The organism is Mangrovibacillus sp. Mu-81 (genome assembly GCF_036867415.1).
Classification (GTDB): Bacteria; Bacillota; Bacilli; order Bacillales; family Bacillaceae_B; genus Rossellomorea.
In genome coordinates, this window is sequence record NZ_JBAJHU010000012.1 from 1 (window position 1) to 57,025 (window position 57,025).

The 57,025-nt window shown below is 40.6% G+C and carries 66 protein-coding genes and 1 pseudogene (1 of these 67 cut by a window edge); 51 read left to right on the plus strand and 16 right to left on the minus strand.

What is annotated here, in order from left to right; all coding sequences use genetic code 11:
• Nucleotides 1-461 precede the first annotated feature (461 nt).
• A pseudogene (locus V6B33_RS18465) lies at nt 462-548 on the minus strand (hypothetical protein); the annotation flags it as partial.
• A gap of 105 nt (nt 549-653) precedes the next feature.
• Here V6B33_RS18465 and V6B33_RS18470 point away from each other — a divergent pair.
• The 4 genes from V6B33_RS18470 (at nt 654) to V6B33_RS18485 (ending at nt 3,586) form a co-directional block, all read left to right on the plus strand.
• Nucleotides 654-1,193, plus strand: coding sequence for a DUF402 domain-containing protein (locus V6B33_RS18470; protein ID WP_334219157.1), 540 nt, complete (start codon nt 654-656; stop codon nt 1,191-1,193).
• Between the two features lie 207 nt (nt 1,194-1,400).
• Entirely contained in the window at nt 1,401-2,438 is a 1,038-nt protein-coding gene (locus tag V6B33_RS18475) for a serine hydrolase domain-containing protein (protein WP_334219158.1), read from the plus strand.
• A gap of 21 nt (nt 2,439-2,459) precedes the next feature.
• A complete protein-coding gene (locus V6B33_RS18480) occupies nt 2,460-3,029 on the plus strand; it encodes a GNAT family N-acetyltransferase (protein ID WP_334219159.1) in 570 nt (189 codons plus the stop codon).
• A complete protein-coding gene (locus V6B33_RS18485; RefSeq protein ID WP_334219160.1) occupies nt 3,026-3,586 on the plus strand; it encodes a histidine phosphatase family protein in 561 nt (186 codons plus the stop codon). The genes V6B33_RS18480 and V6B33_RS18485 overlap by 4 nt, the downstream gene beginning before the upstream one ends.
• 28 nt (nt 3,587-3,614) lie before the next feature.
• Here the strand turns inward: V6B33_RS18485 and V6B33_RS18490 are convergent, their stop codons facing one another.
• Together V6B33_RS18490 and V6B33_RS18495 are read right to left on the minus strand one after the other, a co-directional pair.
• Nucleotides 3,615-4,823: an MFS transporter gene (locus V6B33_RS18490; RefSeq protein WP_334219161.1), complete on the minus strand. Its 1,209-nt coding sequence runs from the start codon at nt 4,821-4,823 to the stop codon at nt 3,615-3,617.
• Nucleotides 4,820-5,860 carry an ArsR/SmtB family transcription factor gene (locus V6B33_RS18495; protein ID WP_334219162.1) on the minus strand — a complete coding sequence of 347 codons (1,041 nt, stop codon included), beginning with the start codon at nt 5,858-5,860 and terminating at the stop codon, nt 4,820-4,822. Before V6B33_RS18495 ends, V6B33_RS18490 begins: the two co-directional genes overlap by 4 nt.
• A gap of 176 nt (nt 5,861-6,036) precedes the next feature.
• On the opposite strand from V6B33_RS18495, the gene V6B33_RS18500 reads away from it, so the two are divergent.
• The 16 genes from V6B33_RS18500 (at nt 6,037) to V6B33_RS18575 (ending at nt 16,751) form a co-directional block, all read left to right on the plus strand.
• Complete coding sequence (locus tag V6B33_RS18500) at nt 6,037-6,459, plus strand: VOC family protein (protein ID WP_334219163.1); 423 nt, start codon at nt 6,037-6,039, stop codon at nt 6,457-6,459.
• Nucleotides 6,460-6,738: 279 nt separating this feature from the next.
• Entirely contained in the window at nt 6,739-7,254 is a 516-nt protein-coding gene (locus V6B33_RS18505; RefSeq protein WP_334219164.1) for a GNAT family N-acetyltransferase, read from the plus strand.
• Between the two features lie 35 nt (nt 7,255-7,289).
• The gene (locus V6B33_RS18510; protein ID WP_334219259.1) at nt 7,290-8,111 is read left to right on the plus strand and encodes a protein phosphatase 2C domain-containing protein; all 822 of its coding nucleotides are present in this window, start codon (nt 7,290-7,292) and stop codon (nt 8,109-8,111) included.
• Between the two features lie 85 nt (nt 8,112-8,196).
• Entirely contained in the window at nt 8,197-9,024 is an 828-nt protein-coding gene (locus V6B33_RS18515) for a DUF4037 domain-containing protein (RefSeq protein WP_334219165.1), read from the plus strand.
• 36 nt (nt 9,025-9,060) lie between these two features.
• Entirely contained in the window at nt 9,061-9,234 is a 174-nt protein-coding gene (locus V6B33_RS18520; RefSeq protein ID WP_334219166.1) for a hypothetical protein, read from the plus strand.
• 85 nt (nt 9,235-9,319) lie between these two features.
• Nucleotides 9,320-9,922: a nitroreductase family protein gene (locus tag V6B33_RS18525; RefSeq protein ID WP_334219167.1), complete on the plus strand. Its 603-nt coding sequence runs from the start codon at nt 9,320-9,322 to the stop codon at nt 9,920-9,922.
• Between the two features lie 197 nt (nt 9,923-10,119).
• Nucleotides 10,120-10,464 carry an ArsR/SmtB family transcription factor gene (locus V6B33_RS18530; RefSeq protein ID WP_334219168.1) on the plus strand — a complete coding sequence of 115 codons (345 nt, stop codon included), beginning with the start codon at nt 10,120-10,122 and terminating at the stop codon, nt 10,462-10,464.
• A 13-nt stretch (nt 10,465-10,477) separates the two neighbouring features.
• Nucleotides 10,478-11,776 (plus strand): arsenic transporter, encoded by a 1,299-nt coding sequence (locus V6B33_RS18535; protein ID WP_334219260.1) that lies wholly within the window; start codon nt 10,478-10,480, stop codon nt 11,774-11,776.
• 22 nt (nt 11,777-11,798) lie between these two features.
• Nucleotides 11,799-12,218 (plus strand): arsenate reductase (thioredoxin), encoded by a 420-nt coding sequence (gene arsC / locus V6B33_RS18540; RefSeq protein WP_334219169.1) that lies wholly within the window; start codon nt 11,799-11,801, stop codon nt 12,216-12,218.
• Nucleotides 12,219-12,310: 92 nt separating this feature from the next.
• On the plus strand, nt 12,311-12,676 hold the full coding sequence (gene arsD / locus V6B33_RS18545; RefSeq protein ID WP_334219170.1) for an arsenite efflux transporter metallochaperone ArsD: 366 nt from the start codon (nt 12,311-12,313) through the stop codon (nt 12,674-12,676).
• A 16-nt stretch (nt 12,677-12,692) separates the two neighbouring features.
• On the plus strand, nt 12,693-14,462 hold the full coding sequence (arsA, locus tag V6B33_RS18550) for an arsenical pump-driving ATPase (RefSeq protein ID WP_334219171.1): 1,770 nt from the start codon (nt 12,693-12,695) through the stop codon (nt 14,460-14,462).
• Nucleotides 14,463-14,481: 19 nt separating this feature from the next.
• Nucleotides 14,482-14,910: a protein-tyrosine phosphatase family protein gene (locus V6B33_RS18555; protein WP_334219172.1), complete on the plus strand. Its 429-nt coding sequence runs from the start codon at nt 14,482-14,484 to the stop codon at nt 14,908-14,910.
• Between the two features lie 20 nt (nt 14,911-14,930).
• A complete protein-coding gene (locus V6B33_RS18560; RefSeq protein WP_334219173.1) occupies nt 14,931-15,206 on the plus strand; it encodes an adhesin in 276 nt (91 codons plus the stop codon).
• A 105-nt stretch (nt 15,207-15,311) separates the two neighbouring features.
• The gene (locus V6B33_RS18565) at nt 15,312-15,812 is read left to right on the plus strand and encodes a GNAT family N-acetyltransferase (RefSeq protein ID WP_334219174.1); all 501 of its coding nucleotides are present in this window, start codon (nt 15,312-15,314) and stop codon (nt 15,810-15,812) included.
• Nucleotides 15,813-16,100: 288 nt separating this feature from the next.
• On the plus strand, nt 16,101-16,247 hold the full coding sequence (locus V6B33_RS18570; protein WP_334219175.1) for a hypothetical protein: 147 nt from the start codon (nt 16,101-16,103) through the stop codon (nt 16,245-16,247).
• Between the two features lie 189 nt (nt 16,248-16,436).
• Nucleotides 16,437-16,751: a DUF3892 domain-containing protein gene (locus V6B33_RS18575; protein WP_334219176.1), complete on the plus strand. Its 315-nt coding sequence runs from the start codon at nt 16,437-16,439 to the stop codon at nt 16,749-16,751.
• Between the two features lie 118 nt (nt 16,752-16,869).
• On the opposite strand, the gene V6B33_RS18580 is transcribed toward V6B33_RS18575, so the two are convergent.
• The gene (locus V6B33_RS18580) at nt 16,870-17,394 is read right to left on the minus strand and encodes a GNAT family N-acetyltransferase (protein ID WP_334219177.1); all 525 of its coding nucleotides are present in this window, start codon (nt 17,392-17,394) and stop codon (nt 16,870-16,872) included.
• A gap of 237 nt (nt 17,395-17,631) precedes the next feature.
• Here V6B33_RS18580 and V6B33_RS18585 point away from each other — a divergent pair, with 237 nt between their 5' ends.
• Nucleotides 17,632-18,525: a TIGR01777 family oxidoreductase gene (locus V6B33_RS18585; RefSeq protein ID WP_334219178.1), complete on the plus strand. Its 894-nt coding sequence runs from the start codon at nt 17,632-17,634 to the stop codon at nt 18,523-18,525.
• A 298-nt stretch (nt 18,526-18,823) separates the two neighbouring features.
• On the plus strand, nt 18,824-19,222 hold the full coding sequence (locus V6B33_RS18590) for a VOC family protein (protein WP_334219179.1): 399 nt from the start codon (nt 18,824-18,826) through the stop codon (nt 19,220-19,222).
• 36 nt (nt 19,223-19,258) lie between these two features.
• Here the strand turns inward: V6B33_RS18590 and V6B33_RS18595 are convergent, their stop codons facing one another.
• Complete coding sequence (locus V6B33_RS18595; protein ID WP_334219180.1) at nt 19,259-19,690, minus strand: hypothetical protein; 432 nt, start codon at nt 19,688-19,690, stop codon at nt 19,259-19,261.
• A gap of 227 nt (nt 19,691-19,917) precedes the next feature.
• On the opposite strand from V6B33_RS18595, the gene V6B33_RS18600 reads away from it, so the two are divergent.
• The 4 genes from V6B33_RS18600 to V6B33_RS18615 all read left to right on the plus strand — a co-directional run bounded on the left by V6B33_RS18600 (nt 19,918) and on the right by V6B33_RS18615 (nt 25,815).
• Nucleotides 19,918-20,343, plus strand: coding sequence for a VOC family protein (locus V6B33_RS18600; protein ID WP_334219181.1), 426 nt, complete (start codon nt 19,918-19,920; stop codon nt 20,341-20,343).
• 206 nt (nt 20,344-20,549) lie between these two features.
• The gene (locus V6B33_RS18605; protein WP_334219182.1) at nt 20,550-23,717 is read left to right on the plus strand and encodes a DEAD/DEAH box helicase; all 3,168 of its coding nucleotides are present in this window, start codon (nt 20,550-20,552) and stop codon (nt 23,715-23,717) included.
• A gap of 141 nt (nt 23,718-23,858) precedes the next feature.
• Nucleotides 23,859-25,046: a TraB/GumN family protein gene (locus V6B33_RS18610; protein WP_334219183.1), complete on the plus strand. Its 1,188-nt coding sequence runs from the start codon at nt 23,859-23,861 to the stop codon at nt 25,044-25,046.
• 229 nt (nt 25,047-25,275) lie between these two features.
• On the plus strand, nt 25,276-25,815 hold the full coding sequence (locus V6B33_RS18615) for a GNAT family N-acetyltransferase (RefSeq protein WP_334219184.1): 540 nt from the start codon (nt 25,276-25,278) through the stop codon (nt 25,813-25,815).
• Between the two features lie 60 nt (nt 25,816-25,875).
• Here V6B33_RS18615 and V6B33_RS18620 read toward each other — a convergent pair whose 3' ends face one another.
• Complete coding sequence (locus V6B33_RS18620; protein WP_334219185.1) at nt 25,876-26,823, minus strand: nucleoside hydrolase; 948 nt, start codon at nt 26,821-26,823, stop codon at nt 25,876-25,878.
• A gap of 371 nt (nt 26,824-27,194) precedes the next feature.
• Between V6B33_RS18620 and V6B33_RS18625 the strand changes: the two genes are divergently transcribed.
• From V6B33_RS18625 to V6B33_RS18645, 5 genes are all read left to right on the plus strand, one after another.
• Nucleotides 27,195-28,871: an acyl-CoA dehydrogenase family protein gene (locus V6B33_RS18625; RefSeq protein ID WP_334219186.1), complete on the plus strand. Its 1,677-nt coding sequence runs from the start codon at nt 27,195-27,197 to the stop codon at nt 28,869-28,871.
• 221 nt (nt 28,872-29,092) lie between these two features.
• Nucleotides 29,093-29,299, plus strand: coding sequence for a hypothetical protein (locus V6B33_RS18630; protein WP_334219187.1), 207 nt, complete (start codon nt 29,093-29,095; stop codon nt 29,297-29,299).
• 291 nt (nt 29,300-29,590) lie between these two features.
• Entirely contained in the window at nt 29,591-29,956 is a 366-nt protein-coding gene (locus V6B33_RS18635; protein ID WP_334219188.1) for an ArsR/SmtB family transcription factor, read from the plus strand.
• A gap of 19 nt (nt 29,957-29,975) precedes the next feature.
• On the plus strand, nt 29,976-32,072 hold the full coding sequence (locus V6B33_RS18640) for a heavy metal translocating P-type ATPase (protein WP_334219189.1): 2,097 nt from the start codon (nt 29,976-29,978) through the stop codon (nt 32,070-32,072).
• Nucleotides 32,073-32,543: 471 nt separating this feature from the next.
• Complete coding sequence (locus V6B33_RS18645) at nt 32,544-33,038, plus strand: GyrI-like domain-containing protein (RefSeq protein ID WP_334219190.1); 495 nt, start codon at nt 32,544-32,546, stop codon at nt 33,036-33,038.
• Between the two features lie 100 nt (nt 33,039-33,138).
• Here V6B33_RS18645 and V6B33_RS18650 read toward each other — a convergent pair whose 3' ends face one another.
• The 3 genes from V6B33_RS18650 to V6B33_RS18660 all read right to left on the minus strand — a co-directional run bounded on the left by V6B33_RS18650 (nt 33,139) and on the right by V6B33_RS18660 (nt 34,835).
• Complete coding sequence (locus V6B33_RS18650; protein ID WP_334219191.1) at nt 33,139-33,576, minus strand: hypothetical protein; 438 nt, start codon at nt 33,574-33,576, stop codon at nt 33,139-33,141.
• Nucleotides 33,577-33,689: 113 nt separating this feature from the next.
• Entirely contained in the window at nt 33,690-34,034 is a 345-nt protein-coding gene (locus tag V6B33_RS18655; protein WP_334219192.1) for a hypothetical protein, read from the minus strand.
• A 252-nt stretch (nt 34,035-34,286) separates the two neighbouring features.
• Nucleotides 34,287-34,835 (minus strand): GNAT family N-acetyltransferase, encoded by a 549-nt coding sequence (locus V6B33_RS18660; RefSeq protein ID WP_334219193.1) that lies wholly within the window; start codon nt 34,833-34,835, stop codon nt 34,287-34,289.
• Nucleotides 34,836-34,952: 117 nt separating this feature from the next.
• Between V6B33_RS18660 and V6B33_RS18665 the strand changes: the two genes are divergently transcribed.
• From V6B33_RS18665 to V6B33_RS18680, 4 genes are all read left to right on the plus strand, one after another.
• Nucleotides 34,953-35,441: a GNAT family N-acetyltransferase gene (locus V6B33_RS18665; protein ID WP_334219194.1), complete on the plus strand. Its 489-nt coding sequence runs from the start codon at nt 34,953-34,955 to the stop codon at nt 35,439-35,441.
• Between the two features lie 78 nt (nt 35,442-35,519).
• On the plus strand, nt 35,520-36,608 hold the full coding sequence (locus V6B33_RS18670) for a GNAT family N-acetyltransferase (RefSeq protein WP_334219195.1): 1,089 nt from the start codon (nt 35,520-35,522) through the stop codon (nt 36,606-36,608).
• A 131-nt stretch (nt 36,609-36,739) separates the two neighbouring features.
• Entirely contained in the window at nt 36,740-37,678 is a 939-nt protein-coding gene (gene glsA / locus V6B33_RS18675; protein WP_334219196.1) for a glutaminase A, read from the plus strand.
• Between the two features lie 89 nt (nt 37,679-37,767).
• Entirely contained in the window at nt 37,768-38,316 is a 549-nt protein-coding gene (locus tag V6B33_RS18680) for an AAA family ATPase (RefSeq protein ID WP_334219197.1), read from the plus strand.
• A gap of 40 nt (nt 38,317-38,356) precedes the next feature.
• On the opposite strand, the gene V6B33_RS18685 is transcribed toward V6B33_RS18680, so the two are convergent.
• The gene (locus tag V6B33_RS18685) at nt 38,357-38,743 is read right to left on the minus strand and encodes a sporulation protein (protein ID WP_334219198.1); all 387 of its coding nucleotides are present in this window, start codon (nt 38,741-38,743) and stop codon (nt 38,357-38,359) included.
• Nucleotides 38,744-38,875 carry an FbpB family small basic protein gene (locus tag V6B33_RS18690; protein ID WP_334219199.1) on the minus strand — a complete coding sequence of 44 codons (132 nt, stop codon included), beginning with the start codon at nt 38,873-38,875 and terminating at the stop codon, nt 38,744-38,746.
• A 379-nt stretch (nt 38,876-39,254) separates the two neighbouring features.
• Between V6B33_RS18690 and V6B33_RS18695 the strand changes: the two genes are divergently transcribed.
• The 3 genes from V6B33_RS18695 (at nt 39,255) to V6B33_RS18705 (ending at nt 41,769) form a co-directional block, all read left to right on the plus strand.
• Nucleotides 39,255-39,881: an ArsR/SmtB family transcription factor gene (locus V6B33_RS18695; RefSeq protein ID WP_334219200.1), complete on the plus strand. Its 627-nt coding sequence runs from the start codon at nt 39,255-39,257 to the stop codon at nt 39,879-39,881.
• Between the two features lie 127 nt (nt 39,882-40,008).
• Complete coding sequence (locus V6B33_RS18700) at nt 40,009-41,283, plus strand: MFS transporter (protein WP_442915560.1); 1,275 nt, start codon at nt 40,009-40,011, stop codon at nt 41,281-41,283.
• Between the two features lie 45 nt (nt 41,284-41,328).
• Complete coding sequence (locus V6B33_RS18705; RefSeq protein WP_334219202.1) at nt 41,329-41,769, plus strand: DUF1801 domain-containing protein; 441 nt, start codon at nt 41,329-41,331, stop codon at nt 41,767-41,769.
• Between the two features lie 43 nt (nt 41,770-41,812).
• Here V6B33_RS18705 and V6B33_RS18710 read toward each other — a convergent pair whose 3' ends face one another.
• Nucleotides 41,813-42,154, minus strand: a complete 342-nt coding sequence (locus V6B33_RS18710; protein WP_334219203.1) for a DUF3889 domain-containing protein — start codon at nt 42,152-42,154, stop codon at nt 41,813-41,815.
• Nucleotides 42,155-42,313: 159 nt separating this feature from the next.
• Here V6B33_RS18710 and V6B33_RS18715 point away from each other — a divergent pair, with 159 nt between their 5' ends.
• From V6B33_RS18715 to V6B33_RS18725, 3 genes are all read left to right on the plus strand, one after another.
• A complete protein-coding gene (locus V6B33_RS18715; protein ID WP_334219204.1) occupies nt 42,314-43,006 on the plus strand; it encodes a diphthine--ammonia ligase in 693 nt (230 codons plus the stop codon).
• A 161-nt stretch (nt 43,007-43,167) separates the two neighbouring features.
• Entirely contained in the window at nt 43,168-43,782 is a 615-nt protein-coding gene (locus tag V6B33_RS18720) for a TetR/AcrR family transcriptional regulator (protein WP_334219205.1), read from the plus strand.
• Nucleotides 43,783-43,822: 40 nt separating this feature from the next.
• Nucleotides 43,823-45,244 (plus strand): MDR family MFS transporter, encoded by a 1,422-nt coding sequence (locus V6B33_RS18725; RefSeq protein WP_334219206.1) that lies wholly within the window; start codon nt 43,823-43,825, stop codon nt 45,242-45,244.
• A 109-nt stretch (nt 45,245-45,353) separates the two neighbouring features.
• On the opposite strand, the gene V6B33_RS18730 is transcribed toward V6B33_RS18725, so the two are convergent.
• Entirely contained in the window at nt 45,354-46,790 is a 1,437-nt protein-coding gene (locus V6B33_RS18730; RefSeq protein ID WP_334219207.1) for an MDR family MFS transporter, read from the minus strand.
• A gap of 235 nt (nt 46,791-47,025) precedes the next feature.
• On the opposite strand from V6B33_RS18730, the gene V6B33_RS18735 reads away from it, so the two are divergent.
• The 4 genes from V6B33_RS18735 (at nt 47,026) to V6B33_RS18750 (ending at nt 50,289) form a co-directional block, all read left to right on the plus strand.
• Nucleotides 47,026-47,745 carry a class I SAM-dependent methyltransferase gene (locus tag V6B33_RS18735; RefSeq protein ID WP_334219208.1) on the plus strand — a complete coding sequence of 240 codons (720 nt, stop codon included), beginning with the start codon at nt 47,026-47,028 and terminating at the stop codon, nt 47,743-47,745.
• Between the two features lie 144 nt (nt 47,746-47,889).
• On the plus strand, nt 47,890-48,525 hold the full coding sequence (locus V6B33_RS18740) for an FMN-dependent NADH-azoreductase (protein WP_334219209.1): 636 nt from the start codon (nt 47,890-47,892) through the stop codon (nt 48,523-48,525).
• A gap of 186 nt (nt 48,526-48,711) precedes the next feature.
• Complete coding sequence (locus tag V6B33_RS18745; RefSeq protein WP_334219210.1) at nt 48,712-49,371, plus strand: O-methyltransferase; 660 nt, start codon at nt 48,712-48,714, stop codon at nt 49,369-49,371.
• Nucleotides 49,372-49,641: 270 nt separating this feature from the next.
• Nucleotides 49,642-50,289 (plus strand): SDR family oxidoreductase, encoded by a 648-nt coding sequence (locus V6B33_RS18750; protein WP_334219211.1) that lies wholly within the window; start codon nt 49,642-49,644, stop codon nt 50,287-50,289.
• A 219-nt stretch (nt 50,290-50,508) separates the two neighbouring features.
• On the opposite strand, the gene safA is transcribed toward V6B33_RS18750, so the two are convergent.
• Nucleotides 50,509-51,138, minus strand: a complete 630-nt coding sequence (gene safA, locus V6B33_RS18755) for a SafA/ExsA family spore coat assembly protein (RefSeq protein WP_334219212.1) — start codon at nt 51,136-51,138, stop codon at nt 50,509-50,511.
• Nucleotides 51,139-51,324: 186 nt separating this feature from the next.
• On the opposite strand from safA, the gene V6B33_RS18760 reads away from it, so the two are divergent.
• From V6B33_RS18760 to V6B33_RS18770, 3 genes are all read left to right on the plus strand, one after another.
• Nucleotides 51,325-52,089, plus strand: a complete 765-nt coding sequence (locus tag V6B33_RS18760; RefSeq protein ID WP_334219213.1) for a class I SAM-dependent methyltransferase — start codon at nt 51,325-51,327, stop codon at nt 52,087-52,089.
• Between the two features lie 84 nt (nt 52,090-52,173).
• A complete protein-coding gene (locus V6B33_RS18765) occupies nt 52,174-52,377 on the plus strand; it encodes a hypothetical protein (protein WP_334219214.1) in 204 nt (67 codons plus the stop codon).
• A gap of 10 nt (nt 52,378-52,387) precedes the next feature.
• Entirely contained in the window at nt 52,388-53,107 is a 720-nt protein-coding gene (locus V6B33_RS18770) for an HAD family hydrolase (protein WP_334219215.1), read from the plus strand.
• A gap of 43 nt (nt 53,108-53,150) precedes the next feature.
• Here the strand turns inward: V6B33_RS18770 and V6B33_RS18775 are convergent, their stop codons facing one another.
• Entirely contained in the window at nt 53,151-53,624 is a 474-nt protein-coding gene (locus V6B33_RS18775) for a hypothetical protein (RefSeq protein WP_334219216.1), read from the minus strand.
• Nucleotides 53,625-53,781: 157 nt separating this feature from the next.
• Here V6B33_RS18775 and V6B33_RS18780 point away from each other — a divergent pair, with 157 nt between their 5' ends.
• Both V6B33_RS18780 and V6B33_RS18785 read left to right on the plus strand, forming a co-directional pair.
• The gene (locus V6B33_RS18780) at nt 53,782-54,513 is read left to right on the plus strand and encodes a nucleotidyltransferase domain-containing protein (RefSeq protein ID WP_334219217.1); all 732 of its coding nucleotides are present in this window, start codon (nt 53,782-53,784) and stop codon (nt 54,511-54,513) included.
• Nucleotides 54,514-54,929: 416 nt separating this feature from the next.
• Nucleotides 54,930-55,634 carry a class I SAM-dependent methyltransferase gene (locus V6B33_RS18785; protein WP_334219218.1) on the plus strand — a complete coding sequence of 235 codons (705 nt, stop codon included), beginning with the start codon at nt 54,930-54,932 and terminating at the stop codon, nt 55,632-55,634.
• A 50-nt stretch (nt 55,635-55,684) separates the two neighbouring features.
• Here V6B33_RS18785 and V6B33_RS18790 read toward each other — a convergent pair whose 3' ends face one another.
• The gene (locus V6B33_RS18790) at nt 55,685-56,080 is read right to left on the minus strand and encodes a sporulation protein (RefSeq protein ID WP_334219219.1); all 396 of its coding nucleotides are present in this window, start codon (nt 56,078-56,080) and stop codon (nt 55,685-55,687) included.
• A gap of 364 nt (nt 56,081-56,444) precedes the next feature.
• Between V6B33_RS18790 and V6B33_RS18795 the strand changes: the two genes are divergently transcribed.
• Nucleotides 56,445-57,025: the 5' end (the start) of a peptidoglycan D,D-transpeptidase FtsI family protein gene (locus V6B33_RS18795; protein WP_334219261.1), read on the plus strand. 1,534 nt of this gene lie beyond the right edge of the window; the window shows 581 of its 2,115 coding nt (coding positions 1-581); it begins with the start codon at nt 56,445-56,447; its stop codon lies off the right edge, out of view.

Genomic DNA, 57,025 nt, shown 5'->3' on the forward strand with positions numbered 1-57,025 from the left:
GTGCTGAACATGCCTTTTTCGATTGCATATACTGGTTCAATTATCTTTTCAGATTGACTTTTCTATGAGCATTTCATAATGAGGTGAATTCATATCTTTCATGAATGTATGCAATTCCTCTTTCGTCTTCTCATCGAGACCTTTGTAAATTAAGAAGGCCTTCGTTTTTTCAGAAGTAATCATCTTTCTGTATAATTTAGAAATTTTTTTACTCCTGTGGGTGTCCATTCAATCCATCCACTCCTTGATAAATGATTAAGATAATTATAATCATTATAAGCTTGTTTTTTCAAGATATTACACTTAGTTGCGGGCGAATTTTTATAATTTTAAAAAAATTGACAGAGAAGCAGCACGGTTTCTGACATAAGGCTGCGTTCTGACCGGGTGACACTTTTCTGTGGGACTTTCCTTAATTATAAACAATTCGCTCCCCGATTCAAAAGTGGCTCTGATGTAATCCTTTTAGCAGAACCGCCGGCTGAGTCACCCTCAACCATATAGATGTCACTGATGCTTGGATATTTGGATGAACAATCCGTCAATTTGCTCTCGACCTTCGTAATCATACAATTCAAACAATTAAAAGGAAAATTATGCTAAAATATATTGAGATGTACATGCACAACACTTCATAAAGATCGGGGAAACAAATGAAAAGAAAATATGGAAACCACCCTACCTGGAAAAGAGTCATCGAACGGGAGTATGCCGAGACATATATAGAGACACCAGTCTTTAAAGGATATATCACTCTGCTGCATGCCATCAAAGTGGCCGCACCATTGAACGTCAGATACGGGGACGGCGAGCGTTCGATTGTGGATGACGGTTATATGTGGCTCCAGCACTTTCCACTGGGTCAAAACTTCGGTATGCTCACGGTATTCGATCAAAACGGTAACATCGTACAGTGGTACATCGATATTTGTCAGGATATAGGGACAGAAAACGGTGTCCCATGGCTCGATGACTTGTATCTTGATATCGTTGTATTGCCAACGGATGAGTTGATATTACTGGATGAAGATGAACTCCAGGAAGCATTCGAAGAAAAGATCATCACAAAAGAACAATTTGATCTGGCATGGTTTGAGTGTGAAAGAATTAAAAGATTAATAGAACAAAATGAGTTTATATTATTTGATTTGAGCAAGGAACATAAAGGACTTTTGGAAAAAGAATTGAAGTAACTGATTCAAATAGGGATCGGAGTGGTATAAGTTGAGCTTTTGGACATGGGTCATCATCTGCATTCCATTGGTTGCGGGCATCACTGCAGCCAATTCACGCAAAAAGAATAAAGACCGTAATTGAGGAATGGAGGGAATAATCGGAGTTAATTGGCGCTTCGGGAATCAGATTTACTATTATTTTAGCGATTGGAAGTGAACCGAAACATGAACAACATCCAAGAGATGCTGACAAGACGAGAGTCTGCAGAGTTTAATGAGCTGTATGATTACGTAAGCAGAGTCAAAAATCAAATTTCTGCTTCTGCGAGCTCCGTCTTCATCATCCAAAGAAGTGAAGTGATAGCGGAAAAGTATGATGGAATAAATCCATTATCGCTTAGAAAAATCAATGAAAAGACACGTTTTAATGTTTATTCTGTTCGTAAAAGTTACATAGGACTTGCCGTCGCATTACTGATATATGAGGGGAAAATAGCCAGTTTGGATGAAGCCGTTTCAACCTATCTTGGCGAGAACGACCGATACAATGGGATTACGATCCGACACCTGGTCACCCATACACATGGGCTGGGTGATGGTGATGATCAGCAGGGTATCACAAAATTGCACCCTGCAGGGACGGTCTGGGACTACAACAGTGCAGGACTTTCTTTGTTGTATTCAATAATTTTGAAGGTTTCTGGTTCAACGGTGAATGAGATTCTTACCGAACATGCCTTCAAACCTCTTCATTATAATGAAACCGGATGGGAAACAGAGTCTTGCTTAAACCTCATGGGAGATATTAATCAAATAAATGAACCTGTTATCAGGCTGGAAGATGAAACCGGTTTTGAAAGAAATCTGTTTGTCAGTGCAAGAGAGCTTGCTCATTGGGGATATCTGCATTTGAAAAGAGGACGTATCCGCGAAGAACAAATTCTCCCGCAAGCTATATTTGACATGACCACGGCAATCCAGACACCTGAATCACTTAAGAATGGACCGCAGAACGGCTTCTTCTGGTTTCGTAATGAAAACAAATATGAGTTGAGTGAACTGGGGGAAGAAGTGCCGGCTGGGTCTTATCAAATCCTCGGTGCTTCAGGCTGTGCCTGTCTCGTCATTCCGGAATACGATGCTGTTGCTGTGCGGATGTATAACAAGATAGGAAACCCTTCAGGTTATGATTATCTCAGGGATATCAATAACTTTGGAAATGAAGTCTGTGCTGTTTTAGCAAAAAGATTTCAAGAAAAATAAGTATGAAATGGGGAATAAAACATGGTAATTCCTGAACGCTTACTTTCAACAGAGCGGCTGAGATTACGAGAAATGGTGGAAAGAGACTGGAAAGAAGTCCATGACTACGCTTCACAGGAAATCGTCTGTCAGTATCAGCCCTGGGGGCCGAACACAGTGGAAGATACGAAGGTGTTCATGAAGGAAGTAATAGCTGATACCATGAAGGAACCCAGAACCCGTTTCATGTTTGCAATCTTGATGAAAGAGGATAACCGACTGATAGGGGCAATTGAATTGAATATCCAAGTTCACCATAAGTATGGTGAACTTGGATATATCGTGCATCCGGAATATTGGGGTAGGGGCGTTGCGTCTGAAGCTGCTAGGAAAGTGATTGAATTAGGATTTAAACACTTTCAATTGCATCGAATTCAAGCTACTTGTGATCCGAATAACATCGCTTCATCAAGAGTACTGGTGAAGATCGGCATGACGAAAGAAGGGGTCATACGGGAAAACCTCTTGATAAAAAGCGGATGGCGGGACTCAGCCATGTATAGTGTCCTGATGGATGAGTATAATTATCTAAATAAGGAGGAGCGCACATGATTTACGCTGTCAGACATGGGCAAACGGATCTCAACAAAGAAGGCAGGCTGCAGGGGAGAAACGGGCTGCCGTTAAATGATGAAGGGCGGAAGCAAGCTGAGAGGCTAAGAGAACAACTCAGGGACATAAAGTTCGACTACGTGTATTCCTCTCCCCAGGAGAGAGCCAAGGAAACAGCTGAAATTTCAACAGGGATGCTACCAGTCATAGAGCCGAGGCTTGATGTATTCCATTTAGGGGAAGCGGACGGATTAAAGAAGCATGAAGTACAGTTTGATGGAATCCTTCCCGACAGAAATGTATACGCAGGAATGGAAGATATTCATGATTACTTAAAGAGAGTATTCAGCTTTATGGGGGATCTGCAGCAGTTGTTTGGAGAAAAAGAAATCAACATACTGCTGTCCGGACATAGATGTACAACTGGAGGAATCGGGGCTTTCTTCAATGGTGTACCTGAAGACCGGAATATTTTGAAATTTTCCTCTAACAACGGTGATTACAAAAAGTATGAGTTTGCGATTAAACGTGTCGAAGGGATATCGAATGTTCAATAATCGATGTCCCTTCCTATTTTAAACGTTTTCACGTTTTTCCTGCATCAACTAACTGTTTTGATTGAATGAGGGATTTAATCAGATAATATGTCCCGGGAATGAAGATGCATGCTCCAATGATAAAAAAAATGAATCTTACCTCCATCATGCTGACTGATGCAAAAAGGATCCCAAATGGCATGGTGATCCGGAGGAAAAACAATCTAACTGCGCTTAATTGCGAGAGTCGATCACGAGGTGCGTACTGCTGAAAATAGGATGCACTTTGAGCATTGAAGAGTGGAAACATAATTCCTCCAAACAGTTCACAAAGCCAAGCCAGCTGAACAGAATCTACCAAAAATAAAAGTGAGAATGATAGGCCGCCGCCGATTAATCCTGTATACATAAAAACAGAGGTGCGTGGTAACTTTCTAAGTAAAAATGTGCCGACTGCATACCCGACAGGGAAGGATCCCGCAAAGATGGCGTACTCCCATTGTTCGCCGTTCAATGTGCTTCTAATGTACGGCACGCTTAACACCATGGTAGTTCCTACAGCAAATTGAACAAGTGAAGATAGAAACGTCAGTCTGACAAGGTCCGGTGTGGTGAAAAACCTTTTATAGCCTTCTTTCATTTCCGACCACCAAATTTTCCTAGTCCATGCTGCACCCTTTATTTGAATTGGTGATTTGATTCGTGCAAGCGAAAAATAACTTAATAAAAATAAAGAGGCTGAAAAGACATATACATAATGCATAGGAATCAGGTAGAGAAATAAGGAGGTAATTCCGGGTGCCAAAAAACTCATCATACGAAGCGTCCCATCCAATAGACCATTCGCGTTTACCAACTCTTCTTCTTTGCACAGCTCAGGAACCAATGAGAAAGATAGACTGGCATAAATCGGCTGCAATAAACCGAGGAAGCTTTGAAGGACAATCAGGCCGACGATAACAGCCTTGTCATTTCCAATCAGATATCCAAGTAAAGGGAACAGATAGACGACCGCCCTGATCAACTGCATATTCTTTAACATTCTCGCCTTTACTACATGGTTCAGGAAGGGAGAACTTATACACTGCAGAATTAATGACGGAATGAAGTAGACCAGCCACAGAGCACCCATCCATTCCTTCGAACCAGTGATTTCATATAACAACAGACCATTTATGATTCCCCCCGCTGCCCCCGCGAACTCTGATACGATTTCTCCTATCCATAATGCTTTGAATCCAGACGAATATCTGCTCATTGTCTTCTTCCCAAAAATTGATCGAGCTTATCTGTTAAAGAATGAATTTGTGATTCATTTGACGAATAAATCCCTTTTTCCGCCCGGACGAATTTCGCTGCTTTTAATATAGAGAGCTGGTGGTGAACCGTCGTTTTGGAAAGTTTGAATTTGCCGCTGATATCCTGAAGGGATAGAGGACCATTCATAAGTTCGAAAAGTAATTTCAATCGGGTTTCGTCCCCCAGCGCTTTATGGCCATTAATCAGGGCCTTTCCGGGTATTCCCGGCTCCAATAAGTATTCTTCTTTAATCGGATAAAAGAAGAGTTTTGTTTCTGAGGTTCGTTGTTCCATTACCCATGGACGGTAAGAAACATGGGGAATCAATTTGATTGTCCAAATCGAAGGTTCAGGTATGTAATGTACTCCCCCTGTTATCCGTTTTATTTCTTCGGTTGGATTTGTTTCATCTATTGATGCACCCAGGATGCTTTCAGATTTTATTGCCTTTCCCCACTTCAACCATTCTTCTTTTTGGCTGATCCAGTCAAACCATTCCTGTACAGATTCCAGTAATGAATCCTTTAGCTCATCAAAACGAATGGAGGACAGATTATGAATATATTCTGCAAGAAATTCGTGGCCGGCGAATTGTTCAGCATATTCATGTAAGAATTGTTTTTTTAACATACTGCAGGCTAGGGATATTCTTATGTCTTCGTAATGTCTATTTTTATAAGGCAGCACTGTTTCATAAAATTCTTCAGCAGTGAGTTGGTTCATATAATTCGAAAAATCTCGAATACTTTCTGCTGACAATTTATTTTGAAGCATGATAAGGGAGTACCAGAAGTTTGTGTCTTCGATCCAACTTAAGATATTTATCAACGCAGCCGGCATCGACTGGCAGTCCATTTCCCATTCTTCATCAAAATCAAAGGTATGGCGGAGTTTTGAATGTGTGTATCCTGCTATCCCGAGAATGACTTCCCACACGGGCGATGAATCAACTTTAATGGTTGCCGTTTCTTTGGATTGGGGTAAATAATGTTTCATATTTTTCCTCCTTTTGGTAATATGTGTTGTTTACAGGATATACAATAATGATGAATTGTTCAATATTTTTCGAATTAATTATGCAAAATATATTTATAATTTGAAAATATATCCAGATTAAAAGGGATTCCCTTATCAAATGAAGAAATAGTAATTCAGTAAAAGGAGGAACTAACATGAATGAAAAGCTTATTCGAGTGGGTACAACCTATATTCCGGTAAGTAATGTCGAGCGTGCCGCCGTATGGTACGAAGTAGAACTGGGTGCAGTGGTGAATTATAAAGATGAAGAGAAAGCCATACTTGATCTTGCAAATCAGAGCTTCTTTCTTGTGAAAGCAGAAAAAGGACAAACAGCAAACTTTTTGGACTGTCAGGGGAAAGTGAGGTTTTCTATGACATTCGAAGTCGATGGTCTGGATGCATTGCATTCCCTGCACATGGATTTTATTGATAGAGGGCTTGTAGTCGGGGAAATTGAGAACAGGGGACATGCGGGCCGAAACTTTGTCTTCAGAGATCCCGATGGTAATAGGTTTGATGTCTGGAGTGAGTTGAGTCCACTTTTCAAAGAAAAATTCCTAGAAAGAGGGAGGTAAAGGATTTCATATGACCGTAAAATTAAGAAGCCCAGTTTTTTAAAAACACTGAGCTTTTTTTGGGGTTTGTAAAGTGAATCAGTTTTTTATATATAATTAATAAAATCATTAAGGGGTAGAGAGTTATTTGGGATAATTGGTATAATCTTACTGACAGAAGAGGTACAAGTCATGGAGAACCACATGATCATGGTATTCTCCAATTATTTAACAAATGCAGGGTAATTAACAATATGTTAGCGAGATTACAGTATCGTCTGATTAATACGGAGGTCACACATGAACATTAGAAAAGTACGAATTGAAGATGCGGAAAACCTCATGAACCTGATCAAGGAAGTTGAAACAAGTGCTGAATATATGCTCATGGAGCCCGGAGAACGTCAGACGACCTTAGAGAAGCAAAGAATGATGATAGAACGAGTAGAGAAGCAAGAAAATGCAGTGATATTGGCTGCGCAGAATGAAGGCAGAATGATTGGTTACCTGATGGCGATTGGCGGTTCTGTGAAAAGGACAGGGCATTCGGCTTATATTGTCGTCGGCATCTTGATGGAGTATAGGGGCAAGGGAGTTGGGACTGAGCTATTTCAAGCAGTTGAAGAGTGGGCGAAGAATCACGGAATCTCTCGGTTGGAACTCACAGCTGTAACAAGGAACACTGCAGGAATATCACTCTATCAAAAGAGCGGTTTTGAAATAGAAGGCACAAAGCGAAATTCCCTTATCATCAATGGTGAATTTCATAACGAATACTATATGTCCAAATTGCTGGTCCGTCCCTCGTCGCGTTAACGCAGAGGAATGATATTGAAAGAAGGAGAACTGTGATGAACAAAGCAGGCGGATGTATGAATGAATTCACTTGGGTGGGCAGTCATGAAAACTGTATAGATGAAGCCCGCATACGATCTCTTAATGGTGAGATTGTGATCGGCTTATACGGCGGGAATTCATCCTCGGGACAATATAAAAATGAGGATGGATGCCTTGTGTGGAGCTCACCGGGAGAATGGGAATTTGCTATGATCCTGGACGGTCATGATTCAGCAGAAAGCGTAGAATTAGTGATGAATACATTTGAGAATAAAAAAGATCTCGTATATGAAGTCATTCATAAACAAACCCGAGAATCCTTCGTTGGGTTACAAGACTTAATTATAGAAACTTTCGTAAGTGACGGTTTCAGAGAAGCAGCAAAAAAAATTCAGGGAGAAACAGCCTGCTTATTTGTATTAAGGAAGGAAAATTATCTATGGTGGTTTTCAGTAGGAGACTGCATCGTACATCTATTTCATCCCGAATTTACTGCTTTGGGCGAATTTCAACAGAATCACAGAAGTTTTTATGAATGGGTGGGTCACAACAGTACGTTCAACAAGGCGGTACCCACTTATAGTACAGGTACAAAAGAATTAAGAACAGGTGATAACCAAATATTTTTGACGACAGACGGACTGACAGAATGCCCGAATACTCATTTCGGAGAACCAGCAGCCATCCTGAATGAGTTTGGTAATGGGTCACTTGAAGATGGTGTACTAAATCTGATTCAAGAAATTAAAAGGAAGGGGGTTAAGGACAGTACGACGATTGTTACCTGGAAGTTTGATAATAAACATGATGCAGTGTTGCCGAGTGATATGAATTAAATCCAGGGTTTTCTAATCCCTCCTCTGACTTTAATTCAATAATCGACATTGATCTTAAACTACTAGACGAGCGAGGAATAACGAAATGAATAATTTAAAGCAAAAAGCACTTGAGATATCAAGACTATATAAAAAAAATCCAAAAATAGAGTCAATCTTGCTCGCGGGATCCGTTTCACGGCACTGGCAGGATGAACATTCGGATATAGAACTGCACATCCTATGGAGCGAGCCTCCAACCGATCAAAATCGACAGCATCCCATTAAAGAAGCAAACGGTTCAATCCTGTCATACCATCCATACGAAGAAGAAGAATGGTCAGAATCATATTTGACGAATGATGGAGTAAAGCTTGAAATCAGCAGCTTTCTGACAGGATCAGTCCAAAGAATTATAGATGAGGTGATGATCCATAATGAAACGGATTATGATAAGCAATGCATTGCTGCATCTTTCCATTATGGCGAATCACTTTACGGGGAAGCAAATATCAATGTATTGAAAAACCAACTTGTTCATTATCCGGTTGATTTGTCGAAGACAATGATCCTGGAGAACCTGCACCTTGGGAATCAATGGCATAACCGTCAAGCTTTATTAGACAGACAAGACTGGGTGATGCTTTACTCTGTCATTTGTGCTGTTCAGATGAAACTACTTGGCTTATTATTCGGATTGAATAATATGTATGTACATCACCCTTCCTTTAAATGGATGAAACAAAGCATCGGCCAGATGAGTAAGAAACCGGACAATCTTTATGAGAGATTAGCAGATATTTTGACAGGTAACCCTGAAAACAGTTTAAAGGAACTAACTGTTCTACTGACGGAATCTATAGCGCTTGTAGAAGGCCATTATCCAGGATTAATTACCAGTGAACTGAAAAATAGTTTGGAATATTCGAAGTGAGTTTGGGAATCGCTTATCCTTAAAAAGGAGTCCAACATGAAAAAGAAACTAGTTGCAACAGTAATCATCACCTGCAGCTTCTTAGTAACAGCGGTCATTGCAAACAATAAAGCGTTCAACCATGCGAAGAATTCATGTGTGGAGAATCATAAGATGCCAATTGCAAAGAAAAGCTTATTGGCATTTAAATGGTCTGTCAGCTGTCATTGAATAGTTAACTCAGGAATTGAATTAAGATACGTATCTTTAAGAACAACTACATATGATTAAGAAAAAACATATAAGAGGTGATCGAATGGATATTTTCGAAGCAATCAAAGCAAGAAGAAGCATGGGACTTGTAAAGGATGAACCAGTCCCGAATGACGTCATTGAAAAAATTCTGGAAGCAGGGAACTGGGCACCGAGCCATCATCAAACTGAGCCCTGGCGATTTTATGTCCTGACTGGTTCAGGACGAAACTTGCTTGGGGGTGCACTCGTAGAGATTGCAAAGGAAAATATGGAATCGCCGGAGAGTGAAGAAAGTAAGGCAAAGCTTGAAAAAACGGGAGGAAAGCCATTACGTGCACCGCTGATCATTGCAGTTGCAGTCGAACCAAATGGAAACCCGAAAGTGATAGAAATCGAAGAATATGGAGCAGCTTATGCTGCAACTCAAAATATGCTGCTGGCTGCACATGCACTGGGATTGGCAGGAATCTGGAGAACCGGGAAACCGTGTTATCACCGTTCAATGAACGAACTATTCGGATTATCCCATAGAGGGAAAGTACTTGGATTCCTTTACTTTGGATATCCGAAGAAAGAAGCTCCTGCAGGGAAACGCAAGGATGTCAGCGGATGTGTTACATGGCTTGGTAATGAGAATGATTTTGAACAGCTAAGGAAGAATTGACAGATGACGATTTTTGAAAAAATGTTTAGTCAAAAATTCTAGTGAAAAAGCACTCGGAAAACATATTCCGCGTGTTTTTTTATGGTAAAAGAGACTGTGCTAAGTAATAAAAATACAAAAACATCAAACTTCCCCTTGAACATATAAGTACATTATTATATATTAATACATGAATGAAGTCGGGAGGTATACTTTACATGGAAGAAAACGTTGTCGAAATTGATCACTCTGCAAAGATATTGAAATTATTGGGGGATAAAACCCGTTTGACAATGGTGAAAATACTAGATACAAACGACTGCTGTGTGTGTGAATTTGTAGAAATCTTTAAGATGAGTCAGCCTGCCATCAGCCAGCATGTCCGAAAGATGAAAGATGCCGGAATTGTAAAGGAAAAGCGAAAGGGACAATGGATCATATATTCTCTTAACCGGGAAAGTGATGTGTTTCCAATGGTCCAGAGCCTTCTCAATCATCTTCCTAGCCAGGACTTCAAACTTATTGAATTAGAAGAAAAAGGATTACGCATCTCATGTGAATAATAGGAGGTAACGAATTACGATGATAGTATTGGCATCCGTGATATTTCTTATCACACTTATCCTCGTCATCTGGCAGCCAAAAGGCTTATCAATCGGCTGGTCTGCCTGTGGAGGAGCAATTATTGCCCTGATCTGCGGGGTAGTTGACTTTAACGACGTTATCGATGTTACATCGATTGTGTGGAATGCAACCCTAGCATTCATAGCAATCATCATAATTTCTCTCATTCTTGATGAAATCGGATTTTTCGAATGGGCCGCATTGCATATGGCGAGAGCTGCAAAAGGAAACGGAGTGCGCATGTTTGTTTATGTCTCCCTGTTAGGAGCTGTCGTGGCGGCATTATTTGCAAATGATGGGGCAGCACTCATATTGACACCGATCGTATTAGCAATGGTCCGTAACCTGAATTTCAGCGAAAAGCTTGTCTTTCCTTTTATCATTGCATCAGGGTTCATTGCTGATACCACGTCACTCCCATTAGTTGTGAGTAATTTGGTGAATATCGTATCAGCAGACTTTTTTGATATCGGATTTGTTGAATATGCTTCAAGAATGATTGTGCCAAACTTCTTCTCTCTGGGAGCAAGCATATTGGTCCTGTACTTGTTTTTCAGAAAAAGCATTCCAAAGGATTATGATCTTTCACAATTGAAGAAGCCGGCAGAAGCGATCAAAGACCACAGGATGTTCCGGTTGTCATGGCTCGTATTATCAATACTGCTGGCAGGATATTTTGCAAGTGAATTTATCGGTGTTCCGGTTTCAATCATTGCAGGAATCATCGCATTATTCTTCTTATTCATGGCGCGAAGAAGTCCGGCAGTTAACACGAAGACAGTTGTCAAAGGTGCACCGTGGGCAATCGTGTTTTTCTCGATAGGAATGTACGTAGTCGTGTATGGACTTCGTAATGTCGGATTGACAAATGTCTTGGCTGATGTCATCCAAATGACAGCCGATCAAGGACTATTCGCAGCAACCGTGGGGATGGGATTCATTGCGGCCATCCTTTCATCGATCATGAATAACATGCCGACCGTCATGATCGACGCACTCGCCATCGCCGACACAGATACAACCGGCGTGATGAGAGAAGCACTGATTTATGCGAATATCATCGGTTCCGACTTAGGGCCGAAGATCACACCGATAGGCTCGCTTGCTACATTATTATGGCTTCACGTTCTCTCGCTTAAAGGAGTAAAGATCTCCTGGGGCACGTATTTCAAAACAGGAATCATTCTGACCATCCCAACATTGTTCATTACACTTGTTGGACTTTATATATGGTTACTCATTATCCAATAATACACTAAAGGAGAAGATCAACATGGCTAAAAAAACAATCTATTTCTTATGTACAGGTAACTCTTGCCGCAGCCAAATGGCAGAAGGCTGGGCTAAAAAACATTTGGGAGACGACTGGGCTGTGTACAGTGCCGGGATTGAAGCACACGGATTGAATCCAAATGCAGTAAAAGCAATGAAGGAAGTCGACATTGACATCACCAACCAGACTTCAGACATTATTGACCCTGAAATCTTGAACAACGCTGACCTTATTGTAACACTTTGCGGCGATGCAGCGGATAAATGTCCGATGACTCCTCCTCATGTTAAACGCGAACACTGGGGATTCGACGATCCGGCAAAAGCAGATGGAACAGAAGAAGAAAAGTGGGCTTTCTTTCAACGCGTCCGTGATGAAGTAGGGGAAAGAATCAAACGATTTGCGGATACTGGTGAATAACAAAGAATAACCAAGAGAAGAAGTTCTCTTGGTATTCTTATTTAAATAGTATAAGTATATGCTTATATAACGATAGTAAAAGGAGAATGAGCATGAGAAAAGTTGAAATTTTTGATCCTGCAATGTGCTGTTCAACTGGCGTCTGTGGACCAGGTGTAGATCCTGAATTAACAAGAGTTGCTTCTGCCATCTATTCTTTAGAGCAAAAAGGTCTTTTAATTTCCCGTTATCAATTAACGAATGAGCCAGAGAAATTCACAGAAAATGCTGCGATTAATAATCTTCTTCAAGAAAAAGGACCAGACGCTCTGCCGGTCGTTATTGTTGACGGAGAAATAATGAAAGTAGGCGGTTATCCTGCAAACGAGGAACTTTCGAAGTGGTTTAATGTTAAACCTGAAGAATTAACTGAGAAACCTAAAGTTCGCTTATCATTTGATTTGAAATCTCGAAAATAAAGAAAGTAGGGACATCATGTTTCAGTCTTATCATCCAAGTCATATCGTACATACCCCATTTCTTTTTTTAACGGGAAAAGGCGGGGTTGGAAAGACTTCAACCGCGAGTGCCACTGCTGTAGCACTTGCTGATAGCGGAAAAAAAGTACTTCTCATCAGTACCGACCCTGCCTCGAATCTTCAGGATGTGTTTAATATGGAATGTTCCAATAAACCTAAACCTGTAGAACAGGTAGAAAACCTTTACATTAGTAATTTGGACCCGGAAGAAGCGGCAAGGGCTTACCGTGAAAGAGTAGTTGGACCTTATCGAGAGAAGCTTCCGGAATCCGTGGTTACAACGATGGAAGAACAATTATCCGGGGCATGTACGGTCGAAATTGCAGCATTTGACGAATTTACTGGAATCCTTGCCAATCAAGAAATGATTGAAGAGTTTGATCATATTATCTTTGACACAGCACCAACTGGTCATACGCTGCGTTTGCTTCAATTACCGGCTGCTTGGAATGGCTTTTTAGATGAAAGTACCCACGGTGCATCTTGTCTCGGACCTCTATCAGGTTTAGCCGGCAAAAAAGATCTTTATTCCAAAACAGTTGATGTATTAAGTGATCCACTTCAAACAACGCTATTACTGGTCACAAGACCAGATAGATCGTCATTAGCAGAGGCCGGACGAGCTTCACGCGAACTTAAAGAAATTGGTATAAACAATCAACTGTTGATCATCAATGGTCTACTTCAAAGAAAAGTAACAGAAGACAAGGTATCAAAAGCATTCTATGAAAAACAGCAGTCGGCATTAAGCAAAATGCCAAAAAATTTGAAGCAGGTTGCGAGTTATTCCTTGTCATTTGTTGCTTATTCGCTCACCGGTGTGAAGAACCTGCGATATCTATTTAAACAATTTACACTTCCTGCACAAGAAGCAGAAAGCGGATTTAGAGACATGGAAACGGCTGAATTGAAAGATTTAATTGCAGACATGTCGGTAACCGATAAGAAATTGATATTTACAATGGGAAAAGGAGGGGTGGGAAAAACCACCGTCGCTTCGGCCATTGCGGTAGGACTGGTTGAAAATGGCCATTCTGTTCATTTAACGACAACAGACCCTGCAGCTCATTTGGCGTATCATTTTCAGGAAGAACAAATAAATGAACGTCTGACCATCAGCAGCATTAATCCAAAAAAAGAAGTTGAAAAGTACAAAGCTGAAGTATTGAAGAAAGCAAGTCAAGAACTTGACTCAGACGGTCTCGCCTATTTAGATGAAGACTTGAATTCCCCATGCACAGAGGAAATTGCTGTCTTTCATGCATTCAGTAAAGTAGCAGCCCGCTCAGAGAATGAAATTGTCGTCATTGATACGGCACCTACCGGGCACACATTGTTACTGCTAGATGCAGCGGAATCATACAGCAGAGAAATCGAGAAATCGGCTGGAGAAGTACCAGACAGCGTGAAATCTCTACTGCCGAAGATACGGAACCCAAAAGAAACAGCCGTAGTAATAATTACTCTTGCTGAAGCAACACCCGTATTAGAAGCCTCGCGTCTGCAGGATGATTTAAAGAGGGCCGACATCGTTCCCGTGTGGTGGGTAATCAATCAAAGCCTGCTTCAAACGGGCACTACTGATCCGGTATTGCAGTTGAAGGCATTTGCGGAAAAGGAATGGATCAACAATGTGACTAAGAAATATTCTCAGCGAACAGCCGCCATACCATGGATGGAAGATGAAAAAATAGGATACAACAAAATGAAGGACTTTTCGAAGTGACAGTATGGAGGCTTTACCTATGACAACGAAGAACTATCATGAACTGGTGAAATCAAGAATCTATATTGGTGGAGCAGACGATGCTGATGAAGTGACAGAAAACGAAAATATTGACCTGGTGTTCGACTTGAGAGCGGAAGCACCATATGCTAATGTGACATATAATCGCGTACACAGCCCGATTGTGGATGATAGAGATAGCCAGGATGAATCCATTCAAAAATCGATTGACTATGTAATGAAAGCATATAATGAAGGAAAAAACATCTACTTCCACTGCCAGGGAGGGAGCAATCGTACTGGCACAGTCGCAATTGGTTCCCTGCTTGCATTGGAGAAAGCTGCATCCATTGAAGAGGCCGAAGAAATTGCAAAGGCAGCAAGACCGAAAATCAAGGTGAAGCCGGAAATGAAACAATCTCTTAAAAGACTATTTCCGAAAGCATAGAAAGGAAGTGGAACGAAACGATGAACATTACAGATCGTGCTACAGAATTATTACAGGATGTTTTACAACAACATGGTGCAAAGGGAATCCGTTTATCCAGCATAAACGGCTGCTGCGGCCCGCAATTCTCAGTATCACTCGAGGATCCCGTAGATTCTGATTACATTCAAATGATAAACGGAATCCAGGTCGCACAGGATACAAGTATTGAAACAACGGAAGGACTGACGATAGATACAGAGAAAAGCGCAGAGGGTGAAGGTCTTGTGTTAATTGGTGCCAGCAACTGCTGCTAGGTTTAGAGAAGACAGTTTCTACTTGTAGAAGCTGTCTTTTTCTAATAAACTGAATAATATTAAACTTCTGATATAAATGAAAATAATAGACGAGCAGGTGGCAGAATGATAAAGGAGATCACTATTGAAATAATGCGCCCTGAACATTGGGATGAAGTTCGAAGAATATACATGGAGGGAATTGCCACAGGTAACGCAACCTTTCAGAAAGATGAACCATCATGGGAAGAATGGGATCACTCCCATCGTCCGGATTGTCGTATCATCGCTTATCTCAATGGTCAACTAACAGGTTGGGCTGCCTTGAGTCCTGTCTCGAGCCGATGTGTGTATGCAGGAGTTGCAGAAGTGAGTGTTTACGTTTCTCAATTAAGTGCAAACTCAGGTGTGGGAAGCAGCTTATTAAAGCAATTAATAGAATTGTCCGAGGATAATGGGATCTGGACCTTGCAATCCGGAATTTTCCCCGAAAATCTTTCAAGCCTTCATTTACATTTGAAGCATGGTTTTCGCGAGGTAGGGCGTCGTGAGCGTATTGGAGAGATGGATGGTGTATGGAGAGATGTTGTCTTAATGGAAAGAAGAAGTGAGAAAACAGGTACTTAGACGTTCCTCCTTATAAACCCAACAAAGGAAAATGATTGAAATCATCATCTCTCGTATTCCACACTTTGATGATCCAATTGATAAGACAATTCGGAACGGGGCATATCCATTAAAAGTTAAGGTATCGTTCATATACTATTTTCAAAATATTCATACTACAACTTGCTGAATTGTGATAAAGTTACTATATTCTCACTTAGATGTAACTAGTAATGAAATGTCGGGAGTTGTAACAGTGAGAGAATATAATTTCATGCGATAATTAGAATTTTATTAGGGGGTCAAACGATGGACAACCATAAGAAAGACTCATTTAAAATTCAAAACAAGCATAGACTAAAACTGATAGAAACTACAAAACTCGTAAGTCATTACGACGTCGTCATCATCGCGATCATATTCTTATCAATCATTATTTTGAAGTGGATGGATTGATTGTCGGGCACAGAAAAATGATTACTATGGATATTCCTCTAGAATGAAACATGCCCAGTTTATAAATTTCTTTCATGATAATTGGTTTTAGTGAGTACAACGAAATTACCAATACAAAAATGATAATATCCATTAAATAAAACCCATTCTTCCTGCACATACTAAACGTATGTTCGGGAGGTGAAGCAGTTGGAAAACAAAGATCTTGAACAAATATTTAATGAGTATAAGCAAGATGGGGCAAACCATCTACAGCAGGAAAACTCACAGCCCTTTAATGGTGATGCAGAGAAGATCACAGCCATCCGAAAAAATGGGGACGATGATATAATTGCCTTCAAAACGGAAAGCGGGCGCGAATTGGATTATCTTGCAGCTCTTGAAGAAGCGAAAGAAGGTAAGCTTGCACATGTAGATGTCTTCCACAGATACGGAAGGGATATCATACGAAGCGAACCTGATGGAATTGAAGAGAATAATTTAAATAATCTGCCTCATTTTTAGTATGAACAAAGGAGTCTTTAGCTATGATCGCTGGAAGACTCTTTTCTTATATATTTATTAAGGAAATATGGACAAAACAGACTGGGCAAATGAAATGCATATTTCTCTAAGCAACATATTAATTTCTTAAGACTGTGATAAACCCATCGAGAATATCATGGCTGATATTGAATCCTTTACGTTTGTAAAATTCCAGGGCATTGCTGTTACCGTTTGAAACAAATATAAAAATATCTTCAATTTCATCAAATTCCTTCAACCAATCCAGAGACATCGAAAAAAGGCGAGATCCGATTCGGTACTTCCTGAACCCTTCCTTGATATAAAACTGGGAGAGGCAGCCGACATATGGTTTATTAACAGAGGTTACATCAAAGAATGTGGCGAATTCATTCGAATACGTATCCTTTGGCGAAATATTTGAATAGACGTAGCCGATGATTTCATCATTGTTCTTCACAACCACTGTGTAATTATGTATAGCTTTTTCCATTGAAGGCAGCAGACGTGTTTCGAAATTCATTGTGTCGAATAATTCCGGCCTGATAGATGCCACCGATTTTTGGAAGGCCATCAATTTATTGCAGCTTTCGCGGAGACATTCAATTCTCTCTTCGGGAAGGACTTCAAATGTGAAATTCACGTATCTCACTCCAATTAATATAGTTATTAAAAACGGAAATGACAAAAAAAATTAATATAACAATATTATACCAAATCATAAATAAACATGAATATCGAATCGCTTGAATATCAAAGTCTATAATAAAACCATCACTATATATCGTGAAAAGCAGAATAGCCATATTCAACAGTTGAAATTCATAGTATACTTTATGTGAAAACATTCACAAAGAGATCCGGGGAAGGGGATAGTTTCATGAGTAACAAGGTCGTTATTGCAGGAGGTACAGGTTTTGTCGGTCAGTATTTATCAGAAAAGCTAACGGGGGCGGGCTATCATGTGAAGATCATCTCCAGAAATGATCTTCACATCACTTGGCATGACGAAGACAGGATCGTAGAAGCATTGGAAGGCTCTGATCTGCTTATCAACCTTGCAGGGAAATCTGTCAATTGCCGTTATCATGATCGAAATAAAAAGGATATTCTTGAATCCAGGACAACAACCACTGAAATTCTTGGGAAAGCTCTAAAAGCATGCAGCAATCCACCGGGATTATGGATTAATTCGAGCACAGCTACCATCTACAGACATGCAGAGGACAGACCAATGACTGAATATGATGGAGACATCGGATCAGGATTCTCTGTGGAAGTAGCGAAAGAGTGGGAACGTTCGTTTTTTTCCTTCGATCTGCCCAACACAAGACAGGCAGCCCTCAGAATCGCAATCGTACTTGGAAGTGGTGGCGGTGTCATGATACCTTACAAAAACCTGGTCAAGTTTGGACTTGGCGGAATTCAAGGACCAGGAACTCAAATGTTCAGTTGGATTCATATCGAGGATCTCTATAGAATCATCCTATTTATTCATGAGCGGGAAGAATTAACAGGTGTTTTCAATTGCTCTTCGCCGAAACCGATCACGAATCGTGAGCTCATGTCTGTATTAAGAGCAAAAATGAATAAAAAAATCGGTCTCCCATCACCAGGATGGATGCTGGGAATTGGCGCAGTATTTATCCGGACAGAAACCGAACTGATTTTAAAAAGCAGGTGGGTCATACCTGAAAGGCTTTTAAATGAAGGCTTCACATTTTCATTTCCCACCATCAGCGAAGCACTGGATGAGGTTCTGAAAAGTCGTTAATATCAGGACCTGCTGGCATGACTTCTACTGAAAAAGATAGTCAGGTGAGACTTGTCCAGCACCGAGGCTTACCCGCGGAACGCGAAGTCTTGCACGGAAATCATTAGCGGTATGTAGAGTCTACACAGAATATGCCGTTTTAGGTAATAGTTTTTGTGATTGCCCCAGCCTTTTTAAGTGAGGCTTTTATAACGCCTCAGCCCACCTATTTTTACACTAGTATTAACTTAAAACCCCAAATGCTGCGGGGTTCATGGTAATATTATATCTGAAATGGTTAAAGGAGGGACAAAGCCTTATGGTTAAAGGACTCTTGCATCATATCGAATTAAATGTCTCCAACTTAAATAAATCTATCGAATTCTGGGGTTGGCTGCTTGAGGAACTGGGATATCATTCACATCAGAAGTGGGATAGAGGACAAAGTTGGAAATTAGGGGACACCTATATTGTATTTGTACAGACAGAAGAACAGTTTCTGAACAGACAGTATCATCGCTGCTGTACAGGAATCAATCATCTTGCCTTCCATGCAGAATCGAGAGAGCAAGTTGATATAGTGAGAAACAAGCTGATAGAAAAAGACATAACCATTCTTTATACAGATAAGTACCCATTTGCCGGGGGAGAAGGTCATTATGCGGTTTACTTTGAAGACCCGGACCGAGTGAAGGTGGAATTGGTCTCGCCTATTTAATAAGGCCGGAAAAGAACCAGGATTAGAAAACCCTTTTTAACCTCTATCCCTGTTCCACATCTTCAATCGTTTTTCTGGGATTCCATAATAAACCGTTTCGGTAAGGTCCTTTATTCCATAACAGACATTGCATTCATTATGAGTCCAATTTATTTCAATGGAATTGATAGTCGCATCTCGTTTCAATCCGGCAATTTCGATCGTTACTGAATCCTTTACTTCATATGTGGTGTGAAACGAAAGCATTTCCCTGTCTAGAGATGATGTAGATAATCCATCTTCCACATTTATATACTTTTTAAAAGCTCCATCTATATCATAAGTGATAAAAGAAAAATCCTCATATATTCGAAAACATATCCTGCTGATTACACCAGCCTTCAAACAGCTAACTTCTTCTGCGTCCACATACAAATCCTCATAACCGATTACTTTTTCCAGTGGAAACACTTCAATCGTCCCGTACATTTACACACCTCCAGGTATACATGTCTTACTAATACCTATTAGGCAAGTCCATTTGATAGACCAAAGACTGGATGAAATAGTTGAAAAATAAACCAAAATTCATATTGCGAACATTTGTTCCGTATAGTATGATGAAATTGTAGTGGGTGATGGAAGAAACTTGAATTCTAGAGGCGTGGCCAAGAAGGGTTGAAACAAGATGATTCTATTATTAGGAGCTGATTACAATGGCCGTACAAGTGTTTCCTTATTTAGTGATGGATGGCAATGCAGGAGAAGCAATTAACTTTTACAAAGAAGCCCTGGATGCAGAGATTCTATTCTCTCAGTCTTTTGGGGAAAGTCCCGACAACCCTGAATATCCGTTGCCGGAAGAAGCGAAAGACCGCATCATGCATGCCACGATTAAAATCGGAGAATCTGAATTAATGTTCAGTGACACATTTCCCGGGCAGCCTCATTCAGAAGGAAGCCAAGTCACTCTCTGCATTACAACAAACGACCCGGAGAAATCAAAGAAGTTGTTTGATGGATTAAAAGAAGGCGGCGAAGTAACAATGCCATTGCAGAAAACATTCTTCAGCCCCCTTTACGGATGCGTCATTGACAAATTCGGAGTAACATTCCAGATTTATACAGGCGAAGAAAAGTAAACTTTTCTTCATTTTTGCCACTACAATATCACCCATACAGCTAACTTGGAACCATACATAATTTGATCACAGCAGAATGAGCCTGCCCTGGTAACGTTAGGGAAGGCTCTTTTTGATTTCAAATCAATTAAACTAAATGAAACCTTCTAAACATATGATACAATCGACTTATCAAATGTCCACAGAGACCCTAAAAGGAGCAAACCATGAATATCAAGCTTAACGATATAAACATATTGGATATGTGTGGAAACGTCTCCTTTAAGAGAGGGGAGACATACTTCAGATCCAATAAAGTCAAAATAGAAAACTGTAATGAACATCAATGTACAGCAACAGTAAAGGGTGGAGAACAATTTCATGTTTTGATTAAAAAAGACCCTGCAGGCGATTTGCAGGCAGAGTGCAGTTGCCCTCAGCTGGCATCATTCAACCTGTATTGTCAGCATATCGCTTCTGTATTGATTGCCATTCAACAAATGCAACAAACATCCAGTGATTTGGCGGAAGACTTTTTCACTTTATTCAATCAAGGCAGAAGCCGCACAAGTGGTGAACAACGGTACTTTGAGACAAGGGAAACGGTCGATGCAGAATTTGTATGCACACCTGTCTCAATAGGCGGAGGGCAACACCTCATAGGACTTCAAATGATAATAAATAATCATGTAATTGAAGATTTGCGGTCATTTCTAAAGTTGTTGAAACAAGGCAGACCTATCAAGATTGCCGAAAACTTTACATATACAACAAAGAATTTTTGTTTCAACAGAGAAGCAGATGCAGTAATGAACGAATTGATCAAAGTATTGCTGGATGAACAAATTTACACAGAAGAAATGAATGTGCAAGAAATAACAGATAACGCGACAATTCTCCTCCCTCCGTCGAATTGGGAAGTCATTTTCCCTTTGCTTGTAGAAGCTCCAGGAGTAAAGGTGGAGTATTTGGGCAAAAAGTTCCCTGGCATGCAGAAATCACTCACAGAATTACCGTTGACCTTTGAATTCGATGAAACTGCGGACAAACGGTTTACCCTGACCATTTCCGGACTATCACAAATGATCATTGTAAAGCCTTACCATTCGATTCTCTACGAAGGGAAGATAGTTGAATTAAATGAGACTGACTGCACAAGACTTGCCGAATTGAAAACCATGCTTGAAGCATCCAGTACAAATGTAATAACCATTCCAAACGACAAGATCAGCTTTTTCCTTGAAAAAGTGGCACCACATCTCAGGAGGTTGGGCAAGGTACAAATCTCCAAAATATTATCTGACCAATTCATTAAATCTCCATTGATAGCAAAACTCTACTTGGATCGTGTACATAATAAACTGCTTGCAGGAATTGAATTTCAGTATGATCAATTCGCCTTCAACCCATTAGAAGAGAGGGATAGACCAATCTTTTCATTGATCATTCGGGACGTTGAAAGGGAAGAGGAAATACTGGGAATTTTGGAAGACAGTTCATTTGCCCGGACGGAGGGTGGCTATTTCCTTCATAATGAAGAGTTGGAATTCGATTTCCTTTATTATCAAATGCCCAAACTGCAAAGAGACGTTCGAATTTATGCTACGACTGCTGTTAGAAATCGAATATTCCGGGGAAACGCAAAGCCGCAGATAAGGGTGAAGGTGAAGCGTGAACGAACCAACTGGCTCGAGTTCAAATTCGATATGGACGGAATAGCGGAAAGCGAAATTCACGAACTGTTATCAGCACTTGAGGAAAAAAGAAAGTATTACAGGATGCGAAACGGTTCCCTCATGGCCCTCGAAACAAAAGAAGCACAAGAAATCCATCGCTTTCTTGGCCGGGCGGAAGTGAGTTCGGAATCCTTGATGAACGGACTGGACCTGCCTATGAACCAATGTCTCGAACTTTTAGATCATGTCGACGGAAGCGGCGGTTTCAGAATTGAAAAATCATTCCGGGATTTTCTCGATACTCTACGCCATCCAGACAAATTAAAATTTAAAGTTCCTGACAAACTTGATTTAATCCTTAGAGATTATCAAAAGGAAGGTTTTCAGTGGATGAAGATGCTCGCACATTACGGATTCGGCGGTATCCTGGCTGATGATATGGGGCTTGGGAAAACGATACAAAGCATCACCTTCATTCAATCGATCCTTGAGGACATCAGAAGGGACCGAACACCCGCACTCATCGTCTGTCCTTCTTCGCTCACATATAATTGGTTAAGCGAATTCGCCAAGTTCACCCCTGATATCGAATCAATGGTCCTGGACGGAAGCAAGTCATATAGAACAAGACTGCAGTCGGACCTCTCTGGAATCGATGTCATCATCACATCCTATCCTATCGTACGTCGCGATATCCATTGGTTCGAAAAACGGCATTTTTCAGCAGTATTTTACGATGAAGCACAAGCTTTCAAAAATCCTGTAACCCAAACAGCACGTGCCGTCAAGAAAATCAAGGCTAAACATCACTTTGCGCTTAGCGGAACACCGATTGAAAATTCAATAGAAGAACTGTGGTCTATTTATCATGTCGTGTTCCCTCAGCTCTTCCTGGGTCTAAAGGATTACAGCCAATTAACCCGAAGTACGATCGCACGAAGAGTCCAGCCGTTCTTGCTTAGAAGAGTAAAAGAAGATGTGCTTGAGGAACTGCCGGATAAAATCGACACTCGGGAAACAATCGATCTGCTTCCTGAACAAAAGAAATTATATGCAGCCTACCTGGCCAAACTCCGGCATGACACACTTAAGCATCTCGATAAAGACACATTACGGAAGAACAAAATAAAAATACTTGCAGGCATAACGAGATTACGCCAGTTATGCTGCCACCCCGGATTGTTTGTTGACGGGTATGATGGAAAATCCGCAAAACTTGAGCATCTTATGGAAATTATGGAAGAGTCGATGCAATCGGGAAGACGTGTCCTGATTTTCTCCCAGTTTACTAAAATGCTTCAATTCATCTCAAGGGAACTCACTGAAAAGAATATACCATTCTTCTATTTGGACGGAAATACACCGCCGGAAAACAGGCTGGAGTTATGCAACCGTTATAATAAAGGGGATCGGGATGTTTTCCTTATCTCATTGAAAGCAGGCGGGACGGGTCTAAATCTTCATAGTGCGGATACTGTGATCCTTTATGATACATGGTGGAATCCTGCAGTGGAAGAACAGGCAGCGGACAGGGCCCACCGGATGGGACAGGAAAACGTGGTACAGGTGATTAAACTGGTAGCCCGCGGCACCATTGAAGAGAAGATGAATGAGCTTCAGGATAAAAAGAGGGATTTAATCGAAGAAATGGTCGATTCAACCGGTAATAAAAATTCACCCCTTTCTGAAGATGATATAAGGGAAATATTAATGCTCTAATTGTCAAGCTTCCTAATAAACCAAAGATCTTCTTAACAGTCAAGCTGAAGATAAAAAAACTAGTGAGCAACTTTGTGTAAAAATGGTAAAATGGTATTTGAAAGAAGTAGATTTCATTATGCATTCAAAGGAAGGTACCTAATGTCTTTAGAAACTGGACGAGATACGGAACAAAACATTACAAGGATTTTTCTGGATGAAAAAGAATACATACTGATCGGCACCGCACATGTCTCGAAAAAGAGTGCTGAAGAAGTAAAGGAAGTAATTGAAAGAGAACGGCCGGATTCAGTGTGTGTCGAATTGGATGAACAGAGATATCAGTCAATCATTCAAGGCGAAAAATGGAAGGAAACCGATATTTTCAAGGTAATCAAGGATCGTAAAGCCACTTTCTTATTAATGAACCTGGCGATATCCTCTTTCCAAAAAAGAATGGCAAAGCAGCTTGGCATTCAAGCGGGACAGGAAATGATTCAGGGAATAGAGTCCGCAAATGAAACAGGTGCAGAACTTGTACTTGCTGACCGGAATATCCAGGTGACATTCTCACGTATTTGGAGCAATGTGGGGTTTACTGGAAAAGCAAAACTACTTACGCAGATTATATACAGTATATTCAGCAGTGAAAGTATATCAGAAGAAGAGCTTGAAAAACTTAAATCGAAGGATATGCTCGAAGGTATGCTAAATGAATTTACCGAAGCATTCCCGCGATTGAAAAAACCGCTAATCGATGAGCGAGATCAATACCTGTCCCAAAAAATTAAGGAGGCACCCGGAAAGAAGGTTGTAGCTGTACTGGGAGCGGCGCATGTACCGGGCATCAAAGAGGAAATACTGAAAGATCATGACCTCGGCCGGCTAAATGAGCGTCCTCTTAAATCCAAGTTACCTAAAATCATTGGGTGGGGAATCCCGATATCCATTCTGGCCATCATCGCGTACACATTCATTTCTAACCCAGATGCAGGGGTGCAGCAGTCAATTAGCTGGATTTTATGGAATGGAGGATTTTCAGCACTAGGTGTTGCGATAGGTCTGGGACATCCTTTAGCCATCGTAACGGCGTTCGTTGCTGCCCCGATTACATCCTTGAATCCGCTGCTGGCAGCAGGATGGTTTGCCGGTGCTGTCCAAGCGTATTTTAAACGTCCGAACGTATCGGATTTTGACCGTTTATCAGAGGATGTTTTAAGCATTAAGGGCTTCTGGTCCAATAAAGTGACTCGTGTATTATTAATTGTTGTATTAGCAAACCTCGGGAGTTCTCTGGGAACTTTCATCGGTGGAGCGGATGTTATCAGATTGTTTTTTGAAAATCTCTAATATGAAGTAACTTGCAGCCGCTTTCAGAATTTGAAAGCGGCTTATTTCCCTTCTGATTTTACTTATTGCACACTCACTCAATTCTGTCCCTTCTATCGCAGCAATTCTGATGATAAAATGAACAAAATGACAAAATAAGGGGTTACCTCGAGAAAATCTTTCTTATCAAAATGATAGATTAATAGAGGATTAAAAGAAAATAAACATTCCCGCCAAAGGAGAGTAACTCATGATTAAAACACTGATAACAGAGAGGTTAATTCTGAGACCATTCACCAAATCCGATGCCCCTAAGATCCAAAATCTCGCCAATAACAATGAAGTGGCAGATATCATTGGTCTGCCTCAGCCATATCTATTAGAACACGCACTTGATTGGATCAAAATACAGCCTGAGCAATTTGAAAAAGGTACCGAATTTCCACTGGCGATTACAGAGAGAGGTACGGACGAATTGATGGGCACAATCACACTTCGGGTAGATACAGTCAATCAGAAGGGGGAGCTTGGCTACTGGATGGGAAGGCAATATTGGGGAAAAGGGTTCGCGACCGAGGCGGTAAAAAGGATGACGTTGTTTGGAATGGAAGAAGTCGGATTAAATAGGATATGGGCCGCTGCCATTTCAAGAAACATAGGCTCAATTACTGTCCTCCAAAGAGCAGGGTTGCAGAAAGAAGGTTTACTGAAAGGAGACCGCCTCGTTTCCGGTACATTCGAAGATATCGAGATTTTCGGTATTGTAAAAGAAGAATATGAAAACATGTAGTTTCGAATAGGAAGATGGAAATTGATACATTTTCTTCAAGTAAGGTAGCTACGTGTCTTTTCACTCAAAGCTTTCCCCCGTCATGACTGACATGAACCTGTTATAAAACTTCTTATAATCAAATCCGAATGCAATACGGTGCTTTTTAGCGTTATTTTCAAACTTTATATATGGCCTGATATCGGTGATGCTCTGCCCCTGATCAACACGTCCTTCTGTTGTCCCAACAAAGACAGGAAGTTCCCGGAAAGTAAACATATCCTCGAATAGGGGAGCCATTAGAGTTATGGCATCATGCACAGGGCTTCCTTGAATGTCAGGATTACGCTCTTTGTAGAAAGCATAGTAGTAATCCAGCAAAGGCTTCAACAGCTCTGTTTGTCCCTTTGCGTCGATATAGTCAACCATCTCAGGTGTTACAATTGCATAATCGGTTACATTGAGAGGTATGATCGTAACATTTTCCCCGTAATTCATGACAACTCTTGCAGCAACAGGATCAGAGTAAAAATTCGCCTCAGACACTGCGGTTACATTCCCCGGGACCCAAAATGCTCCACCCATTACATACGTATCTTTTACAGTACCCATAAGGTCTGGATATAGGATGTACATTGTTGCAAGTGATGTCAATCTCCCTACGCTGACAATTGTAAGCTCTTTTCCATACTCTTTAATGATATTTACAATTTCAAAGAAATTTTCATATTTATCGACTAGTACGTCAGGAATGATCGGTCCCAGTCCAAATTCCCCGTGGATTTCAGGATAAAACGTTGGTTCTTGTGCTGTCATCGGAATTTCTGCGCCTCCTATAATAGGAAACTTTTTTCCTTCAGGAACGTAGGTCATCAAGTAATTCGCTGTTTGTATCGCTCGTTCCCTTGGTACATTTCCATAATCCGCCACAACTCCGACAAGGTGGATATCTTCACTTAAATAGCCATAGATAAGGGCCACTATGTCATCTACCCCCACGTCAGCGAAAAGCAGAATCTTTTTCTTCAATGAGCTCACCCCTACTTTTTTCACATTATATGGCATCGGGAAATTGTCCCGTGTCAACTGGGAAAGTCCCGTGAATACTAATATTTTTCAAAAGCAATGGAACTTTTTAATAAGATAAATGGTAAAATGATGTTATTAGATAATTCTCACAAATCCGGAAGGAAGATTAAACAGGAATTACAGATGACTTATGCAGAATGGTGTGAAGTAATGGATCCAGCCAATATAATTTTGTGCAGCAAAGCGGAAAATCTGCCAAGCTATAAGATACTAATACTCAATGAATATACCAGATTACCGTTGCTTCCGCTGTGTCATCCATTGAAAGTACTTGCAGTGCAGCAGCTAATTATTTCAAGTGAGGTGACATTATGAAGAAAATCGAGAATTTTTATCTTGAAGATCCTCACCTTCAACAGCTTATGCGTCACTATCTCAGTGATGACTTCCATCAATGGGCTGAAGGGGAGCTCGCTGAATTCGGTGAGAAGTGTGCTGGGGAAATCGATGTACGCGCTGTTCATACCGATCGAGAAGGGCAGCCGCGACTGATAAAATATAACCGTTATGGTGAAGAAGTGTCAGAGATCTGGGTAAATGAAGGTTACAAAAAAACGGTTGAGGATACCTACAACAAAGGAATTGTCGGTTATATTCACAAAGAGATTCCACAACTCGGGACGAAAGGGAACTACCTTTATTCATTTGCGCAGGGATACCTGCTCTCTCAAACAGAGCCCGGTTTTTACTGTCCAGTGACATTAACGATGGCTACTGCTTTGCTGCTTGAAAAATATGCTTCTGTTAATGTAAAAAAAAGGTTCCTGCAGTATGTGCTGTCGACAGGTGAAGTGGAATTGTTTGAAGGCGCAACGTTTCTTACCGAGAGACAGGGAGGATCGGATGTTGGTGCAAATACTGTGCGTGCAGTTTTGAACGAGGGGAGTTATGAACTATTTGGCGAGAAATATTTTGCCTCCAATGCAGGTATGTGCGGTATAGCTATGGTGCTTGCACGCATTGAAGGGTCCGGCAGTGGAACGAAAGGTCTGACCTTATTCGCCGTACCTTGGAGAAAGAATGACGGAAGCCTTAATGGCATTCATATCAGGAGGCTGAAAGATAAACTTGGTGTACGCGCAGTCCCTTCTGCCGAAATCGAGTTCGAAGGCGCGAAAGCATATGTAGTCGGTCAAAAAGAAAAAGGGATATATTATATGATGGAAGCCTTGAACCTGTCGAGGATCTGCAATGCGGCTGCTTCAATCCGTATCATGAGAAGAGCATACCTTGAAGCGAAGAATTATGTGTTTCACCGTGAGGCATTTGGAGAGGTGCTTGCAAATTATCCAATGATAAAAGAAAGCCTGGTAAAGCTTGCGGTAAAACAGGAAATCGAAACGAGTGCTGTGTTCAGGCTGGCAGAGATGTTCGACCGGTGTGAAAATGGGGAAACCCCGGCAACAGAGAATGAAAAGGCACTGACAAGGCTGCTGATTGCCATCTTGAAAAAAGAAACCGCTGAACAGGCAATTCACTTTTCACACGAAGCAATTGAAATGCATGGAGGCAACGGCTATATCGAGGATTTCGTACTTCCTCGTTTACTTCGTGATGCACAAGTACTCACCGTTTGGGAGGGGACTTCGAATATTTTGGGATTGGAAGTGCTTAGGTTGATGAAGAAGCATCATGTCCATGAACTATTTTTAAAACAAATGAAATTGGAACTAGAAGGGCTTCCTGGTGAACTGCGAGGCATAAGTGAACCGGTAAGGGAAGGGATAGTTGTTTTAGAAGACGTACTTAAGAAAGTCTCCGATGCTGAAATTGAGACCCAGACATTCCATAGTAAACGGCTTGCGGAATTAATGGTAAGGATTTATGAAAGTGTGACAGCACTTGTTGATGCCGCATTGTTCGGCGGAAAGCGGAAGCACATGGTGGCTGAAGTGTTTATCGAGCACACTTGGAAAAAGAATGAGTGGCTGGATTCAGAAATGAAATCGGTTAAATACTTTGATGAAATTGTCGGCATCAGTTTGTAGATAAAGATAGAGGAATTCCGGGCTGGTGAAAGCCCGGGGTTATTTTTTATTTCTCGCAGCAGCAAGGGCAATCGCACTCTTTCTTCGTCTGGCATTTGCATCTTTTGCATGTGCAGTTCTTCTTAATCATGTGTCACCTCCATGACGGCCGTTCTACGTATCAAGTTATCCAGTTTTTAGAGGTTCCATACTTCCGGACAGGCAAGGGAGGGTGAGTGAATATGACTGATTGGATGATTTCACATTCTTCTGCACATATTATTCCTAGCTCTATCGAAAGGAGATGCAGACTGGTGAAAGAAGAAAAACAAACGAAAGATGTCCCTTTAAAAGAAAAAGGCGACATGCAGACAATCGAAAATATATCAAACAGTGAAAACGTCCAGCCCGTACCGCAGCCAAAAGATTATGATGAAATCGAATACTGAATGGAAAAAAGTTCATCAATTACGGACAAGACATGAGAAAATGTTTAAGTCTAAACGTGAGTAGTTTTATTTACATCTCAACATCATCTGTTGAGATGTAAATAAATTATAAAGGCTGAAGATTAATTATCTTCAGCCTCCTTTTTTTCACCTTGAAAGGCAAAGGAGAAGCGGGTGAATCGTATAGATACTAAAAAATGATAATGTTTGACAGGTACCAGTTCTTTTCTTATCATTAAATATTATACATGAACACATTATCATATATTGAAATAGAATAGGAGTGACACAATGGGAAAAAATAATAAACAAGAAAATGAAGTTGATTTCGACAACAAAGATCAGGCAAGCGAACAGGAACACTGTGTTGAAATTGATGAGGAAACGTTATTTATTGTAACACAAACATTCAAAGCCCTCTCTGAACCTACCAGGGTAAAGATATTGCATTTATTGGCGCAAAAAGAGCATTCTGTCAATGAAATTGCTGACAGTCTCTCACTTCTGCAAACGACGGTGTCACATCAACTGCGTTTCTTGAAAAATCTTCGGTTGGTCAAATACAGACGTGAAGGAACGACGTTATATTATTCAGCTGATGATGATCATGTGATGAACATGTTGCAACAAACAATGTATCATGCTAGGCATCACTAAATTTCACGGGGGAATTCACATGAATGAATATAAACTTCAGGGACTCACTTGCGGGAATTGTGCGCGGGAGATGGAGGAACGGATTAACAAGTTAGAAAACGGTGACGGCTCAAGAATACTATATAACAGCAGCAAATTGGTGGTAAGTGAAGGAGTCGATATGGGGCAGGTGGAAAAAATTCTATCTTCTGACGGTGCCGCCATCATAAAGGAAAATCAACACTTTCATCCCGACCATACTCCTGAACATTCACAGTCAAGCAATGACAAAATGAAGATTTTAATCGGTATATCTGCCATCATTTTCTTTTCTGCCATCTATGTGGACACCCAGCTGAATAATCTTGTACCTGTTATTATGTACCTGACAGCTGCAGCCACCAGCGGTTATCTTATCTTTATTAAAGGTTTCAAGAACCTCATTGAACTTAAATTCAATATTGATACGTTAATGACACTTGCATTGATCGGCGCTTTTTCCATTGGGGAATGGAAAGAAGGGACACTTGTCGCTATTCTTTTTGGAATCAATGAACTCCTTGAAGGCATGGGTATGGAGAAAGCCAGAAAATCGATGGAGGAACTTCTCAAAGTTGCACCTAAAGAAGCAATTCTGATAGAAAATGAAACAGAGAGGATTGTTCCAATCAGGTCATTGCGAGCAGGAAATCTCGTATTAGTCAAATCCGGTCAAAAAATCCCATCTGACGGGGTCATCGTTTCCGGAAGAAGCTCGGTGAACGAAGCAGCCATTACCGGAGAAGCGATGCCTGTCGAAAAAGAAACCAATGAAATAGTATTCGGGGGAAGCATCAATAATGAAGGTGTGCTGAAGGTAAGGATCTCGAAAGAATACAAAGATTCTTCCCTTGCCAAAATTCTTCATTTAGTGGAAGAGGCACAGGAAACGAAAACACCGACCGAGCAGTTCATCAATCGATTTGCCAAATATTATACACCGATCATCATGCTCATTTCCATGCTAGTCATGATCGCACCACCTCTTTTATTCAATGGAGAATGGGGTCCCTGGTTCTACCAGGGACTTGCAGTTCTTATAGTTGGCTGTCCATGCGCATTAATCTTATCTTCACCGATCGCCATCGTTTCAGGCATCGCCCGGAATGCCAAAAATGGAATCCTTATTAAAGGCGGAGTTTACCTTGAACAGCTGGGAAAGGTAGATACCATTGCATTCGATAAAACCGGGACATTAACGAAAGGTCACCCATACGTGGAAAAGATGTGTGTGTATGATGAAGGAAGTTTCTTCAAGATCGCAGGATCGATTGAGAGAACATCTTCCCATCCAATTGCTAAAGCTGTAATGGAAAAAATCAGTGAACAAAATCTCACACTTGAAGAACCTGATGAGATCAGTACCATTCCCGGACAGGGGGTTTATGCCGTCATCAGTGGACAGTCGTACAGAGTGGGGAATGAAAAGAGCATAACCTTTTCTTTGCCAATCGAAGTATCAGAAGATATCGCTTCATTGAAAGACGAAGGATATACACTTGTCATCGTTTCAAGTGAAGAAAAAGTATTGGGTCTGTTCGGGATTACCGACGAAATCAGGGAAGAAAGCAAAGGTATTATAAGTAAGATTTATGCGGCAGGCATCAAAAACGCAGTAATGTTGACAGGGGACCATAACAAAACAGCTGAAAAAGTCTCAAAGCAAATCGGGTTGACAGACTATTTTGCAGGACTCTTACCCCATGAAAAGGTAGCAAAAGTGAAAGAACTGACAGCAAACGGAAAAGTTGCGATGGTCGGAGATGGAATTAACGACGCCCCTGCATTGGCCACTGCCGACCTGGGGATCGCCATGGGAAAAGGGACAGACAGTGCCATTGAAACAGCCGACATTGTTCTAATGCAGGACCATCTTGGAAAACTGCCATCTGCCATTAACATTTCTAATAGAGTAAACACCATTATCAAACTGAATATTACATTGGCACTTGGCTTGAAACTGATTGCATTATTATTGACAATTCCCGGATTACTGACATTATGGATTGCCATTCTTTCAGATATGGGTGCGACCATCATCGTCACATTAATCAGTTTGACCGTTATGTTCGGAGAGAAAAGACAAGTCACTGACTGAGACTCAATGGCAATCTGTTCACACTATTTTCACTCCTATACGTATAAAAAACGTGCTTGAAGAGTTACAATATTGTTAAAGGATGCAAGGAGGTCGAATGACATTCTAAACCTACTATTGGGGTATATCATTTTATCCATCCCCGCATTGCTCGTGGTACTTTTTTTCAAACGTAAATCAAAGAAAGAACTAGAGGATTTTGACGAAAATGAGTATACTTCAAATCAATGATCAGGAAAAAATGCCCGAAACTGCAGTTTCGGGCATTTTTTTTGTAAATAATACAGCGGTATTAAACTGAACGAGATGTTCAAATAACCAATGATTCATCACCCCCCAAAAGATTAGGACTCCCTAAAATAACCAACCAAAGTGGGAATTGACCTCCTATCAATCCAATTTCAAGAAGGGATTTTCAATTTTTATCCAGAATGTATATAATTTGAAAATACTTTTAGGAGGAGAGATAATATGGAGGATCTGGAATTCGACATTATCGAGCTGCCGGCCTATCGTGCCATCGGTTTAAAATGGGATGGAGCCTACACTGAAATACCGAATCTAAAGAAAATCATTTACACTATGCAAGAGCGGGTAAGTGAACTGGAACTTGCAGTAAACCCCGAGATGCAATTAGGTTTATCCTATCACCTGCGCCCGGATGGATTTGTTCACTACTCTGTATATGAGGTGAATGCAGAACAGGAGATACCAGAAGGCATGGAGGAGATATTGGTTCCACAGATGCACTATTTCAAGATCCATCATCAAAAAGGCAGCGACATCGGTCATACTTACATAAAAATTCATCAGTGGATGAAAGAAAATCGGGAGTACAAGCCCTATGTGGAAAGTGGACCTGAGTACTTTGACGATTTACCTATCAAACACGAACGGTATCCTCATGACCGCGATCTAAATGACCCGCACTTTTATATACTAATCCCGGTTGAGAAGGAGAAATAATCAATTTGAAGGAAAGCAAAATCAGATGCCTTTCACTTTGTCAGGAAAAGGTGAAAGGTGTCTGATTTAATAATATCCAGGAAGATCAATGCTTGTCCAATTAACCTGCTGTGGCAATTGCGCTGAAGCTCTCTGGACCGACCCTGATTGTACCAACAACGTCTGCACTGATGAATGCAGAGTATACAAGTGGTCCGCTTACAGGTTTAGGCACGTTGAATTCAGCACCTGAAAAAGTTACGAGCTGCGGACCGACTGTTTGAAGGCTCAACTGTTGTTCCGCGGTGTAAACAGTAGTCGCCCCTGTTTGCTGGGTGCCGCGTACAACAGTTATTGTGACCGTGGTTAAAACAGGCGGCAACGGTAATTGTACAGCCACTGTTCCATTAAACGCTACTCTTATATCACCGGTCGTTGCCTTTGATGCATCAAGTCCTACGATGCCGAATAAAGCTTCGGTTCCTACCAGAATGGGTGTCGTCATACTATTCGCAAGGCTGGCATTCTGACTGGTTCTGCCATCTAAATAGATTCCCAAATGTTTCACCTCCTCATTCGAAACTACTATATTCTATGCGATAATCCGGTTTAAAGATTGTGCGAGTTCATCATAAATTTTCTATCTGCAAAGAGCGCAATAAAATATTGTTTTCAATCCCTCTGTTTTATATGACTGACATTCCACAAAAAAAAGAACCCATCCGAATAGGGATGGGTCCTGCTATCATCTGCCGCAGTTACACTTTTCACTGTGATGTCTGCGATGATTATGACATTTGCATTTTGAATGTTCCATACACCCGCATGAATGATGCTCTTTCTTGCAGCCACACCTGCTGTGTTCTTTTTTACAGTCGCAATGATTCCAGTCTCTGTGATCGTTGTCTTTGTGTTTACACTTACAGGAATGATCGTCCTTGATTTTAAAGCACTTTTGTTCAACGGGTTCATTACTTCTGGAGTCTCTGCAGTCATGATGGTGGTAATCGTCTTCATAGCAAGAGCAGTGTCCGAACATCAAGTTGTCCCAGAAATTGCAGCGATTGCGTCCTTTTCTATCGCAGCCATGAATGTTTGCAAACCACATATTTCTTCCCCCTAACTCCGCGTATTTGCCAGAGGTAATACCTCGACTTAGTACATTGTATGTACCTTTGTCCAATCGGTATGGACGAGCGCCTATACCAGAGATTTTTTCATCAATAAGGGGAAGAAATTTGGTAATGTTTAACTACTTAATGGGAAAGACTACTTTCGTCTTTCCCATTCTTCATAAAGCATCCCATATACAACATGATCAACAAAATGATCATACAGCCATTCAGCCTGTCTGATTATGCCTTCTTGCACGAAGCCCAGCCGCTCGGGGATGCTTCTGCTTTTCTTGTTTTCAACAGCTGCTCTAATATCTACTTTGTTTAGATTATGAAACTCGAAAGCATAATCCATCAATGCTTTAGCGACCCTCGTCATAATGCCATTCCCTTGATAATCTTCATGCAGCCAGTAGCCGATGTAAGCTGTTTTATTAGACCAATCTATCGAATTATATCCGGCAGTTCCAACTACTTCTCCTTTAAATAATATGACGGTATTCATGCTTTTATTTTCAGCATAGCTTCGCATACATCCTTGAATGAATTCCTTCGTATCTTCGACCTTTTTCGTATAGTCCACCCAGCCGAGCCACTCTTTCAAATGCTTCCGGGAGCTGTCCACCAAGCGGAACATGTCATCTGAATCATTCAAATCCACTAATTTCAAGGATAAATCTTCATCAACCTTATGTATAAACATCGAGAACACTCCTTTAAATAATATTGTATAATTTTACTATATAAATAGAAATAATTCTCATACTATTATAAAATATTTAATTATAAAGGATCGTTAGCAGAAAAAAGGGGGATTAATATGCGCATCCATGAGTTAAGAGAAAGAACCGACTTATTCGAACAAGCCGTAAATGCATTTTGGAATCAGTGGGGCAGCGAAGAAAGCTACATGTTTTATAAGGACTGCATGCTTAATTCTTGTAAAACAGAAGAAGACGTTCCGAGATTCTACATAGCAGTAGAAAACGAGAAAATCATCGGGACGTTTGCCATCCTCCGCAACGATATCAACAGCCGGCAGGATTTGACTCCATGGCTTGCATGTTTATATGTTGACCCCGAATTCAGGGGCAAAGAACTCGGTGGACAATTCCTCGATACAGCTTTACAGGAAGCTGCACAAAAAGGCTATAAAAAACTTTATCTGGCAACAGACCTTGATAAATATTATGAAAAATATGGATGGATCCATTCAACAGAAGCTTTCGGGTTAGGAGGGAATCCAATAAAAATATATGAGAAATCAACAGTGAATAAGCACCCCGAGATCCAAACACAAAGAACTTGATGAAAGAGTATCACGCTTATATCGTTAGGTGGCAACATGTAAAAGGACCCTGCAATTTTAAAAAAGGATGACGGCCTTATGATTCAGATGATTGACATTACAGAAGAGACTGATGCATTAAAAGTATTACAACTCCAGTATCTGTCTTACAGAATTGAAGCCAAAATAATAGAATTCGATGAATTGCCTCCACTAAGAGATACATTGGCTGACTTGCAGCAATCAGGGGAAACGTTTTACGGCTTTTATGAACAGAATGATTTATATGGTGTCATTTCTTTTAAATACAATCACGGCATAATTGATATCCACAGATTGATGGTGCATCCAGATCATTTCAGAAAAGGTATCGCTAAGAAACTATTGCACAAACTCGAGATGAAAGGGAAGAATGGGGAATCATTGGTTGTATCTACAGGATCAAAAAACACTCCTGCCATTGATTTTTATATAAAAAGCGGGTTTGAAGTTATTGTTGAAAAGGAAATAATACAAGGATTGTGGCTTACATCTTTCAAGAAAGAACTGATAAAACCAGGAGGAATAACTATGGACAGTATCATTTTCGACTTGGACGGGACCTTATGGGATTCCAGGAAAACAATTGTACATGCATGGAATGAAGTCATTAAGAATCACGATAAAGTGAATGACGAACTTACCTCTCAGCAGCTCAAGGAAACGATGGGGCTGCAGATGCATGAAATCGGAAGAATATTGTTTCCTCAGCTGAATGAAGAGGAGAGGGAACAATTCATGAATGCGTGCTCAGAGGTAGAAACCCGGCATCTCAGTGAAAGAGGAGGCACCCTTTATAACCGGATGGAAGAAGTACTGAAAGCACTGGCGAAAAAGTACAAGCTCTTTATCGTAAGCAACTGCCAGCACGGATACATCGAAGCTTTTTATGACTATCATAGATTGGAGAAGCATTTTACCGATTATGAAAATCCGGGCAGGACAGGTCTGTCTAAAGGAGAAAATATTAAATTGATAATGGAAAGAAATCACTTAAAGCAGCCTGTTTATGTTGGTGATACTGAGGGTGACCGGGAAGCAGCACTCTATGCAGACATACCATTTGTTTATGCAAAATATGGATTCGGTGAAGTAAAGAATTACGATTATGTGATTGAATCTTTTGGGGAGTTACTTGAACTATTTTAGTAAGTTAGTGGCGATGGGTGCCTGCGGTGAAATAAAGATGCTATAAAGTAAGGATTGAACCATGCCGACTAATTAATTCTCCTGAATTAGGGTAAATATTATATATAGATATCGATTTAGGAGGAATCGGCTTGGAGAAATTATCAGATCAATTCATGGAAGAAGTAGTAAAAGCTTGCAGACCGTATACATCTCAAGGTGAAGTTGTCGATCATATACCGGGTCTGGATCAGTCCCATGCAACCGACCTGGGGGTCACCATCATCACACAAAAAGGAGAAATCTATTCAGCAGGAAACGATGACAGCGGATTCTCTCTTCAAAGTATCTCAAAAGTCATCATTTTGTTAATGGCATTGGAAGACTTCGGTAAAGAAGTCGTCTTTCAAAAAGTAGGTATGGAGCCTACCGATGATTTCTTCAATTCGATTTCAAATCTTGAAGACTATGAAGGTCACAGGCCTTTCAATCCACTCATCAATTCCGGTGCAATTGCGACAGCAAGTTTAGTCAATGGAGCGTCAGTTGAAGAACGTTTCGAACGAATCTGTTCATTCCTTCAAACAATCACAAATGACGACAGGGTCAAATTCAATAAAGAAGTCTACCGATCTGAAATCAAAAACGGTGCTCGTAATCGGAGTCTTGCCTATTTCATGGAAAGTACGGGTATTCTCTCAAACAAAGACGCGGAAGAAGCTCTCGAGCTCTATTACCGGGTAAATTCAATCGATGTAAATTCACTTGCTCTTGCTAAGCTCGGCTGTTTCCTGATCAACCACGGAAGGCATTTTGAATCGGGGGAACAGTTGATTCAGTCGCATCATGTCCGCACCGTGAAAGCCATCATGCTTACCTCTGGTATGTATAATGAGTCTGGTACTTATGCTGTAGAAGTAGGTTTCCCGTTGAAAAGCGGTGTTTCCGGTGGCATAGTCGGTGCTGTTCCCGGACGAATGGGCATAGGAATTATCGCTCCAGCCATCAATAAAAAAGGAAACAGCGTTGCCGGCGGACAAGTATTAAGAACGCTTTCCGATAAACTGAAGCTGAATATTTTTCATGATTAGAACTCGATAAAGAATATACAAACTAGGGTGATAAAAAGAATGAGTTGGAAAACTGGTATAGAAACGCATATGTTCAGGGGGTAGAGGATATGATCATCATGATAAACGGCGCTTTCGGTGCGGGAAAAACGACAATAGCAAATGAACTATTAAGTAAACTGGATAACAGCATGATTTTCGATCCTGAAAATGTTGGATACATGGTGAGAGAGATCCTTCCGGATGAGATCAAAAAAGCAGAATCAAAGAGTGGAGACTTTCAACACTACGAGCTTTGGAGAATCCTCACTGTAGAAACAGCCTTAAAGCTTAAAAAGAAGTACGGGAAGAATCTTATCGTACCCATGACGATAAGGGTTCCAGAATACTTTACTTACATACTTAACGGTTTCAAGGATATTGATGAACATACTTTCCATTTTTGTCTGCAGGCAAGCAGGGAAACGATTTTTGCAAGACTGCGGAAAAGGGGAGAAGAGGAAGGGAATTGGTGTTTCCAGCAAACGGAGAAGTGTCTTAACGCATTCGCAGAGTATCATTTTGGTGACTATATAGATACGGAAAATGCCGGAATAGATACTGTGGTAACAGTCATTATGGACAAGTTGAAGAATTTAGAACATATTAAGTTCTGTTAGTACGAAAACGCCCACTCCGGGCGTTTTCTTTTTATTTGAGCTAGGCAATGACCGTTATCCAATCTTCATCCTGGCTTTCAACTCCTTTATCAAATGTAAGTTTTGTTTTAAAGAGATAGCGGTCACCGTTCTCATTGGCTTTTAATTGTTTAGGTAATCTATATACAAAATTCAGCTTGTTAGTTTCATCCGGTTCTAGTTCGTCTGACTTATAGATCGTGGTTGTGTCGATCGTTTTCTCATTTGAATGTTTGTCGACCAAAACTAAATCACAATCAATCCGCCTCAGTTTCTGTTTCACGATCCCGCCCTCCAGGAGGAAATAGCCGTTCAATGGCTCTCCCGGGTAAAAGGTTGCTTTCGGTAATACCAAATCGATTTTAGCTGCACCGACACCAAACATTGAAACATATTTTCTAAGCAGCATTCAGACATTCTCCTTCTCATCTTTGATATATTTCAAATCTACTTTCCTTTCTATCCTATCCATGGCATTTTTATCACGTAAAATTTGCTCTTTATTTTTTTGGATTAATTGCTGTAAATTTTTCTTAATCAAATCATTCGCACCCTTCCAAATTTAAGCTGGTTATATACAAAAAGACCTTTACCGAATCGGTAAAGGTCTTTTTCTGCATATAACAACCTTCACCAGCTGGTAAAGGTCTCGCTAACAACATTGTTGTCAATAAAGCCGAGAGCCTTTGACTCTGTAATGACGACTTTATTGTAAAAGCTACTCCCCTTTAGGGAAATATGAATTTATGATTCCATAATAAAGCCTGCAAGTTAAAATGTCAATTGAAATCACCCCATGCAGAAAATGTCGGGGAAATACAGGTTGGAGCCTATTGCGGGCAAATTAATCAATATGTTAAACTTCATTTACACAGTAAAATAAAATTAACTGAGTAAAATTAATTACAGGGGTTGTTCATATGAAACCGATGTTTATTATCAAGGAGTATGATCAGTTAAAGGCGTTAAGCGATCCTTTTCGCATCAAACTGATGATGCGCCTCGTAGAAAAGCCGTATACAGGTCAGCAGTTGTCTGAACTGTTCGAAATGTCCCGAGCCAGAATCCATTATCACTTGAAGGAATTAGAAAAGCTTGGTCTGATAGAAATCGTCAAAACCGAAGAAAAGAACGGCATTGTCCAAAAATTCTTTCAATCGGTTTCAAGCGGATTTTATCCTGATGCAAGCTTGCTGCCTCATAAAGAAGAAATTAGCGAAACGAAGAGACTGATGATGTATGGTATGCTCGAACGGACAATGAGCCGGATTCTTGAAGCTCCGAGTACAGCATTCGAAGAAGCTGGAGATAAGGACCCTTCTGATTGGAATATACTTGCATCATCGTGGGAAACGACCAGCTCGGAAGATAATTTCAAATGGTTCGTTAAGGAATATTTTGAACTCGTAGGTGAATTCCAAAAAAGAGCCAAAGAAGAGAAAAAAATGAATCAAAACATTTATTACATCACTGGAATGGGATTCGAAGTGGAAGAGTCAAAATTTGCAGATCGTGTAATGAAGGACAAAAAAGAGAAAGACCGGTAAACGGTTTTTTTTGAAGAGACTGTAAAATTATTTTTACTGAATAAAAGTATTTTTTAGTAAGATTGTAAAATTATTTTCACCGATAAAATTATTCAAACGGAAATGAGGAGGATCAACCTTGAAAGAATTGTTATTTAAAAATCGGAACTTCGCATCTTTGTTCTTCGGCAGATTGGTCACGAATATGGGGGATAGTATCTATTATGTTGCAGCAATGTGGTTAGTATATGAACTGGGGGGAAATGCATTCTACACAGGGCTGGCCGGATTTCTGACGCTCCTGCCTGGGACCCTGCAATTTCTCACCGGACCACTCGTTGATCGATGGCAGATCAAGAAAGTATTAATTTCAACTCAGATTATGCAAGGATTGCTAGTATTAACAATACCCATTGCCCACTATACAGGATTCCTATCCGTGACGTTCATCCTGGTTATCATGCCGGTGATTTCTGCCCTTAATCAGTTTGCATATCCAGGTCAGGCAGCTTTGCTTCCTCGTATCGTCCGCAAAGATCAACTGGTTATAAGTAATTCATTATTCTCCTTTGCTTTTCAAGGTGTCGATCTTGCCTTCAACGCACTTGCGGGTATTCTTCTGACGATTGTCGGAGCCATCTCCCTCTATATGATTGATGCTGTTACATTTATTGCTGCGAGCATCCTATTCAGTTTAATCAAGCTCGCAGAAAAAGGACCTGTCAATGAACAACAAAAAATAAAAGAATCAGTTCTCCAGTACAAGACTGATTTAGTTGAAGGTTTCGCCATCGTTTTCAAATCTCATTTGGCTAAATTCCTGCTTGGCTCCATCGTTGCAAACTTTGCAATTGGGTCCGTTTATGCCATATTACCTGCATTTGCCGATGGAAGAGGAGGCTCGGGGCTATATGGCCTCTACTTGGCGGCGATTTCAGGTGGAGCACTGCTAGGAGCATTATGCGCATCATGGTTTGGACGATTTGCAATCGGCAAATTGACCATACTTTTGTTTTCGATCGGTGGAGTTATCTGGCTGGTTTCTGGTATTGTTCCTTACAATAGTATCAGTATTCTTTTATTTGGCTTATCGTGGATTCCAATCGGGGCGACCAATGTCATATTCGGTGCAGCCATTCAGTCAATGATCCCTTCCCACCTGCTCGGCAGGATATTCTCGGTAACAGCGTCATTGGGTGCAATGGCGATGCCGATCGGTTCTCTCCTGGGAGGATGTCTTGCCAATCAGTTTGGTCCCGGCATGGTATACCTTTCAAGTGCTGGAGGTATTTTGTTTATCGCGCTAGTTTGGGCAGTGAACAAAACGCTTAGATCACTTCCCCGATCAACAAGTCTCAAGCCGGAAGAAATGGGGCTCCCGAACGAACCTTCTCAACTATCTCATGAAGGAATTTCGGGATGAAAGGTCGAAAGTATAGTCATAGTGAAATAATAAAGGGGTGGCAGTTTGTACGAATTAAAAACAAAGCAGAACGAAAATAGTGTCCTTGAATTCATCGAAAGTATAGATAATGAAAAAAAGCGGGAAGATGCCTGGAGACTTTTGGATATTTTCACAGAGGAAACCGGATTTCCTGCTAAAATGTGGGGACCGAGCATGATTGGATTCGGCTCGTATCATTACAAATATAAAACAGGTCATGAAGGTGATTCCTTTCTTGCCGGATTTTCTCCGCGCAAAGCCAAGATTAGTCTCTATTTTGCGCCTGGAGACAATCAAAGGGAAGAACTTCTGAAGAAATTCGGCAAACACACAACCGGAAAAGCGTGTGTCTATATCAATAAAGTAAATGACATCGATGAAAACATACTAAGGAAATTGATTCAAGCATCGGTTTCTTTTTTGAAGAAAACGTATCCTGGCGGGATCAAAGAAGCGTCGGAATAAATGGAAGAGAAAAAACTGCTGAATTTTCAGCAGTTTTTTACGATTATCTTGATACCTCTTTGAACGATATTTCTTCCAATTCTTCCGTCTCAGGATCAAAGCTGATGTTAATTTGCACCCCGAATTCCTTATCTTTTTCTTTTAACCACAGTTTGAATTTTTCTGTGCTATATCCATCACTGTCTTCCCGTCCAATATGCAGGTAATCAATGATTTTGGCTTCGGGATAACGTTCTTTTGTTTTTTGCATGGCGAGACTGCCCCATTTTGCATAAGAAGGCACTGTAACCCCTATACTTTTGAGATTTTTTGCTGATGCTGAAGATTGTGGATTTCCCGTTGAGAACAATTGAATGATAAAGATGCAAATGATTATTTTTTTCATCTCTATAGATCCTTCCCGGTTTTTGTTTTAGCTTCTGTTAATTTTCACTTCCTATTCAGGATCTGAAGGTTTGCATTTATTCATGTAATACTGTGCTACTATTAATAATGATAAACGAACAATGAAAGGTTATTCTCAGAGATGGAAGGCAGGAAAACAATGTATCAACATACCAAAAAGTTTGCTGTCAGCTGGAGCAGCGGCAAAGACAGCTGCCTTGCACTAAATAAGCTCTTACAGGAAAACAGTGATGTCGTTTGCTTATTATCGATGGTGAATAGTAAAGATGCACGCAATCATTCTCATGGAATCAAACTTAAGATTCTCGAATCACAGGCAAAGGCTTTGGAAATCCCTTTAATTATGGTCGATTCTGATAATGATTACGAAAATTCACTGGTAAATGCTCTAAGACATTTAAAAGATGAACTGGGGGTAGAGCAAATTGCTTTCGGCAGTTTATATGCTGCAGAAGACCGTAAATGGAATGAAAAGGTGTCACATCGAGCAGGGGTAGAACCAATTTTCCCTGTGTGGATTTCTCCTGAAGATTCAAATGAACTTCTGGAAGAATTTTTATCCCTTGGCTTCTCTGCATTGGTCTGCCGTGCTTCTGAAAATCACTTCGATCATACATGGCCAGGCCGGATCCTTGACTGGCGATTTTATGAAGTAGTTCAGCATAAAGGAATATGCGTGATGGGCGAATTTGGGGAGTACCATACGTTTGTGGTGGACGGACCGATCTTCAAGAAGAAAGTAAAGCTGATTCAATCAGGTGTAGTCTTAAATTCAGGACTCTGGTCTCTAGATATCCAACAATGTACATTGAGTGATAAAACGACATGCTGAATTTATACCGTACTTTACGAAAGACGCTCCAATTTAGAGCGTTTTTTTGTATTTAAGAGCGTATTATGAACGTTTATTCGTTGACTTATGACAGTGTGTCATCTATAGTAGTAAAGGTCTTAATTATGACAGTGTGTCACTTTGACAGGATGGAGGTAAATATGCCTAAGCCAACATTTTATAATTTAAATGAACAGAAGAGGGAAATATTAATTGAAGCTGCCAAAAAAGAGTTTTCACGAGTTTCTCTGTATGATGCTTCGATTTCAAACATATTGAAATCAGCAGGGATACCCCGAGGAAGTTTCTATCAATATTTTGAAGATAAAGAGGACGCATTTTTCTATTTGCTGAACGAACATACACAGGAAAGACACGAGAAATTCTTAACTAATTTAAAGACATTCAATGGAGATATTTTCGAAGCAGTTACAGACATTTTCCACCATACTTTACAACGATCCCATTCACAGGGACAGAACAATTTCATAAAAAATGTGCTTCTGAACATGAACTATAAGATTGAGAAAGCATTTACGAAATTCCTGAGTAAAGAAGAATTGAACAAACGTTATGATGAAGTATTTGATCTCGTGGACTGGAAGAGCCTGAATATTTCCGATGAACATCAGCTGTATCATGTTTTGCAAATTTTATCAGCTGTTACATTTCATAATCTGGTGCACAGCATTTCAAACGAGTTGAGCATCGGGGAGGCAGTTTCCAAGTACAAGATTGAAATTGATCTGCTCAAAACCGGACTCGCCAACAAATAACTTAATACACAATGTTAAGGACATAGAAAGAAGGGAGAATATGAAGCAGCAATCACATGATATAACTCAATCAACCGAAACTTTCAATAAGTTTCCGCTGTTACTCGTATTAATTTCAGGCGCCTTTGCGGCCATTTTAAATCAAACGCTGCTTGCTACAGCTCTGCCCCATATTATGAAGGACCTGCAGCTTGAGGCAAGTACTGCTCAATGGTTAACGTCCATCTTTATGCTGGTGAACGGAGTGATGATCCCGATAACCGCCTTTTTGATTGAACGCTTCACTACCCGATCATTATTCCTTACAGCAATGGGATTATTCGCAGCCGGCACGTTGATATGTGCCATTGCTCCAAATTTCGGTATCTTAATGGTCGGGCGGGTCGTTCAGGCATCGGGGGCAGGTATCATCATGCCGCTGATGCAAACAATACTATTTCTGATTTACCCTGTTGAAAAACGGGGCAGTGCAATGGGGATGTTCGGTCTTGTCATCTCATTTGCACCAGCCATTGGACCGACTCTTTCTGGGTGGCTTGTCGATCAATTTCCGTGGAGAAGCTTGTTCTATGTGATTTTGCCAATCGTCATCATCGATCTCATCATTGCCTACTTTATCTTGGTAAATGTTACGAAGCAGACATTCCCTAAAGTCGATATCCTGTCGATCATCTTATCTTCACTTGGATTTGGAGGTCTCCTTTACGGTTTCAGTACTGCAGGAACCATGGGATGGGGAAGTATGCAAGTGGCCGCCTCAATGATTATAGGCTCGATCGCATTAACGTTCTTCATTCTAAGACAATTTAAATTGAAGCAGCCTATCCTTGAATTCCGGGTATTCAAGATTAGATTATTTACGATCACAACGGCTCTTGGCATGGTGGTTTTCATTGCCATGATCGGAGGGGCAACTGTCCTGCCGATCCTTATGCAGAATATGCTTGGATTTACCGCATTTGAGTCTGGACTCATGCTGCTGCCCGGTGCGCTCATCATGGGGTTCATGAATCCAATCACTGGCCGGATCTTTGATAAATTCGGGGCAAAGTGGCTTGCTGTAACAGGGTTGATCCTTATTTCCGTGACAACGTTCATGTTTACCAATCTCACCGCTCAGACGACATTCACTTATCTTGCTGTCGTCAACGCAGTAAGGATGCTTGGCGTTGCAATGGTGATGATGCCTGTCACCACAGCAGGTCTCAATCAACTCCCGAATCACCTGATCCCCCATGGAACGGCAATGAACAATACAATGAGACAGGTTTCAGGTGCAGTCGGGACTGCATTGCTCGTAACGGTTATGACTACCGCCGCACAGCCGGACAGGGGAGTGGAGGGACTCATACATGGAGTGAACATATCCTTCATCGTTGCAGGCATATCCGCTTTGGTGGGACTGTTCCTTGCATTTTTCGTAAAAGACAAGAAACCTAAGAGAGTTAAGGGGACTGCATGATAGAAGTCAAGTCAGTTTCAAAAAAATAGAAGCTGACTAGTTTATTCTTAACATTCTAAGATCATAAAAAAGCACCTCATGATTCATGATGAGGTGCTTTTTTACATATTTATTGACCTGCTGTTTGTTCAGCATCTGCAGCTACCGCTTTTTTAATGAACAATGAGATGAAGAACGCGGTCAGGGCAAGTGCCAAGGCGAACCAATAAGCGTGATGAACACCATATGTCATCGCATCATTCATTACATCTACGGTTACAGCTCCAGTATGATTTTCAAGATAGCCCGCACGGCTTTGCGTCATGATACTGACAAAAACTGACACGCCGAGAGCCCCTGAAACGGGTTGCAGGGTATTCGCGATGGCCGTCCCATGAGGATAAAGATGCTTCGGCAGCTCATTCAAGGCATTTGTTTGAGCGGGCATCATGATTGCCGAGATCGATAACATCAACAGAACATACACGATGATGAAAAGCCATATCGGTGTTGTCTGGCTAATATTACTGTAAAACACAATGACACCGGTGAGGACGACTGTGCCCGGTATGATTAACTTTCTCGGACCATACTTATCAAATAGGGATCCCATGACAGGAGACATCAATCCGTTTAAAAGAGCACCGGGAAGTAATAGCAGTCCGGCAACTTTCGCAGAATAACCTAGGGGACCCTGTAAATACATCGGCATCACGATTTCTGATGCAAACATCGCCATAATCACGATGATGAATAAAATGACTCCGCGTGCATAGCTTTTGTATTTGAAGACCCTCACATCAAGCAGCGGCTCCTCCAATTTTAATTGTCTTAAAACAAACAATAACAGGCTGGCCGCACTGACAATGATAATAGTCAGGATTTTCAAAGAGGTAAAGCCCTCACCAGCTTCCCCGGCTGAACTAAACCCATAAACGATACCCGCTATTCCGACAGATGAGAGGATGATCGACCAAACATCCACCCGCGGCCTTGTCACTTCGCCGACATTTTGTAGATACTTCCATGCAAACAGGATAGAAAAAATCGAGAATGGAATGACCGTTATAAATAACCATCGCCATCCAAGTACATCGACGATGACACCTGACAGGGTCGGTCCGATTGCAGGAGCGAACATAATGACCAGTCCGAATGTACCCATGATCTTACCGCGGACCTCAGGCTTGTAAATAAGCAATATTGCATTCATGATGACCGGAATTAATAACCCTGTTCCAACTGCCTGAACCATCCGCCCAGTTAAAAGCATAGGGAAGTTCATTGCAGATGCTGCGATTACCGTTCCAAGTAAGAACACACTCATAACTCCGATAAACATCTGCCTGGTCGTGAACCATTGGATTAATAATGCCGAGATTGGCATCAAAACACCCATCACCAACATAAAACCTGTTGCCAGCCACTGAACAGTAGGGGCTTTCACCTCAAACACATCCATTAACTCGGTCAATGCTATATTCAATAATGTCTCATTCAGGACGGCAAAGAATGCACCGATCATAAAAGTGATCATGATTGCTTTTGAATTTATTTTTGGTTCCATATTACTCCTCCATTTTTTCCTTAAGTAATGACTTTACTATAATCCCCTAATAAAGTAGTTGTGTCCAGAGTTTCCGCTTGATTTCCATAAAAAGAATTCCTCATGCCATAAACCAAAACAACAAAATATTGTGCATCATGAAAAAAAGTTTCGAATGCCTTATATAGTTTATAGGAAAATATGGTAAACTACAATCAACTAAGTGACATGATTAAGGGGAGGAAAGATAAGTTAAATGTCAGATATCACTAAAGAAACATACGACCTATTAGCAGAAACCTACCAGAGGGATATCGATCAGACAAGCCCTTACAATGCCTACTATGAACGTCCTGCCATGCTTGCCGAGTTGTCCGGAGATATAGAAGGCAAATCGATCTTGGATGCCGGCTGTGCCGCCGGCTGGTACACCGAGTATTTTATTCAACAAGGTGCAGTTGTTACCGGGATCGACCTGAGTCCTGAGATGATAAAAGCGGCGAAAATGAGGGTAGGAGACCGTGCGACCTTAATGTGCCATGACCTTCAAACAACGTTGCCTTTTGAAGACGATTCGTTTGATTATATTGTCAGTTCACTTACTCTTCATTACTTCGACGAGTGGGAGCCCACTTTCAGAGAGTTTCACCGGGTATTAAAACCCGGCGGAACATTTCTGTATTCCATCCATCACCCGTTCATGGACTTTTCACGAAATAATTGCGAAGATTATTTCAAGACAGAAACCATAACGGAAACGTGGAGAAAACCCCATATCACAATAGATGTGACCTTTTTCAGAAAACCTCTTGAACGGATCATGCAGGACACAGCGAGTCACTTCATCCTTGAACGCTTCGTAGAGCCAAAACCTTCGGAAAGAATGAAATCAATTAAAAAAAAATCGTATGATTACCTAATGAAGAACCCACACTTTTTACTAATTAAGGCTCACTCGAAAAAGTCCCATTTATAGGGACTTTTTTCTTTAATAGCGAAATTTAATTTTTTCAAGCAAATAACTTGATGAAATTCTTTTCATGTCTTACAATAATCTCGAATTAAGAATATATCCCTTTGAGATATATGACTTAAACAAATAGAGAGGAAGATCATTCAAATGACAAAAGTTTTATACATCACAGCTCATCCGCATGATGACACTCAATCTTTCAGCATGGCTGCTGGGAAAGCATTTATTGACACATATAAGGAAGCAAATCCTTCTCACAATGTTGTAGCGGTGGATTTATATAAAGAAGACATCCCGCAAATTGATGCAGACGTGTTCAGCGGTTGGGGCAAACTCCAAACCGGAAAAGGATTTGAAGAATTATCAGATAATGAAAAAGCAAAAGTTGGCAGGTTAACCGAACTCGTTGATCAATTCGTTGACGCAGATAAATATATATTTGTCACTCCATTCTGGAATTTCTCATTCCCTCCCGTAATGAAAGCTTATATTGATTCGGTTTCAGTGGCAGGAAAAACGTTTAAATACACAGAACACGGACCTGTGGGTCTATTGACAGATAAAAAAGCACTTCACATCCAGGCTCGCGGAGGCATTTATTCAGAAGGACCTGCGGCACAGATGGAAATGGGACACCGTTACCTTGATATCATGATGCAATTCTATGGAGTGCCTTCTTTTGAAGGATTATTCATCGAGGGGCATGCCGCAATGCCGGAAAAAGCCCAAGACATCAAAGAAGACGGGATCTCCCGTGCAAAAGACTTGGCACATACTTTTTAATTTTAGGGGAGAGTCAACATAATGTTGGCTCTTTTTTTATTTAGTAAAGTTCTACCAGTTCGTTCATATTGTCGAATGGGGATAAGCTGCGTAATTCTATAAATAATCACTTCTATATGTAATTTAATGGTAACATGTTACACAGGGGAGGTTTGCCCCATATTTATATGAAAGAGGAGTGAAGGGATGTCTGAAAAAAACTGGCAGGAAGTTGATCATTATTTCACTGCGAAACTACATAAACCCGATAAAGTGATGGATTCAGTAATGAAGGCAAATAAAAAAGCAAAACTTCCAGCGATAGACGTTTCACCCAACCAAGGGAAGCTGCTTCATCTATTGGTCAAAATGAAAGGTGCCAGAAACATTCTTGAAATCGGTACACTTGGCGGTTACAGCACCATTTGGATGGGGCGCGCATTACCTGAAGACGGGTCATTGATCACCTTGGAATATAGTGAGGAGCATGCAGTCGTGGCACGTGAGAACATTAAGCGCGCAGGACTTGATGACAAACTAAAGGTACTCGTTGGCGCTGCACTTGAGACATTACCGTCCTTGAAAGACCATAAATTCGATTTTATTTTTATCGATGCTGACAAAAAGAATAACCCTCACTATATTAACTGGGCCATCGAGCTTTCCAATCCAGGTGCCGTAATCATAACAGATAACGTCGTTCGCAGTGGAAAGGTGACGGATGCAGCCAGTAAGGATGAAAATATTACAGGTGTGAGGGAATTTGTGGATTTACTATCAAATGACGACCGCATCGATTCCACTGCCGTTCAAACAGTGGGTTCAAAAGGGTATGATGGATTTGTACTTGGTATTGTGAAAGAATGAACCAGAGGTCGCCAACCGCGACATTCAATAATTACTATTTCTTAAAAGAGTATGCAGTTGAGAATCTGCATACTCTTTTTTATTAGTCAATTACAACTAATCTTCCATCATAATATCTAGTTACTTCATCTTCAAATAAGATCAGCAAACAGTATCATCTACCTTTCTCCACATAAATAAGCACTTGCCTGCAAACAGAATATTTGTAAACTCTAAGCAGACATGACACAATTTATTCATACTAGTTTCATCGGAAAAGGAGATGGAAAATTGAACATAGCAGTAGTAGGCGCAAATGGAAGAATCGGAAAGCAATTAATCAAACTTTTACAGCAGAACGAGGAACATTCTCCAAGAGCGATTGTTAGAAAAAAAGAGCAAGCGGAAACTTTTCAGAATAAAGGAATCCAGTCCTCGCTTGTTGACTTGGAAGGAACTGTCGAGCAAATCAGAGAAGGATTGGATGGAGCGGATGCAGTCATATTTACTGCGGGTTCAGGCGGTCATACAGACTCTGATAAAACATTGCTTGTAGATTTAGACGGCGCAGTAAAAACGATGGAAGCTGCAAAACAGGCTGAAATTAAACGATTCATCATCGTAAGTGCTCTTCAAGCACATAACCGGGAAAATTGGAATGAGTCACTGAAACCCTATTATGCAGCGAAACATTTCGCTGATAAGGCGTTGGAACAAAGCGGCTTAACCTATACGATCATCCGTCCCGGAGGATTATTGGACGAGCCCGGTACAGGCCAGGTAGCCGCCTCTGAAAATCTATCCAGGGGTTCGATACCGCGTGAAGATGTGGCTAAAACCGTTGTTGCTTCTATAGCAGAAGAGCATACGTATAATCGCGGATTCGATTTGACTTCAGGAAGCGAACCAATCGAAGAAGCAGTAAAGAATATAGGATGATAGTGTGAAGGTGTGTTGAGGAATCAACACACCTTTTTAAGTGTAAATTGATCGTACTAATCAATACGGGGCATGTTTCATAATTAAGTGAAACTATTATTCGTTCAGGGGCGGAACTAAATATCAAACATCAGAACTGCCTACCTATCCACAATTCAAAAAGGATCAACCCACATGTCCTGCGACTTGACCCTTTCTGATTAACCTCATTATTCTCCTTTATCTTTTTATAAACATTTGGGTCCAGTAATGACCGTACGAACCGCCCTTCACGTATCCAACCCCAATTTCTGTGTAAGTAGAAGACATGATATTTTTTCTATGTCCTTCGCTGTTCATCCATGCATTGACTACTTCAGCAGGTGTGTCTTGGCCCGCAGCAATGTTTTCACCCGCAGCTTGATATGAAATGCCGAAGTCCTTCATCATCTGGAATGGAGAACCATACGTAGGTGAAGTATGACTGAAGTAGTTCTTGTCGATCATATCCTGAGACTTGTAGCGGGCAACCCTTGATAGTTCCCAATTCTCTTTAAGTGGTGACAGGCCGGCTTTTGCACGTTCTGCATTCACTAATTTAACTACTTCATATGTATATTCCTGAGCAGTTTGATCTTCACCTGGAATCGAAATGCTCTGCCCAGGGTAAATAAGATTCGGATTATGTAATTGCGGGTTGGCATCAATTAGCTCTGATACTCCGACCTGATGCTTCACTGCGATTTTCCACATCGTGTCCCCATACTTTACAGTGTAAACACCTTCAGCAGAGACTTTCGAACCTTTACTAAAACCGGTGACTAAAGTGACAGACAACAATAAGATAAAAAATAGTTTTAAAGTTTTCATAATTTTATTGAAATATAATTCGGAAGTCATTTAAACAGGTAGTTGTTACCATGACTTGAGAACCCTATGAAAATCGACAACTAGTAATATTTGCTAGAATCCAATATTAAAAATTGAAGGAATATACTTCCAATTAATTGTCTGACATTGTTATACTATAGTAAAGGGACGGAGGGGGAATAGAGAATGACTGGAACATTATGTGAGGAGTATCTCAAAGATATAGAAGAACACTTTTCAGGGTGGGACTTTTCATACATTACTGAAACAGGACGAATGGATAACGGAATGCTGAGCTGGTCATATGGAAGCAAGGTGATTCCATACATTAGAAAATCCCGTGCTATGCTGGATATGGGAACCGGGGGCGGAGAAATGTTGTCAAAATTCCAGCCGCTGCCGCCAATTACATGTGCCACTGAAGGCTATGCCCCGAACTTTCCGATTGCTAAACAACGGCTTGAACCTCTGGGCGTTAAAGTAAAAGAAATCAAAGAGGATAACCTCCTGCCATATGAGGGTAATAGTTTTGATCTTGTTATTAACAAGCATGAAGAGTATTCGGCAATCGAAGTTAAGCGAGTACTTTCGACAGAAGGAATTTTTATTACTCAACAGGTTGGCGGTCATGACTGTAATGAAATTAATCATGCATTGAGTGCTCCCGTTAACGATGACTTTATTCACTGGAATCTCGAATACGCAAGGAAAGAACTGGATCAGGAAGGGTTTGACGTTTTAGAATGGAAGGAAGAAGAACCTGTTCAGAGGTTTTATGATATTGGTGCGCTTGTGTACTATCTGAAAGCGATACCTTGGCAAATACCCGATTTTACGATAAACCGATATAAAGACGCCCTGATTACCATACATAATACTATACAGACCAAAGGCTATTTTGAAGTGAATACGAACCGGTTCCTTTTGATTGCCACTATGAAAAGTAAATAAAATGGATGTATAACCGGCTCCAGGTTTGGTAAAGGTCTTTTCCTTGCTTTTAAAGATAATAGCAAATAAGAAAGGATGATACTATTGAAATGGTTGACCGCTTCAGACTTTCTGGCTCCTTCAAACCCTTATGCCGCTCTATTATTCGGACTGATTTTCACAGCAATCGTGGCGACTTCTATTTGGATCGAAACGAAGCAGAAACGCACATTATTCGTTGCTGTAATAGCAGGAGCAGTAACGACTTTTGCCGGTGTGGGGATATTGAACATGATGGGGTTTTATTAAGGAGAATCGTATGTCTAAACAAAAGTATGAGGTTTTATTATTTGATCTGGATGATACATTATTCAACCATACCTACTGCTATAAGAAAGCAGTTAAGGATATAGTTAATAGTTATGAAGAATTGAATCACATTGATGATGAACAATTCTTTATTTCTTTTCAGAAAAACAACCACACACTTTGGAAAGAATTCCAGTCTAAAGAACTCTCATTTCACGAATTCACTCTGAAAAGGCTGAAGATGACTCTTAATCATTTCTCAGTAAACATTAGCCTTGAAAAAATAAGAAGAATCAACGAAAGTTACCATGAGAACTATTTAAGGAATATCGAGCCTGATTCAGATATGCATAATTTGTTGAAACAATTGAAAAACACCTATCAGTTGGGGATCGTGACGAATGGCACCAGTTATAATGCTTACAAAAAGGTTAGACGTCTAGGTTTAGTCGACTGCTTCAACGATGAGCACATCATTATTTCAGAAGAAGCAGGACACAGCAAGCCACACCCTCCTATCTTTTACCATGTACTGGAGCTATTCAAAATCAACCCTGAAAAAACCCTTTTCATAGGCGATAATTATTATACGGATATTTGCGGAGCCCATTCAGTGGGCATGGATACTTTGTGGGTCAATCATTTTAATCTTGATCCTCCAATGGACTATGTCCCGACTTACGATGTAAAAAATATTTTTCATCTAAAAAGAGTAATTAAGACAGTATAAAGAAAACCGCAGCAGTGTTTACAAACTGCTGCGGAACGATAAATCATTGATTGCTGATCTTATCCTGAAATTCTTTTAGCTTGTTCATTGTATCCTCTGATAAGGTTTTTAGATTTTTGATGTCAGGACTATCTTTTTTTGCTTCTTCAATTAACGGATAGAGGCTTTGTTCAATGTTTTCGTAATCTTCAGGGTGGTTATCTTCTATTTGTTTTTCAATTTTATCCCATTTCTCTTCAATCTTCTTTCCCTGCTCATTTAATTTCTCTGTATCTTCAGAAGGGTTTGTTAAAGACATCGATAACTCTTCTACTGACTTTGTTGTTTCATCAAGACCTGTTCCAAGTTCACCCTTTTCATTATCTGGATCATCCATCGGTTTTCCATCTCCTGATGCCGGCTCTGAATCCTCGGCAGGTGTCACTTCTTTTACTTCATCCGCATTGTCATTTCCAATGCAGCCTCCGAGATACAAACTGCCAATTAAGATAAAGCTGAACAGTTTAAAGTTATTCACGTTGCCGCCTCCTTTACCTGTTTACACCCATTTTTCCCAATTTAGTCGAAACCAAACGAGGTAATAATACTCAAGAAAGCAGGTGAGCAATTTAGACCATTCCCTAAAAAAAGATACGTTAATATGATTATTACGAGGAAAGGAGAGGAATTGAATATTGAAACGGATCGAACCCGCTCCAGCAGCAAAATTATTCACAGAAGAAAACTTTTCTGCGAGCGCAATCGTCATATTAGGGGGGAGTGTGGTGAGGGGCGAAGCCAGCAGCACTTCCGACTTGGATATTGTCGTAATTGATGAAGAAATTCGTTCTGCATACCGTGAATCATTTTATGCATACGATTGGCCGATTGAAGTATTTGTCCATAACGAGGAAACTCTGTATCAATACTTTATGAAGGATTGTGAAAGAGCCAGACCCTCTTTACCAAGGATGGTCGCCGAAGGAATCATCATTCAGGACAATGGAAAGAGCAGCACCTTCAAGGCAGCAGCAGAGAAGTTACTGAGTGCCGGACCTCAAGAGTGGAATCCACCAACCATCACATTGAAAAGGTATTTACTAACCGACCTGCTTGATGATTTCGTTGGAAGCGAACATCATGGGGAAAGTATTTTTATTGCAGGCAGTCTTGCAGAAGCCCTGCATGAATTTGTTTTACGTACCAATCAAAGGTGGATAGGTTCTTCAAAATGGATCGTACGGGCATTGAAGGAATACGATCTGATATTTGCTGATAGATTTGTAGTCAGCTTTGAAGACTTCTACAAAACAGGAAATAAACATGCTGTGGTAAAACTGGTTGATACAGTGCTGCAGCCGCATGGCGGCAGGCTGTTTCATGGTTTTTCATTAGGGAAGCAGCAAGAAAGTTTTGATAAACGGTAGCCGGAAGGTGAGGTGATGACTGTGACCACACTACTTGTCGTGTTAGGGTGTATTATCAGTGTGCTTGCAGTGGGTTATTTAGAATAGACAGAAACTACCCGTCTTATAAAATTGAGCAGTTTTGAAATCAAGTAATTTAATTGTAATAAATGTAATAAATTCTCCCAAGGCTTAAAATTCTGGCACCACGGATGCTGCCAGAACGGGCTATCCTGGATGGAAAACTTTTCATGTATTCTCCTATTAAACTATTCCTTACACAGTTTCTGATAAGAAAATAAGGGATTCTGGAGCAAGAATCCTCCCTTTGCAGTGTTAAATGCTTAAACGGAATTTACACAATTGTAAATTCGTGGTAACCCTCTGCTTGATGCTTCATAGTAGAATGGATTCATACCGGCAAAGGGGGCAGGAAGATGACGGAAACAATTTATAATGAAGAGGAATTGCTTAGAATGCTCGACTCACTTTTAAGAGAACCAGATGTATTCTGGACAGAGTTTTATCGTGACCGTGAAAAGAAAATCCCATTTTTCAAAAATATACCTGATGAAAATTTGGTGAGTTACCACAATAACGGACTATTGACTTCGGGCAAAGTCTTAGAATTGGGGTGCGGTCCCGGAAGAAATGCCATTTACCTGGCCAGGCAGGGATGGGAGGTGGATGCAGTAGATGTATCTGATACTTCACTCCAATGGGCAAAAGAACGCGCAGCAGAAAGTAATGTTTCAATCTATTTTATACATAAAAATATTTTTGATTTAGACATCGAAGAAGGGGAGTATGATTTAATTTATGATTCAGGCTGCTTTCATCATGTTGCTCCGCACAGAAGACTGAGTTATACAAAATTAATCAACAAAGCTTTAAAGAAGGGAGGTCATTTTGCGCTCACTTCATTCGTTCCTGGCGGAAAGCTTGGAGGTGCTGTTATGACCGATTGGGAAGTATACAGAACAGGCTCTCTCCGAGGGGGTCTGGGGTACGACAAAACGAAATTAGAACAAATTTTTTCAGATTTTGAATCAGTCGAAATCAGGAAAATGAACGATATGGATGAAATTCAGCAGATGTTCGGAATATCCGAATTGATCGCTGCATTATTCAAAAAGATATAGAAAGAAAAAAACGTTCATTGTTTCTGAACGTTTTTTTCTTTCTATAACTGCTAAGCTATGATTCTAAAATCATCATGGTCGACTCTGTTTATACCATCATCGAAAACAAGTCGAGTGACAAGCTTGTAAGAGATTGATTCACTGCTTGGCGGGTAAGAATCCGCAAGTCTGCATGAGAAACTGATTCTTTTGAGTTCATTCACTTTCATGGTCGATGAACTCAAAATGGTATTGTGATGAAGGACAGCGTACCTGTCACTGTTGTGATCATACTGTAACAGCTCTGTTTCGATGCGTTTAAGCTTTTGCTCGATCCGGCCGCCGATGATTTCATATTCGCCTTGAATGACTTCACCAGGACGGTAATCTTCTTTATTCAAAACCAAATCAATTTTTGTAGATCCGATACCGAATCTGCACATCAGTTTACTAAACATCACTGCCATTCAACCTCTCAATCATCTGGTTACCAATTCTGCTTGGAGAGTTTTGGTTTCATTTTTCATTAGATTCATTTCAAATTCAAACCCTATTGTAAGAGAAAGAAACGGTACTGTCCAGACCCCTTTGTCGACAAATTTTGCAGTAACAAAGTCATTTTCAGAATCCGATAAAAAACGAATATTGTCTCATTAACTTTTTCTCACAATCTTTAATAATCCGAACCATTAATGGTAAAACAAGGTAGTAAAATAGACTGTTTTCCGATACAATATTGGCAGGTAATTATATTTTTACTAAATTAAGGGAGTTTTTTCATTGAAGGGGAAAAAGCAGAAAAATAAAAAGAAAAATACGCTGCCATTTAGAATGAACATCCTGTTTTTTGCAGTATTTATCTTATTCACGTTATTGATTCTTAGACTCGGCATCGTTCAAATCGTTCACGGCAATGATTATCTCAAAGAAGTCCAGCGAACCGAGAATGTAAAAGCAAATAACGGCAGTCCTCCCAGAGGGAAAATTTATGACCGCTACCGAAATGTCATAGTCGACAACGTCCCTATGAACGCAATTACCTATACAAGGACGCAATCAACAAAGCCTGACGAGATGCTGAAGGTTGCAAGGAAACTGGCCGAGCTGATTGAAATGAAATCAGATAAAATCACTGATCGCGACAGACAGGACTTCTGGCTCATTACTCATCCGGATGAAGCAGAAGAGCTGGTTTCAACAGATGAAATCAAGAAACTGGAAGATACCGAAGATTTAACAAAAGATGATGTTAATAAAAAGATCTATCAAATGCAGCTTGACCGTATTACAAAAGAAAACATTGAATCATTCAATGAAGATGAACTAGAAGTACTGGCGATATTCAGGGAGTTTAATACAGGCTATGCATTATCTCCCCAAATCGTTAAGAATGAAGGTGTATCAACAGAAGA

Excerpts from the sequence above, each read along its gene's own strand:
- V6B33_RS18470 (WP_334219157.1), top strand. The coding sequence starts at position 654 with ATGAAAAGAAAATATGGAAACCACCCTACCTGGAAAAGAGTCATCGAA.
- V6B33_RS18475 (WP_334219158.1), top strand. The coding sequence starts at position 1,401 with ATGAACAACATCCAAGAGATGCTGACAAGACGAGAGTCTGCAGAGTTT.
- V6B33_RS18480 (WP_334219159.1), top strand. The coding sequence starts at position 2,460 with ATGGTAATTCCTGAACGCTTACTTTCAACAGAGCGGCTGAGATTACGA.
- V6B33_RS18485 (WP_334219160.1), top strand. The coding sequence starts at position 3,026 with ATGATTTACGCTGTCAGACATGGGCAAACGGATCTCAACAAAGAAGGC.
- V6B33_RS18490 (WP_334219161.1), bottom strand. The coding sequence starts at position 4,823 with ATGAGCAGATATTCGTCTGGATTCAAAGCATTATGGATAGGAGAAATC.
- V6B33_RS18495 (WP_334219162.1), bottom strand. The coding sequence starts at position 5,860 with ATGAAACATTATTTACCCCAATCCAAAGAAACGGCAACCATTAAAGTT.
- V6B33_RS18500 (WP_334219163.1), top strand. The coding sequence starts at position 6,037 with ATGAATGAAAAGCTTATTCGAGTGGGTACAACCTATATTCCGGTAAGT.
- V6B33_RS18505 (WP_334219164.1), top strand. The coding sequence starts at position 6,739 with ATGAACATTAGAAAAGTACGAATTGAAGATGCGGAAAACCTCATGAAC.
- V6B33_RS18510 (WP_334219259.1), top strand. The coding sequence starts at position 7,290 with ATGAACAAAGCAGGCGGATGTATGAATGAATTCACTTGGGTGGGCAGT.
- V6B33_RS18515 (WP_334219165.1), top strand. The coding sequence starts at position 8,197 with ATGAATAATTTAAAGCAAAAAGCACTTGAGATATCAAGACTATATAAA.
- V6B33_RS18520 (WP_334219166.1), top strand. The coding sequence starts at position 9,061 with ATGAAAAAGAAACTAGTTGCAACAGTAATCATCACCTGCAGCTTCTTA.
- V6B33_RS18525 (WP_334219167.1), top strand. The coding sequence starts at position 9,320 with ATGGATATTTTCGAAGCAATCAAAGCAAGAAGAAGCATGGGACTTGTA.
- V6B33_RS18530 (WP_334219168.1), top strand. The coding sequence starts at position 10,120 with ATGGAAGAAAACGTTGTCGAAATTGATCACTCTGCAAAGATATTGAAA.
- arsC (WP_334219169.1), top strand. The coding sequence starts at position 11,799 with ATGGCTAAAAAAACAATCTATTTCTTATGTACAGGTAACTCTTGCCGC.
- arsD (WP_334219170.1), top strand. The coding sequence starts at position 12,311 with ATGAGAAAAGTTGAAATTTTTGATCCTGCAATGTGCTGTTCAACTGGC.
- arsA (WP_334219171.1), top strand. The coding sequence starts at position 12,693 with ATGTTTCAGTCTTATCATCCAAGTCATATCGTACATACCCCATTTCTT.
- V6B33_RS18555 (WP_334219172.1), top strand. The coding sequence starts at position 14,482 with ATGACAACGAAGAACTATCATGAACTGGTGAAATCAAGAATCTATATT.
- V6B33_RS18560 (WP_334219173.1), top strand. The coding sequence starts at position 14,931 with ATGAACATTACAGATCGTGCTACAGAATTATTACAGGATGTTTTACAA.
- V6B33_RS18565 (WP_334219174.1), top strand. The coding sequence starts at position 15,312 with ATGATAAAGGAGATCACTATTGAAATAATGCGCCCTGAACATTGGGAT.
- V6B33_RS18570 (WP_334219175.1), top strand. The coding sequence starts at position 16,101 with ATGGACAACCATAAGAAAGACTCATTTAAAATTCAAAACAAGCATAGA.
- V6B33_RS18585 (WP_334219178.1), top strand. The coding sequence starts at position 17,632 with ATGAGTAACAAGGTCGTTATTGCAGGAGGTACAGGTTTTGTCGGTCAG.
- V6B33_RS18590 (WP_334219179.1), top strand. The coding sequence starts at position 18,824 with ATGGTTAAAGGACTCTTGCATCATATCGAATTAAATGTCTCCAACTTA.
- V6B33_RS18595 (WP_334219180.1), bottom strand. The coding sequence starts at position 19,690 with ATGTACGGGACGATTGAAGTGTTTCCACTGGAAAAAGTAATCGGTTAT.
- V6B33_RS18600 (WP_334219181.1), top strand. The coding sequence starts at position 19,918 with ATGGCCGTACAAGTGTTTCCTTATTTAGTGATGGATGGCAATGCAGGA.
- V6B33_RS18605 (WP_334219182.1), top strand. The coding sequence starts at position 20,550 with ATGAATATCAAGCTTAACGATATAAACATATTGGATATGTGTGGAAAC.
- V6B33_RS18610 (WP_334219183.1), top strand. The coding sequence starts at position 23,859 with ATGTCTTTAGAAACTGGACGAGATACGGAACAAAACATTACAAGGATT.
- V6B33_RS18615 (WP_334219184.1), top strand. The coding sequence starts at position 25,276 with ATGATTAAAACACTGATAACAGAGAGGTTAATTCTGAGACCATTCACC.
- V6B33_RS18625 (WP_334219186.1), top strand. The coding sequence starts at position 27,195 with ATGAAGAAAATCGAGAATTTTTATCTTGAAGATCCTCACCTTCAACAG.
- V6B33_RS18630 (WP_334219187.1), top strand. The coding sequence starts at position 29,093 with ATGACTGATTGGATGATTTCACATTCTTCTGCACATATTATTCCTAGC.
- V6B33_RS18635 (WP_334219188.1), top strand. The coding sequence starts at position 29,591 with ATGGGAAAAAATAATAAACAAGAAAATGAAGTTGATTTCGACAACAAA.
- V6B33_RS18640 (WP_334219189.1), top strand. The coding sequence starts at position 29,976 with ATGAATGAATATAAACTTCAGGGACTCACTTGCGGGAATTGTGCGCGG.
- V6B33_RS18645 (WP_334219190.1), top strand. The coding sequence starts at position 32,544 with ATGGAGGATCTGGAATTCGACATTATCGAGCTGCCGGCCTATCGTGCC.
- V6B33_RS18655 (WP_334219192.1), bottom strand. The coding sequence starts at position 34,034 with ATGAAGACGATTACCACCATCATGACTGCAGAGACTCCAGAAGTAATG.
- V6B33_RS18660 (WP_334219193.1), bottom strand. The coding sequence starts at position 34,835 with ATGTTTATACATAAGGTTGATGAAGATTTATCCTTGAAATTAGTGGAT.
- V6B33_RS18665 (WP_334219194.1), top strand. The coding sequence starts at position 34,953 with ATGCGCATCCATGAGTTAAGAGAAAGAACCGACTTATTCGAACAAGCC.
- V6B33_RS18670 (WP_334219195.1), top strand. The coding sequence starts at position 35,520 with ATGATTCAGATGATTGACATTACAGAAGAGACTGATGCATTAAAAGTA.
- V6B33_RS18680 (WP_334219197.1), top strand. The coding sequence starts at position 37,768 with ATGATCATCATGATAAACGGCGCTTTCGGTGCGGGAAAAACGACAATA.
- V6B33_RS18685 (WP_334219198.1), bottom strand. The coding sequence starts at position 38,743 with ATGCTGCTTAGAAAATATGTTTCAATGTTTGGTGTCGGTGCAGCTAAA.
- V6B33_RS18695 (WP_334219200.1), top strand. The coding sequence starts at position 39,255 with ATGAAACCGATGTTTATTATCAAGGAGTATGATCAGTTAAAGGCGTTA.
- V6B33_RS18710 (WP_334219203.1), bottom strand. The coding sequence starts at position 42,154 with ATGAAAAAAATAATCATTTGCATCTTTATCATTCAATTGTTCTCAACG.
- V6B33_RS18715 (WP_334219204.1), top strand. The coding sequence starts at position 42,314 with ATGTATCAACATACCAAAAAGTTTGCTGTCAGCTGGAGCAGCGGCAAA.
- V6B33_RS18720 (WP_334219205.1), top strand. The coding sequence starts at position 43,168 with ATGCCTAAGCCAACATTTTATAATTTAAATGAACAGAAGAGGGAAATA.
- V6B33_RS18725 (WP_334219206.1), top strand. The coding sequence starts at position 43,823 with ATGAAGCAGCAATCACATGATATAACTCAATCAACCGAAACTTTCAAT.
- V6B33_RS18730 (WP_334219207.1), bottom strand. The coding sequence starts at position 46,790 with ATGGAACCAAAAATAAATTCAAAAGCAATCATGATCACTTTTATGATC.
- V6B33_RS18735 (WP_334219208.1), top strand. The coding sequence starts at position 47,026 with ATGTCAGATATCACTAAAGAAACATACGACCTATTAGCAGAAACCTAC.
- V6B33_RS18740 (WP_334219209.1), top strand. The coding sequence starts at position 47,890 with ATGACAAAAGTTTTATACATCACAGCTCATCCGCATGATGACACTCAA.
- V6B33_RS18745 (WP_334219210.1), top strand. The coding sequence starts at position 48,712 with ATGTCTGAAAAAAACTGGCAGGAAGTTGATCATTATTTCACTGCGAAA.
- safA (WP_334219212.1), bottom strand. The coding sequence starts at position 51,138 with ATGAAAACTTTAAAACTATTTTTTATCTTATTGTTGTCTGTCACTTTA.
- V6B33_RS18760 (WP_334219213.1), top strand. The coding sequence starts at position 51,325 with ATGACTGGAACATTATGTGAGGAGTATCTCAAAGATATAGAAGAACAC.
- V6B33_RS18770 (WP_334219215.1), top strand. The coding sequence starts at position 52,388 with ATGTCTAAACAAAAGTATGAGGTTTTATTATTTGATCTGGATGATACA.
- V6B33_RS18785 (WP_334219218.1), top strand. The coding sequence starts at position 54,930 with ATGACGGAAACAATTTATAATGAAGAGGAATTGCTTAGAATGCTCGAC.
- V6B33_RS18790 (WP_334219219.1), bottom strand. The coding sequence starts at position 56,080 with ATGGCAGTGATGTTTAGTAAACTGATGTGCAGATTCGGTATCGGATCT.